Below are 57,671 nucleotides of genomic sequence, written 5' to 3'. Positions count from 1 at the left end.
GGCCATCACATTCAATATATTGATGTGATCAAAAAACGTCAGGTGCATCAAAGTACGGATGAAGCGGTTAATGTGTCGGACATGAACCAGTCACAGGCTTTATCTTCATAATAAGAAGGCGCATTGCGAAAGAGCAGTGCGCCTTTTTTATAAAGAAAATGTGGAGGGAAGATGACAAAGTAATATGATGGAACTATGGGATAATATTACCGCTATGAATCTTGAAATCAATTTGCTTTAATAAAAGTATGAAAACTCTATCAAAACTTTTATTAGTAACATTGTTGTCTGTCACTCTAGCTTTTGGTCTTAATAACACTGCGCAAGCAGCAACCGTACATACCGTTCAATCGGGCGATACGATGTGGAAAATAGCAGTAAAATATCAGGTTGGCGTTTCCGAGCTGATTGAAGCGAACTCTGCTATTAAAAATCCTAATTCTATCTACCCGGGACAAAAAATTACCATACCAACAGATAAAGCGGGAAGTTCATACGAAGAGCAAGTGGTTCAGCTAGTGAATCAAGAACGTGCTAAAGTAGGGCTTAAACCTTTAAAATCTAATTGGGAAGTAGCTCGCGTTGCTCGCTATAAATCGCAGGATATGATTGATAAAAACTATTTCAGTCATACATCGCCTACATATGGAAGTCCGTTCGACATGATGAAAAAATTTGGTATTACATACAGTACAGCAGGTGAAAATATCGCTGCTGGACAAGCAACTCCAAAAGAAGTGGTTAACGCATGGATGAATAGCGAAGGTCACCGTAAAAACATACTATCAAGTCAATTTACCGAAATCGGAGTAGGTTACGCTAAAGGCGGAAGCTACGGTCATTACTGGACTCAAATGTTCATTTCAAACTAAAGAAGAAAGGAAAAAAAGCTGACTACTAAGTCAGCTTTTTTTAGCTTCGAGCACTTTCTAGAAATTCTTTTGGATTGCCAGAAAGCTTTCCGTCCTGCTCAACGATGAGTGTGCGCGTAGGGAAAGCAAATTCTACGCCTTCTTCTTCAAGAATGTCCATAATTTCGAAGTTTATATTTTCTTTTACATCTAAGTAATCAGCAAAAACGGTTGTATTTGTAAAGAAATACAGATAGATATTTAAACTAGATTCATAGAAACCGTCAAAATTTACAAGAATCGTTTCATTGTGAATTTCTTCGTGCTCAGTCAGCATCTTTTTAATTCTTGCCACTACGGTTTCTAACTTTTCTTTTGGTGTATTATAATTCAAGTTTAAATGAAAGGCAATTTGACGTTTCCCCATTTTAGCCCAGTTAATAATAGGTTCATTAGAAAGAGTAGCATTTGGAACCGTTACGACTGCTTGAGCGAACGTTCGAACTTTGGTGCTTCGAAACGTAATATCTTCTACAACGCCTTCAACACTTGGTGTTTTAATCCAATCTCCAATGGTAAAAGGCTTTTCAGTAATAATTACGATTCCGCCGAATAAATTACTAACGGTGTCTTTTGCGGCTAAGGCAAAAGCAAGACCACCTAAGCCAAGACCCGCTACAAAGCCATTTACGTTAAAACCCCATTCTTCTGCGATGATGGAGATAGAAAGCATAACAACAACGATGCGGATAAACTTTTCAATAAAAGGAATAATGATTCGATCCACTTGGATATCAAAATTTTTGGCAAACGTTGCAAAAAATAAATTGGTAGAAGCAGCTAAATTATACAAGCCCCATCCTGCAAGGCCAACAGAAGCTGAACGAACTAAATGTCTTTCCGTATCGGCTGTTAAAACATCAAAGGGAAGATAGGGAAGAGCAAGCTTGAAACCAATAATCACAAAAATCCAGCGCAGCGGCTTTTCAAAAGCTTCTAAAACGCTCGTAATTAAATTGATTTTTTTATTTTTGACAAAACCAATAATAAACTTAAACAAATAAGTCGTGAAAAGTTTGCGAAGAATTAAAAAGATCAAAAAGATCCCAATCGCAATCACGATTTTTTTCCAATCATCTAATGATGATAGAGATTTCAAAAAATCCATACAATCCTCCTAGTTACCAAAACTGTGCTACAGTCCATTTATATCCGTCAATTGAAAGCATTCCTATGTAGAGTGTTCTTTACCCTAAATTCATGCTTTTTAAAAGCTTCTTCCCTATTAAAATAGCACAAAAATACCTGTAAATCTATTTAAGTGATAATTATGAATATATCTCTTTTTAGTAAAAGAGACAGACAATAGTCTGAAAATAAGTTGTATAATAAATAGGTGATATTATAACCATTAATTTATCTTATTATTTATTTAAAACGTTCGTTGGAGGGAGAAAGCTTTGTTAAGTCAATTAAATAGAATGCTAGAAAAATTGATGCCGTTTATTACGCCGGTCAGCTTGCTCATAGGAGTTCTTATCGGTTCATCATTAAGTCAGTATACCTTCTTAATTCCATGGCTTTTTGCATTAATGACGTTTGCCGGAAGTTTGAATTCAAACTTTCACCAGTTAAATGCCACGATACATCGTCCATTTCCAATCATTATGGCTCTGTTTGTTTTACATATTTTTATGCCGGCATGGGCTTGGAGCGTTGGCCAAGTGATTTTTCCACATGATGTATTTACAAGCACGGGTCTTTTGCTAGCAGCAATTATTCCAACGGGAGTGACTAGTTTTATATGGGTCTCGATTTACAAAGGAAGCATTCCTCTTGCACTATCCATTATTTTAATTGATACTCTTTTAGCACCGCTTATCGTTCCTTATACGCTTTTATTGGTGGTTGGAGACACCGTACATTTGGAAGCGCTAAAGTTAGTCAAAGATTTATGTTTTATGATTGTCCTTCCATCTCTGTTAGGCATGTGCTTAAATCAATATACAAAAGGAACAATTAAGCAGACCTTAGGACCAAAGCTGGCACCTGTTTCGAAAATAGGGTTAAGTGTGATGGTTATGGTAAACGGGGGAGTGATTGCACCTTATTTAAAACATATTGATAAAAAACTGCTGTTTATTATCGTGATTGTCTTTTTAATGAGTTCAGCTGGTTATTTCTTCAGCTGGATGATTGGCAAATGGCTAAGATGGGACCGAGCAAAAGTTGTGACGCTTACGTTTTGCGGAGGCATGAGAAATATTAGCGCCGGAGCCGTATTAGCCGTATCTTATTTTCCAGCTCCCGTTGCTGTACCGGTCGTATTAGGGATGTTATTTCAGCAGGTATTAGCTGCTTTATCAGGGCGTTTAGTTCAAAACTATTACCAGAAAAAAGACGCTGAATTTGCTTCATTAAAATAAATGAAAAAAGCAAGGGACGAACCACAGTAATCATAAAGTAAGCACTCTGGTTTAACGATCAGAGATAAGATACTTTTACACTTGCTGCGTTCAAGATAATGAGATGATTAGAAAAAGCTGCGGTGTGGCATACTAGAAAGAAAAAGGTCGGATATTCTTGCTTATCAATATAGCGCTGGCGTTTGTTTTACCTTGGATTTTTGGCATCCTCTATTTACATCCTAGAAATCGTCGTTTACTGCCTTTAGTAGGAACTGCTTTTTGCATTTTAGCAATCGTTATCAATGAATTAGGGAGCTATTATGGCTTTTGGAAACTCCGGACTTCTTTAGAAAATGAAGCATTAGAAGCGCTGCCTTTTAATTTAGGCGTTTATCCTGTATTGGCCAGCTATATGATTTTTTTAATCCAGCGAATTGGAAAGCCTCATTTTTTTATTTTTCTTATAGCGCTGTTTACAACATTTTTAGAAGGAACGTATATGTATATGGAAAGAGTTATATACGGAAACGGATGGAATCTCGGCTGGACATTTTTTTCCTACTGGATTCCGTACAGCGTAATTTATTTATACTATAGGTATTTGGTTAGTCTTAGACTGCTTCACTAGAAGAAAAAAAGAAGTAAATTTGCACAATAAAAAAGCCGTGAATATTCACGGCTTTTTTTATTAGATCGCTTCTTTCGAGCTAGATTTATCTTTTGAATGATCCCATGCATCAATATCATCAAGTCCAGAAATGCTGTCTTGATAGAAGACAGGGTCTTTTCCAGCTTTCTTTTGGGCAAGATAATCTTTGAGTGCGGCAAAGGCCACTTTCGAGAGCAGGAGAATTGCGATTAAGTTGACTACTACCATAAAGCCCATAAACAGGTCTGCTAAGTCCCATACAAGCTGAATTTGAGAAATAGAACCGAACACGATCATTGCAAGCACAGCAACACGATAAGTCATCAGCCAAGCTTTATTCGTGTTCAAGAACTCAATATTTGTTTCTCCGTAGTAGTAGTTACCAATTAATGTACTAAACGCAAATAGGAAAATCATAATTGCAAGAGCACCTGTTGCCCAAGAACCAATATGAGTGCTTAAAGCAGCTTGTGTTAATTCAATACCGCTTAAATTTTTATTTGTATAAGTACCTGAAAGTAAAATGATAAAGGCAGTACTACTACAAATAATAAGCGTATCCGTTAATACACCAAAGGCTTGAATTAATCCTTGTTTTACCGGGTGGCTTGTTGTTGCAGCTGCGGCTGCGTTTGGCGCACTACCCATACCCGCTTCGTTTGAGAATAATCCGCGTTTAATTCCTTGCATAAGAGCTGCTCCAAGAGAACCTCCGGCAATTTGATCGAAACCAAATGCATTTTTAACGATTAACGCAATAAGAGAAGGCATTTCTTGAATGTTCATGATAATAATGAAAAGTGCTACTGCAATATAGGCAACAGCTAGTACCACAACAATGTATTCTGACATTTTTGCAATACGCTTAACTCCGCCAAAAATAATGGCAGCGAAAGCCACTGTCATAATAATTCCTAACACTAAACGATTTGTTCCAAACGCATTTTCAAACGCAAGAGTAATCGTGTTTGATTGTACAGCATTAAAAATTAAGCCGAATGATAAAGTGATTAAGACAGCAAACAGTCCGCCCATCCAGCGCTTTTTTAACCCTTTTTCCATATAGTAAGCCGGTCCGCCTCGGAAGCCGCCGTCTTTGTCTTTTACTTTGTATATTTGTGCTAACGTACTTTCGATAAATGCTGAAGCTGAACCGATAACGGCAAGCACCCACATCCAAAATACAGCACCAGGTCCCCCTAAAGCGATCGCAATCGCAATACCTGTAATGTTCCCCGTACCAACGCGGGCTGCCATACTGATACAAAACGCTTGGAATGGCGAAATTCCGTCTTTAGAAGAGCTATCCGCACCTTCTTTTAATACACGAACCATTTCTTTTAATAACCGAATTTGTAAAAACTTTGACCTGAATGTAAAAAACAAACCAAATGCAATCAGCATCGCAATCAGTAAGTAGGACCAAAGAAATTCGTTGATTGAACTAACAAAACCTTGAACTACTTCTTGCATAGTTTCACCTCTTCATAAATTATAGTAGAATAATAATAAAAAACGTGAATTTATAGAATTTTCCCTCTATTTAGATAGATCTCCCTATTTCCCCGCTGTTTTTCTTCATTATCCTTGTCGAATCTTGTTGCTAAATCTGAACCTTATATATATATAAAATAATAATTTTGGTCTTTTGTCAACTAACCTCACATGGAAAAATAGGGTGATATGACAAATGAAGCGGGTATGAAAAGGTGATAACAGCAGGGATGAAAGAAATTTCATTTTGTTTTAATTAATTGTTGCTAGAAAATAAAAGTTTTAGGCCAAGTACCCCAAAAACGGTTCCTTTTACATATTTTAATGTGTGCTGAAAGATACGGCTTTTTTTGACTTTCTTCCCAAGGCCAGAAGCAAATAGCGCAATAAGTGAAAAGATGATGAGCGTTTCGGCGATAAAGATGATCCCAAACAAAATCATCTGCAAACTTACATGTCCAAGAGACGAATTAACAAACTGCGGTAAGAACGTAATGAAGAAAATAGCTACTTTTGGATTGGTTAAGTTGCTAACAAATCCTTTTCTAAAGTGATGGTGGTGCTGAACGTTTTCTGTTAATTCCAACGGACCGCTTTTTTCGCGAAACGATTGGTAGGCTAAAAACAGCAGGTACAGAACACCTACAACCTTTAGAATCGTAAAGGCAATAATTGATTTTTGAAAGATAATAGATAGCCCCACTGCGGCTAAAAGAGTATGTACAAATGTTCCCGTAATGGATCCCAGTACGGTTTTGATGCCTGCTTTGACGCCTGAAGCAATACTTTGTGTCATTACAAAAATCATGTCTTGTCCTGGTATTAAGACAATGATAAGTGACACGGCTATGTAAGGTATAAGCCAAGAAAATGTCATGATGATTCCCTCCCAACAGAATTTTAACAATTTCGACAAAAAGTTCTCAAGAGTGTGTGCTAATGAATTAATAGTTTAATGGAGTAAAGCTAAGAGGATATAAGGGCGTAAAAAGAGGTTACTCTCCTTAATAAAAATCAATAAAAGGTGTAGGAAAAAAATAGGTGGTGTTGTATAATAATTCGATATACTTAATTTTTATAGAAAGAAGGTAAAATTTATGAACTACTGTTTAGCACAGCCGGAGGACGCTGCTACAGTTCACGATCTTATGCTGCAAGCCTTCTCCGTCTATCGCGATTCTGTCCCACCTTCCAGTGCTCTTGATGAAACAACGGAATCTATTATGCAATCGTTAAAGCATGGAAAAGAAGCTGTCATTTTATACGTTGAAAATAAGCCCGTAGCGATGGCGCGTTTTACGCTAGAAGAAACGAGCTTATATTTTTACCGTCTGTCTGTTATTCCTGCTTTTCAAGGAAAAGGACTGGCTAAACGGCTTATTCAATGGTTAGAAACATACGCCAAAGAGTGTGGTAAGGAAAGTTTATCATGCAAGGTGAGAATGAGTGTTTCTCGTAATATAGCTTTGTATGAATCAATCGGCTTTTACATAGAGAAAAAAGAAATCGTACATAGAGGGGGAGTGAATATTCCCGTAGTAAATATGAAAAAAGAGATTTTAAAAGGAGTAATGGCATGAATAAATCAACTCTTCCTTTACCGCCTCCTGTCTTTCTTTTAATTGGTGTATTAGCCGTTTCCTTTTCTTCTATTTTAATTAAATGGTCGGATGCGCCTGCTTCTATTTTAGGAATGTATAGACTGCTGTTTACCGTCCTTTTATTTTTACCGTTTTTACCATGGAGAAAAATGAAAATTCTTTTTAAAAACAGCACGGTAAAAGAATGGCTAATGCTAGCTGTATCAGGCGTGTTTTTAGGGCTTCACTTTCTGTTTTGGATGGAATCTTTTTCACATACAACAGTTGCTAGCGCGATGATTTTGACTGCGCTCGAGCCGGTCTTCGTAGTGATTGGAGCTTATTTTTTATTTAAAGAAAAAACAAGCAAAGTAGGAGTTATCAGTATTTTAATGGCTGTTAGCGGCTCGGTGATTATCGCATCGGGCGATATCGGAGTATCTAAAACGGCTCTTTACGGAGACTTACTTTCTGTTTTAGGTACAGTGGCCGTTTCTGTTCATATGCTGGCGGGGCAAGATCTATGCAGGAAAATGCCTCCAATCATCTATAGCTTCGCCGTTTTTTTAATCGGTGGACTGGTTCTATTTGTCTACAATATTTGTACAAACGTATCGCTGACTCAGTATGACACAAAGGATTGGTGGATCTTTTTGCTTTTAGCGCTTATTCCTAATATTTTTGGTCACGCCTTATTTAACTGGCTGTTAAAGTATGTAGGTGCTACAACGATTTCGATGGCTATTTTAGGCGAGCCAATTGGTGCCATCATTCTCGCCTATTTCTTGCTTGGAGAAATGACAACCATTTCTCAGCTAGCGGGAGGCATGATTGTGATGATTAGTGTGATGATCTTCTTAAAGCACAAAGCAGCAGAGCCCGAAAAAGTTATAGCTTTTCAAGAAAAGTCGAATACCAGCTAATGGGATAGGCAAGCAGCACCGAGTATGATACAGTTTATTTATCATTATTTACCATTTAGTAAAGAGGTTTTTATTAAACTACATAAAGCAGGTGTAAATATGCTGAAAAAACTAACGGACCACGTTTATTACTTTCCTCATTCTGAAGAAACGGATCGGCCGGTGCTCGGGCTTATATGCGGGGAAAAGTATAGTTTCGTCGTAGATGCTGGGAATTCTCCTGCGCATGCATCATCATTTTTAGAAGAAGTGGAAAAAATGGGAGCCCCTCCAATCAAAGGAGTAGCTATTACGCATTGGCACTGGGATCATACATTTGGCATTCATGCAATGAACAAATATACAATCAGCCATCATTTGACGAAGAAAAAGCTGGCCTATTTAAAGACACTGCGCTGGGACGATGATTCCTTGGATAAACGCGTCCAGGAAGGGGAGGAAATCGAATTTTGCCGGGATATGATAAAGAAAGAAATGCCGTGTCGAGAGACGTTAATTTTACGGGAGCCGGACGTAACGTTTCATCATCATATGGAAGTTGACCTAGGTGGAATCACTTGTTGCATTCAGCATATTGGAGGGGTACACGCGCAGGACTCGTCCGTTGTCTACGTCCCCAAAGAAAAAGTACTGTTTTTAGGTGATTGTCTATGTCCAGATTTTTATAGCGGTGACTGGAGTTATGATAAAGAAGACCTTGAGCGGATTCAGAGAGAACTTAAAAAATATGATGCGCAGTATTATCTTTCATCTCATTTTGACCCTGAAACTTCTGAGGAACTTTGGAGAGATTTAAACCAATTGAGTGCGATTGGAGAAATTGTAGGAAATGAAGTCGATTTAGAAAAAGCATGTTTTCAGTTTGAATGTGAAACGTATAAGAAGCCAACAAATGAGCAAAAAGAGAGAATACAGTATTTTGTTAATGGAAATGCAAAACGTAAAAGCAGAGAACTGTTTTGATAGTTTATGCATAGCCTAATGGTAAATAAGCCCGCCTGTTCATACTATATTATGAGCAGGCGGGCTTATTTAATTGGTTATGCTGTAATATGAGTTTTAAGTTATGATACTAAAATAAATAACTTGACGAAACAAAGTTATAAAAATATAATAAGTTACATAAAGTAAGTTAATTAAAAAATGATCTATTTAAAAGGAGAAATAATCATGAACTTTCACCGTGCACCCCATGTATTTGTTGGGAAAGTAAATTTAAAAGTAGAAAATTTAGAGCGTTCACTTGCTTTTTATCAGCAAATAATCGGGTTTAAACTTTTAGGGAGAAAAGAGAACAAAGCCTTGTTAACAGCTGATGGACGCACGGCGCTTTTATCGATTGAACAGCCGGAAAGCGTTACAGCAAAACAGCCTCGTACAACAGGCTTATATCATTTTGCTCTATTGTTGCCGACTCGTTCTGATTTAGGAAGTATTCTGCAGCATCTGTTAAATAGCGGTTATCCGCTTCAAGGGGCGTCTGATCATCTAGTGAGTGAAGCGCTGTACTTGGCAGATCCAGATGGAAACGGCATAGAGATTTATCGAGATCGTCCGTCAAGTACATGGGAATGGAATGACAGTGAAGTAGTAATGGCTACAAAACCTTTAGACGCAGAAGCGATATTATCTGAAGGAAACGGTAAACCATGGACAGGATTACCTTCAGCTACCTTAATGGGACATATTCACCTTCACGTTTCTGAATTAGAGCAAACGGAAAACTTTTATCGAAATGGATTAGGTTTTGAGGTTGTGAGCAATTACCATAATCAAGCCTTGTTTATTTCAACTGGCCGCTATCATCATCACATCGGACTAAACGTTTGGAATGGAATTGGAGCGCCTAGTCCTCTTGAAAACAGCGTTGGTTTGGACTCATTTACACTTGTTTTTCCAGCTGAAGAAGCAAGGGAACAGGCAATAAATCAGCTTCGTGAAATCGGAGCAGCTGTGTCTAAAGAAAACCAAGATTTCATCACAAAAGATCCATCAGGAAATATAATTAGATTAGTCCTTTAACATAAAAGCTGCCGCAGTTGGCAGCTTTTATTTATCGCAATGTTCGTCAAAATAGGCAAGAAATGTACACTTTTTTCTCAAATAGTAAGATGATAATGGCGAAAATAGTGTTATTTTCAGGGAAATAAACGAAGAGTCTTATGCTTAAAAAAGTTTGTAAACAAGCGTGCGTGGGAATAAAATACATATCAAGCATCATTTCTTATCATTATTGAATCTTTATATAAAGTCTTTCCATATAAAACCTTGAAGGAAGGGAGCGGAAACCTGTGAGATATAAAGTGAAACATTGGCTTAGATTAACTTCAGACGAGCGCTATCTTGTATTGTTTGCTACTGCTGCTTTGCAAAAAGAAAAGCGATAAAAGAGTTGTTAATAGTAAGGAAAGTAGCTTTATATGCTAACGAAAAGGTAATAAAAGGCCTGAAAATAATATATTTATTTTCAGGCCTTTTATTGTTTTCAAACCTTGTTTAAGTCAACTGTTGAGAGATAGCTTCGGCCGTTTGTTTGCCGTTTGTTATACACGCTGCAATCCCCACTCCATAGTAAGAACAGCCGGCTAATGTAATAGCGGGGTGCTTGTCATACAATTTTTGAGTCAAGCTGCGTACGAGTTCACCGTGTTTAAGGTGATAGGTAGGCATCAATTTATCCCAATTTGTTACGTCGCTTTCAATGGGCTGCTCTTTGATCCCTAAGCTGTTTTTAATGTCCTTTTGTGCCACTGCTAGCAGCTCTTCTTTTGACATCGTCCGCAGGCTGTCAAAGTGGTGACTCGTGCTTTTATAAAACAGGCGAACTAACAAATTCCCTCGCTTAGAGGTGTGAGCCCATTTTTTGCTCGTCCACGTGCAGGCATTGGCAATTAAGTTGCTTGATTGAGAGGTAATAAACCCGGTGCCTTCAGCGGGAAGGTATTCGTCTGGAACGTCATAGCCGATGTACACGCTAATGAGAGAAGAATCTTTTAACTGCTCAAAGTCTTCGTTTAGTTCGGGATCGTTCAACAGATGCTGAGCAGCCGTGTGCGGTGTAGCTAACACCACGTAATCCGCTGAATAGGCTTGCCCCGGCGTAGTGATTTGATAGCGCTCATCGTACTGTTTTATGCTGGTGGTTGGCGTATCTTTTAAAATCGTTACATCAGAAAGCTCTTCTTCTAAGCGGTGAATAATCGTTGATAAACCTTGTTTAAACGAAATGAATTTTTTATTTCCTGCCGTTTTAAATTTTTTTTCATTGGCGCCCATTCCTTTGATGATGCTGCCGTACGTGTTTTTGTAGTCGAGCAGATACGGGAGAGTCGAAGAAATCGTGAGCTTGTCTAAATCGCCAGAGTAGACGCCCGATAAAATAGGTGCAATTTGCTTTTCTACTAGCTCTTCTCCTAAAAAATGTTTTAAAAAGAGTCCAATCGAGCTGTCTTTCGTAAACGTTGTATTTTTAGTAATTAAGTCTTTTAAAGCTGTAATTTTAGCTTTTGAAGAAATCAGCTCGCTTTTAAAAAGAGATTCCACGCTTGTTGGAATACCGAACATGGTATCTTCAGGAATTGGAAGCAGCTCATTAGCAGAGTAAATAAATGATTTGCCCGTTTCGTTATAGACTAAATCGTTTGTTAAGTACAGCTCTTCTAGCAGAGGCATAACGTTTTCTTTTCGAGCCACAATAGAATCCGCCCCTGTTTCCATAATAAATTCCCCAGCTTCACGCGTATTGATTTTCCCTCCTAGATGGGGATGTTTCTCTAGTAATAATAATTTAAGCGGAAGATTACGTTCTCGTTTTAGTTTCTGCAAATAGTACAGAGTGGTTAAGCCCGTAATTCCTCCTCCAATAACAGCGACCGTTTTCAAAATATTCACTCCTACATTTTCAACAATTAGTCTGTAATATACGAAAATCATACCACTATGACTAGGAAAAGTGTAATGAATTGATTGTGAACATAGTGTATGCAAACACGAAAAGAAATATTGAAACTATACGATTAGATATTTTGAAATTACATAAAATAAAAGCTCATACACGTAGAGAAAATGACTGAGACGCAGCAGTGAAGGAAGGAGGAAGCATCATGCTCGGCGGTTTTATGGAAACGCTGAAAAAAGACTGGCTCGCTTTAGTATTAATAAGTGTTCTTATATGCGGGATTACCTTAAATGTACGAGCTGAAGAGAAGAGCGGACGAAGCGGATACATCGAACCAAAGCTAGTTTTTCCTGTGATCAGTGATGTTCATATTAAGGAAACAGGAACGCTTGATTTGCGTACTTTTCAACATGCATTAACGCAATTAAATGAACAGGCACCGAAACAAGATGCATTTGTAGTCGTAGGAGATTTGGCCGACACAGGCGCGTTAAAAGAATACGATCGCTTTTTTTCTATTTATAATCAAAATAAACAGTCGCAGGCCGTGTCTCTTTTTACAATTGGCAACCATGAATACCGGGACAGTGTAACCAATCAGCAAGCGCAGCAGCGTTTTTTATCTAAAACCAAAATGAAGTCTCTTTACTTTCATCAAGTGATAAAAGGATATCATTTTATCATGCTTGGAACAGAAAGCCGTCTGACCGCCGGTGATTATTCAATCAAACAAATTAACTGGCTTGCTGAACAGTTGAAGATAGCAAAGCGAGATGATCCTAAAAAACCGATTTTTGTCTTTATTCATCAGCCTATTAACAATACATTGTACGGGAAAAACAGATGGGGGATAGAAGTGAATGAACAGCTTCTTTACAATACGTTAAAACCTTATCCGCAGGTCATTACGTTTTCTGGTCATACCCACCATCCGTTGGACGACCCTCGTACTATTTTTCAAAGAGATTTCACTTCTCTTGCAACGTCTTCTGTTCGGTATATATGGCCTGGTGCTGGATATTTACAAGGTGAACTTCCTCCTGGCTACCGAGATGTGAGTCAAGGTCTTCTTGTAGAGGTTTATAATCGAAAAGTAGTCGTTAAAAGGCGGGATTTTCACGCAAATAAGTGGACGGGAGAAGCGTGGGAAATTGACATACCTGCAGATACAAAAAAATTTCACTACACGAATGAGCGAGATTTAGTAAAACCGATTTTTCTTCCAAGCTCTACTATTTCTGTTATACAAGAAAAAGCTTCAGCAAATCAGCTTTATATCCAGTTTACGCAAGCGGTGGATAATCTGATGGTTCATTCTTATCGCATTACCGTCAAAAATAAAGAAACTGGAAAAGTGGTCAAAACATATAATGCATTTTCTCAATATTACAGCGATCCTGTTCCGGATGTTTTAAGTCTTCCGTTATCCGGTTTGCAGCCTCATACTGCGTATCAAATAGAAGTAGCGGCAGTGGATGCGTTTGATAATCAAAGCGATCAAAAATTAATGATTGAAGGCTCTACTAAATAGCTGAAAGAATCCTGATTTTTATTGATTCTTTTAGCTTTTTTTCATCTGTTTTTAATGTTATTTTCATTAGATTTTTAAGTGGAGTTGCTACACTGAAACTGTATTTAAAGTCATAATATGTAATTTTTATGAAAGTATCAAAATCAAAAGGAGTTTATATGAAAGGATCTTTTGTACGTTTTTTAGTAGTGGGACTGGTCAATACAACAGTAGGTCTCTCCATTATGTATGTGCTGCTTCATATCTTTCATCATTACTGGATAGCGACGTTCGTCGGCAATGCAGCGGGGGCAGTCGTCAGCTACGTGTTAAATCGAATATTTACGTTTAAAAGCGGAGTTCATTTATCAAAAAGCATACTGCGTTTTATTTTAGTTATCGGCATTTGCTACGGCTTGTCTTACTATATTGGACTGCAGTTCTCCAGCTGGTTATTGCATCAACTTCCTGTTGCGGTGCGTCCGTTCAAAAAAGACGTCGGTATATTAATTGGAACAGGTCTGTATACGCTTTTAAATTATACGGGTCAAAAATACTTTGTATTTAATACAAAAAAAGAAGCAGTCGTCCACGATTAGCTTTTAGTCATTATGAAATGGAAATAGGTGTTAACAGATGAAGAAAGAAACAGCTATGAATAAAGAAAAAACATTGCTTATTATCGCTTTCCTTTTGCTGCTTGCGTATGTATCTCCTATGTTTTTGCTTGGGGAAAATTCACATATACGCGTGCATGATAATTTAGACTCAAATATTACGTGGTATAAAGTTCTGCATCGAAGCGGAGAGCTGTTTGGCTCCAGTCATGCCGTATTACCTCAAATTATTAACGGATTGCCGAGGAATACGTTTGGAACAGAATTTAGCGGTATCCAGTGGCTGTATGGTGTATTCCCGACCATGCTTGCATACAGCCTGAGTCAAACGATCACGCGCGTATTTGCTTTAATTGGAATGTATTTATTATTAAAAAAGCATTTTATTAAAAGCAAGGATGCGTATGCGATTCGAGTGCTTGTATCGCTTGCTTTTGCACTTACGCCATTTTGGCCTTCGGGCATGCTGAGTACATTAGGACAGCCGCTGGCGCTGTGGGCGTTTTTAACCATTCGAAACCGCGAAGGAACGTGGAAGGAATGGCTTACACTTTTACTGCTCCCGTTTTACGCGAGCTTTGTGCTCGGGTTTTTCTTCTTTTTAGCAGCGATGGGGCTGCTATGGCTAAGAGACGTAGTAAAAAAACGAGCGTGGAATATTCCTTTTTTAAGCAGTATTGCAGCGATGACTGCTGTCTTTCTGCTCATTGAATACCGACTTGTTGATTCGCTTTTATTTCCGGAGGCCCCGACGAGTCGAAATGAATTTTTAAGCTCTACTCTAAGCTTTGGACATTCCGTTCGCCTTGCTTTGAAGAACTATACGCTCGGGCATACGCATGTAATGACGCTTCATACTTTTGTCATTTTGCCGCTTTCTTTTGTCGTATTGTGGTTTGTTGCTCGAAATCGCAAGGAAAAGCTTGAAAAAACGTTTTTGCAGTTATTTATTCTTAATCTACTACTGTCGATTTGGTATGCGTTTTGGTTTTATAAAGGTTGGGAGCCGCTAAAAGAAAAATATCAGCTTTTTAATACGTTCAACTTTGCTAGATTTCACTTTTTACGCCCGCTCATTATTTATTTGATGTTTGCCGCTGGCAGCTATGTTTTATGGAAAAGGAGCAAGGCGTGGAAAAAGTTTGTGTGGGTATGTTTGATTTTACAGCTGCTTGTGTTATTTATAGCAAATCCTGAACTTTACTATCGCTACAATCACGAGCCTTCAGTCAAAGAATTTTATGCTGTGCATCAATTTGATGAAATAAGTAGATATATTGGAAAACCTAAATCATCTTATCGCGTAGCGAGCATAGGGCTTCATCCATCAATTGCTCAGTATAACGGCTTTTATACGCTAGATACGTATAACAACTTCTATCCGTTAACATATAAACATGAGTTTCGCAAAATTATTGCCAAAGAGCTTGATAAAAATAAAAAACTAGAAAGCTACTATGATCATTGGGGCAATCGCTGCTATGTGTTTGTTAGCGAGCTAGGGAAAAAATATGATTACCGAAAAGACTCAACGAAAAAAATCCATCATTTGCAGCTTAATATCAGCCAATTTAAGAAAATGGGCGGTCGCTATATTTTTTCAGCTGTGCCAATTGAAAATGCTGAAAGCGACGGTTTGCACTTTTTAAAAGCATTTAACGATAAACAGTCCGCTTGGAAAGTGTATGTATATGAAGCAAAGTAAGGGGGCAATAACATGAACAGACCTATTTTAACGATCGTGGTTCCATGCTACAACGAAGAAGAAGTATTCACAGAGACGTCTTTTCAATTAACTACTGTAGTAAAAGAACTGATTAATGAACGACTTGTATCAAGTGAAAGCACTATTTTATTTGTAGACGATGGAAGTAAAGACAGCACGTGGTCGCTTATTGAAAAAGAAAGCTGCAGCAATTTGTTTGTAAAAGGGTTAAAGTTAGCGCGAAATGTAGGACATCAAAATGCTTTGCTTGCAGGACTAGAAGCAGCTCATAAGCAATCTGACTGCGTCATTTCCATTGACGCGGATTTGCAAGATGATATCAGCGTCATTCGTACTTTTGTAGAGAAATATTGGCTTGGGTATGAAGTTGTATATGGCGTTCGAGACAGCAGAGAAACCGATACATTTTTCAAACGAACCACGGCAGTAGGGTTTTATCGTTTTATGAACAAGCTAGGAATTCAGCTCGTTCAAAATCACGCTGATTTTCGCCTTATGAGCAAACGTGCTCTTGGTGAACTCATGAAATATAAAGAAGGAAACGTCTTTTTGCGGGGCCTTGTACCATTAGTAGGATTTCGCTCCACGGAAGTCACATATGACCGCAAAGAACGGACGGCGGGTGAGTCAAAATATCCGCTAAAGAAAATGCTCGCTTTTGCATTTGACGGGATTACGTCTTTTAGCGTAGCACCTATACGCTTACTGACGCTGCTTGGAGGAGCTTCGTTTCTCTTTAGTATTTTGTTTGGCATTTATGCGCTGATTCAAAAATATTTAGATCATACGCAAATTGGCTGGACGTCTCTTATTTTATCAATTTGGCTTGTAGGCGGCCTGCAGCTAATGGGAATAGGTCTTGTCGGAGAATACATTGGCAAGATTTTCAACGAAGTGAAACAGCGTCCTAAATATGCGATTGAAAGAGATTTATATACAAAACACTCGTTAGACACACAAAAAGATTTGCTGATGCATTAATTAAGAAGCTTCTCCTGAATGGAGAGGCTTTTTTGTTAAAGTGTTTATCATAATTTTTAAGGTAATAGGAGATGCTACTACTAAAATTTCTAAGGAGATCAAAATCTATGAAAAGACTACTTTATACAGTCAGCACTTTTTGTTTTGTTTGGCTTGCTTTTGCAACCATTCATGTCAGCGCTCTTTCGATTGAGAAACTTCCAATGAAGAAATCATCTGAACAATGGTCGGTCGAACTGACAAAAGCGAGCATGACGGGAGATAATCAGCTAAAGTGGAAAAATAACGTCTATCATACATATGGATTAACCGTTGAAAACATTGGAAAAGACGTAGAGCGTGTGCAGGTCCAAGCTTTTCGGCACGAAGGAAAAAATAAGGCGAAATACAGCTTGTTTTCTCCTATTGAAAGGTCTAACTTAAGCAAAAGCGGTCAGCGTTTTCGCTATGCCAATTTTGCTGTTCCTGGAAAAGCGGCAGGCTTAGACATCATGATTAACTGGACGGATGAACAAGGCAACCATCAAGAACATTTTGAATTTAAATAAAAGTCTTCGCTTAGGCGAAGACTTTTTTTTGCAGGAATTTATCTCTGTATGTGGAAAACGAACACGAAAGGAGAGATTGTGATGATTGCAAAAGCTACTGAAGAAGAAATACAGGAAATTCGGAAGAAATCTGCTGATGCGCTGTTTGAAGGAACAACGCATCAGTTTCAACCGTCAACTGAACGCGTAAATGAACTAATTGATAATGCCCTTGAAAAAGGGTGTTATTATTTAGTATCTAGACAAGAAAAAAAACTTGCAGGCTGGGTTTTTGTCGGTCCATCTGCCGACTTCTTTTCAAAAGCAGAAATTGGCTTTATCTACGAGTTATATGTTTTACCAGAATACCGCGGGCAAGGTCTAGCCAAGCCGTTAATGCAAAAAGCAATTGATGAATTGTCTATCAAAGAATACCCTGAAATCAGACTCAGCGTTCATGCTGGGAATTTTGCACAGCATGTGTACCGTGAACTTGGATTTGTAGATAAACAAATATCAATGAGCCTACAGGTGGCAAAACGTCCGTAATGTTGGTGAATGTCAGCGAGTCCATAAAACATAAGATGTTATACATGCGATGAGGTTCGGTAATGAAAGTAAAAGCAAATAAGTAGCCCAAACGGTGCTTTTATCCAGTGATTCAACAGCTCCGGCACCTGTATTACCTGAGGAGGGAGGATCTTCAAGCGCGTTCATAACTAAAGCCGCCGCTGCTAAAATAATCCCTCCAATGCTTCCGGTTGTTTTGACAATTGCAACGTGGAAAGTAGATGAAAAAGCAATGCTAAGAAGCAGCAGCAAGCTTCCCAAAAAAGCAGATAACATATATCGTTTCATGTGCTCACCATCCTTTATAAAATCATACCATATTTTACTTCTTTTTTCTTTTTATTGAAAAGCTATTGACGTAACCTATAAAACATATTAGAATAGTCAGAAATAATTTAAAAACGAAATATTCTTATCTAGAGAGGTGGAGGGACTGGCCCTTTGAAGCCTCAGCAACCACAATTATTGAATGGTGCTAATTCCAGCATAGCCTAGCTCTGACAGATAAGAAGAGGAATCTTTTTCTATGATGAAATCCTCTTCTTAGGAAGAAACATTTCGTATAGAAAAGGTGATGACATTGAAAAATACACAACAGGCGCTAAGCGTTGATGATTATTTAGATCTATACTTGTTAGCAAAAGAACTAAAAGACGAAACGTGGCAGCAGGAAATTTTAGCCGCGCTAAAAACGAAGCAAAATCGTTCATTTGAAGACAAACAATCCGCACTCGTTCAAGAAATATGGGAAGATTTTAAACAGTTAAATGAAGATATTTCTTTTACGTATCGCTTAATTCAAGAAGAGCCAACTAATGAACAGTTTCAAGTTAAATTAAGGAACTTGAGAGAACGGCGGATCACGCTGAGTCGTGAATTATATTTAGCTAAAAAACAGTATGTTGAACACACGCAGTAAAAGGATCCGCTTGATAAACAAGCGGTTTTTTTGCATGTGAATGTTAGAAGCGTTCTATTTCGGGTAGTAAATAGATAAGACAAAAAAAGGAGGGATAACAGTGGCCCAAGGTGTATTATGTGAAGTGAATGAGTGCATGTATTGGAAATCGGGAAATAAATGCAGTGCAGAGTCCATTTACGTTGTGAGTCCTGAAAGTAGTCACCATGTTTCTGAAACGGAAGAACCTGGCTGTAAAACTTTTGAACCCGCGAGATAAATGCTAGTTTTATAAAAAAGCATAAAATGAACGATGCGCTGACGGAGTTGAGTCGGCGTTTTTCTATTTTTTTAAAAAATACTATTACTTAGGTGCGATAATAAATACATAGTAAAAAAGCAGTGTCTACGTCTAATTGTGCGTTTAAACAAAATGATACGATAATTTTTTTGTTTTTCGACAAAAGAAAAGGGAGAGAAAGGTGATAGAATACAAATATACAGCCTAGCTGACTTTTAGCATAAATTTATATGAAAGCGCTAACAAAAAGCTGTATTCATCTCGTTTTGACAGATTGGAAAAAGGGGAGACGTTTATGCAGGGGAAAACTCAGGGGAAAGAATTGAAACGCGGGTTAGAAGAAAGACATGTGACGCTGATGTCCTTAGGAGCAGCCATAGGGGTAGGGCTGTTTCTTGGATCTGCATCTGCTATTAAATTAGCAGGGCCGGGAATATTATTGGCGTACGGATTTAGCGGAATGATTATGTTTTTTATTATGAGAGCACTTGGAGAAATGGCGATTCAAAAACCTGTTGCAGGTTCATTCAGCAAGTACGCGCGCGACTATTTAGGGCCCCTTGCTGGTTATCTAACAGGTTGGAACTACTGGTTTTTATGGGTTGTAACATGTATGGCTGAAATTACAGCCGTTGGTATTTATATGGGATATTGGTATCCGGATGTACCAAACTGGATTTGGGCGTTATCGGCGCTTGTCATCATGACAACAGTTAACTTCTTAGCTGTTAAGGCATATGGTGAACTGGAATTTTGGTTTGCACTTATTAAAATTTTAGCGATTGTGTTAATGATTGCCGTTGGATTATTAATGATTGTGTTTGGAATCGGGAACGGCGGCGTTGCGACGGGTATTAAAAACTTATGGGACAACGGCGGGCTGTTCCCGAACGGATTCAAAGGTATTTTACTGTCGCTGCAAATGGTTATGTTTGCATATTTAGGAATTGAAATGATCGGCGTTACCGCGGGAGAAGTGAAAAATCCAGAAAAATCTCTAGCAAGAGCGATTGATTCGGTCTTTTGGCGTATTCTTATTTTCTACGTTGGTGCATTATTTGTCATTATGTCAATTTATCCTTGGCAAGAAATTGGTTCACAGGGAAGCCCGTTTGTATTAACATTTGAAAAAATCGGGATTCCAGCAGCGGCAGGCATTATTAACTTTGTGGTGCTAACAGCAGCTCTTTCTTCTTGTAACAGCGGTATTTTTAGTACAGGCCGTATGCTGTTTAACTTAGCAGAGCACGGAGAAGCTCCAAAAGGATACGGTCAGCTGACAAAAGGCGGCGTACCTGGAAAAGCTGTTTTAGCATCAGCGGGTGCGTTATTAGTCGGAGTAGCGTTAAACTACATTGTGCCTGCCAAAGTATTTACGTGGGTAACAAGCATTGCAACATTCGGTGCGATTTGGACATGGGGAATTATTTTGCTTTCTCAAATTAAGTATCGCAAAACGCTAAAAAAAGGTGAAGAGGCAAAGTTAAAATACAAAATGCCTTTATTTCCGTTAACGTCTTATGTGTCACTTGCGTTCCTAGCGCTGGTGGTTGTTCTTATGGCGTACAATCCAGATACAAGAATTGCAGTTGTTATCGGACCACTATGGTTTATCGGTCTTATTATCGCGTACTACGCAAAAGGATTTCATAAACGAAGTCAAGGTTCAGCTGGGACTGAGCAAAAGCTAGTGAAGTAAACGAAAAGACCTCTTTCTTGGAAAGAGGTCTTTTCGTTTATTTGTTCTTACTTTCCTATAAATAATTAGTTTAGGTAGGTTTCAATAATTGTTTCAATATCATAAGGAGTAACACCTTCATCAAGCGAATAAATAGTGTCAGCTTTTTGTTTGTCATGGACAAGTGTTCCTCTAGCTTGTGCGTGAAATGAAAAAAGATCATAAAGCGTTGGCTTTAACAGCTTTGTCATGGCTTTTCCCATAAGAGAGACCGAACCATTGTTTTGTTCAAGATTATTTTCAAATTCAACATGGTGATGCAGCGAAATATCCGTCCAGATTAATTTTCGCTCTTGTAAATCAAAAATTAAAGGGATGGAGATGGTGGAATCACTAGCAAGATCTACTTTATTTTGTACGGTAGAAGGTTCGAATATCTCGCCGGACTCTATGTGCTGTCTCATCATCCATCCTCCAAAACATTCGGGAAGCATAACAAAAGGCTGGACAGAAAATGAATAAACGTTCATCAATATATAACGGCCGCCTTTTTTTAGAATCGTAGGGATATGCAAGTCAATAAATTCACATGCCCCGTTAGGAGCAGATGTAATATCTCCGCTGTGAAAAGCTTTGAAGCTTTTTGAAGATAAGTTTGTATAAGAAATATGCTCTTTATACTGCCAGTTTTCATCGTAAATTCCGGCAGATAAATCAATATCTACACTACCGGTATGTTCACCATTTGCAAAGCCTTCTTTCCACCAAATGAAAAAACGAAGCGTATCGCCTTCAGGAATTGTTAATTTACTTCCCCTGCTAATCGTTTTTAATGTTTTGCTGCTTGAACGCTGTGAAAACGGTATAGTTTGTTCACGCAAACGTTCATCAAGCCATACATTTCCAAGAGGTGGCAACTTAGCAAAACGGTCATGTAAAGCATCTTTGCATGCATCTATTACACCATCACAAAGATTTTTACGAAGAGAGGGTAAGGGATTATCAAGCGCCATTACTTTGGACACATTCCCTTTTGGAAACACTACGCGCATATCTTGTCTATGATGTCGATGTTTCATATGTGAATAGAGCTGAAGCAGTACTGGCGTAGAGACGTGATGAGCGACTGCTGCAAATGCTGTAATAATAGAAGCAGCTTCTTGTTCCCCAGTAGATAAGCGCAGCAAATGGTCAATTCGTCTAGCAAAGTCACCTGGACGTTTTTCTAAAAGTGAAACTGCTTTTGAGACGTCTTGTTGCTCGAGTGCTTTCTCTAATTTACTATAGAACGTCAATGGTCTTTTATGATTCCGAACAGTATCGAATCCTTTAGCAGCATGAGGAAATCGATGTTTGTATTCTCCAGGATGTAAAATTTCACCTAAACGAATCCACTTTACTTTATAACGAAACATATCTTCTTCTACGTTTGGAGTGCTTTCTAGCAGCTGCAACAAGCTTCGGCGTTCAAAACGACTAAACTTCTTAAATAAAGTGGGTGATGAAAGACTAATATCGCCATCAGATAAAGCGGTTGCCAAACGTAAGACATCTGTTGCTGTTTTAAAATAAGAAGACAAGACATCAATAGGTAGTTTTTTTGTCTTAATTAACACTGAGCTAACAAATGCAGCATTTTCTTTTTGAGGAATGACTGCTGGAAGTAGATCTAATGCCGGTAAATTGATAAGAGACCATTCGATGTCTGCTCGATCCGTTTGCGATAATGAGGTATTTGCACCAATTAATTGGCATATCATAAGGTCAAATTCTTCATCTGTTCCGAGGTCAATAATCCGTAAATCTGTAGTATCTAACAGTGGAAAAACATCTTGTTTTTCACTGTTTGGTAAAACCCCAGTCAGATAGTGAAGTACGGCATTTATGTATAGTTCTGCTTCGGAAGCTTGCATGACTTCGTTTGGAAAGTTAGGATACATCGGTTTATATTTGACATGAGCGCCAACAAGTCTTTTTAAAGATAAGAGAAGCTGCTCATAAAAAGACATAAATTCGTAGAACGGAAGAGTGAGTAACCGATCAATTAAAGAAGTTGAAGCTGTAAATCCTAATGCCTCAATGTTTTTTAACATGGAAGCTACATAAGCAGGGGATAATATATCTGATCCTTGCTTCACAATTACTTTAGACTGTCTTCTTAAAAAAATATCGTTTTTCATTCAAACACCACCATGTATGATTTGCACAGAAAAAGCCAGGCGCTGTGCTTCCTGACTTTGAATATATGTATAGTTAAGTTAATAGATTAAGGAAAGCGATACCTCTAAATTCTAAGAGTTGGATGAGAAGGAAGAAGTATCATAGCCTTAATCTTTGAATATTGTAACATCATATCAAAAAGATGTAAAATAATAATAGTTTAGTAATAAAAGGAATTTTTTATCTTTTTTATCTATTGAATTCTCCCAATTTTAAACCCATTATCAATCTGATGAAAGCCGACTTTTGGATAGTAGTTCATAGCAGAAGGAGCGGAAAGTAAAATGAGCGCGGCTTCTTCACCGATTTCTGATTGAACGTGCTTGATGAGCTGTGTGCCAATTCCTTGATTTTGATAGTCTTTTACGACAGCTAAATCCGATAAATAGCAGCAGTAGCTAAAATCTGTTAACGCTCTGGCTATGCCAATGAGTTCGCTGTCTTTCCAAGCGGTAATGGTAAGGGAAGCATGATCAAGCATTCTTTGAATCCGATCAAGATCTTGTGCCGGACGTTTAATACCTGAATATACAAACACTTCAGCAGCTTGTTCGGCACGGATTGAGACGTTGGTTTTGTAAGTAATGGTCATTGTGTCATCTCCTTGATTTATAAGATATAGTCCAGTATATGAAGAATCTGAACTGAGAATAAGTGTCAGAAACAGTAAATTTAATAGTGTCAGTTAGAAAGGAAAGAACATCATGTTAGAGTTAATGCCTTTGCTCGATAAAAGAAAAGCAGATCCCTTATACATGCAGCTTTATACTTACATAAAAAAACAAATTCAAAAAGGCACCATTCCGCCTCATGAAAAACTGCCTTCTAAACGAAAGTTAGCTCTTCATTTAAGCATTAGCCAAAATACGGTTGAAGCGGCTTATGTACAGTTAGAAGCTGAAGGCTATATCGAGATACTAGCCAGGAAAGGAGCATTTGTAAAAGAGATAAAAAATGAAGTCGTGCTTCAAAAACAGCCTCCCGCCTATGTCTCTTTACCGCAAGAAGAAGGGAAATCAACTGTCATTGACTTTAGCCATGGAAAGGTAGACGTAGAAAAATTTCCGTATAACACGTGGAAAAAGCTAACGGTTCAAACAATTTATCATGATGAAAGCCAGCTTTTTTATAGCGGACATCCACAGGGCGAACTGCTTCTTCGTCAAGAAATTGCAGCGTATCTTTATCATTCAAGAGGAGTGCGCTGCACAGCGGAGCAAATTGTGATAGGTGCAGGTACACAGTACCTCATGTGGCTGCTTTCTGTCATTCTAGGAAAAGAAAAGATAATTGGGTTCGAAAACCCAGGCTTTCACCGAACGAGGCACGTTTTTCAAGAACAAGGCATGTCGGTCGTCCCTATTTCTCTTGATAGTTCTGGCTTGAAAGTGAAGGAACTGAAAGAAAGCGGAGCGGATGCGGTGTACATTACGCCGTCTCATCAATTTCCTGTTGGGATGGTCATGCCGATAGCAAGAAGACTTGAACTATTAGAGTGGGCGGCAGAAACGAATGGCTATATCATAGAGGATGACTATGACGGAGAATTTCGCTATAAAGGAAAACCGATTCCGGCCCTTCAAGGATTAGATCAAGACGATCGCGTTATTTATACGGGTACGTTTTCAAAATCGTTGATGCCTTCTCTTCGAATAAGTTATGCCGTCCTGCCACACCGGCTTCTTACAAGTTATATGAAACACTGTGGACTTTTTAAACAGCCTGTTTCAAGGCTTCATCAGCATACGCTTTTTCTGTTTATGAAAGAAGGGCACTGGGAACGTCACTTGAATAAAATGAGAACAGCATACCGTAAAAAACAAGCGCTGCTGCTAGATTGTTTGACTACTATTATGGGAGAATGTGTAGATGTTATTGGAGAACATTCTGGCTTGCATATTCTTCTTAGGGTAAAAAACGGAATGAGTGAACAGAAACTAATTGAAGCAGCTGCCAAGCAAGGGGTAACGATTTATCCAACATCTATTTATTATCATAGTGCGGGTGAAAACAACACGCCCTATGTATTGCTTGGATTTGCAGGACTGTCTGATGGAGAAATAAAAACAGGTGTAAACCTGCTGTTTAAAGCTTGGTTTGAACAGAAGGATTAAGAGGTACGCTGGGGGGATTTCTATGAAAGTAAAGCGGAAATTGTTTGGTTTATGGACAGGGGAGCTTACGGCAGCTTTACTGTTTGCTGCGCTGTGGATAGGGTACTTAAATGAGTTTTCTCATCTGGCTTTTTATTTAACAACGTTTTCAAGTGTGTATGCTTTTATTATACTTGAGTTTATCCTGTTTCAAGGAAGCTTGTACTGGTTTATGAAATGGAGGCGAGTGAGCCGAAAAGAAGATTCTCATTTGCCCTCCAGCTACATTCAGTTGTTTCTGCTTTTTAAAAAAATGAATAAAATTCTTCTTACGTTAGGTTTAGGTGTACTCATTTACCACTATATGCAGTTAGGGGTTAAGGGACTTGCTTTTTTTCTAGGCCTTTACGCGTTTGCTTGGATTGAATATATTAACTACTATGTGATTAGACTTTCTTATCAAAGTCCAAGTGAAATCAAAGAGTTTTTTGAGCAAAAAGGCTTTAAACGATCTATTTTAGCGAGAGAAATAGATAAAAACCAGCGCGTTTGATTACACAGACTGCGCTGGTTTTTTTGTCTGGAAATTAAGGAATAAGGCAAGAGTCGATAAATTAGTGAACTTGAAGGTAAAGGAAAGTTTGATAGGAAGAAGATGCTTCTTGTAAGGAAGTAACAAATGTATAAAAAAGCGGTGTTACATTCATGCGGTTGTTTCTCGACCAGTCATGGTTTGCGAAAAATGATTTTCTTAGTTCGGCTGTGAGTTCAAGCTGCACTCCGGCTTTTAGCAGATTATCGTTCACAATGTTTTGTTCGCTTGTTCCCGCTATGTCAGAAGGAGCGTCACGGACGGTAAAGCCGTTTTTGCGCAGTGATTGCTTCATCAGCTCTTTATAAAGCTGATTTTTTCCACCTATATACACGATAGGCTGACTGCCGCTGTAGCCGTGAATCGTCAAAACGGACATGCTTTGCTGAGCCATTCCTCTAGCCATCGGTTCATCAAAGTTTTCTGAGGTTATGTGCAGAACTCCGTTGTTAGTGGACTTGATGCCTTCAAATAAATAATAAGAAGCGGAAAAGCGATCGGCGAGTTCTTTGGTAACTTCTGATGTACCTGGTTCAATTCCGCCGCCGTGAATGGCTATAATGGATAAATAGCTAAAGCGCTGCTCGTAGCGAATGTCGTAGTCTTGGTGAAAAATTTCGTGCTGCTGCAGTTCTGCATAGGAAGAGTAATAGTCACCGCTTGCATAAGAAGGAGGGGGAATCAAAAAGCAGTACATAAAACATAGCAAAATGCTTGTACTCCATTTGAATAAACGGTTCATTAATAATCACCTCTATTTATTCTATGATAAATAGAGGTGATTATTAATTTTTTCGCCCGATATAAAGTAAGTGAGAAGACAGTCCAAGGTGATAAGGGTTCGATGCTTGTTGAATAAGGAGCTGAACGATGTTGTTCATTTCTTCAGAAGAAGTTTCCTGCCAGTACGTCCACTCTTTTGAATTAACTGACGAGGCAACGTTAGAGGCAATCAGCTCGATGCATCGAAATCCATGCTTCTTTAAAAACGGAATAATATCCTCAATTTTAGTGTAATAAGCGTGAGTAAATCGCCTTTCTTCTGCATGATTAAAGCAGCCTGATTCATAAAAATCATGAAGCGCTTTTGCCGTGTTGTTTGGTTTTAAACGCTCCGGCGATGTTAAAGAAGAAATGACGTGCTGAACGCGCGGCATAAATGAAATAAAAACAGTTCCGCCTGGCTTTGTTACCCGATACAGCTCTCGAACGGCTTGAATACGGTCTTGTTTCTTCTGTAAATGATACATTGGTCCAAGCATTAATGCCGCATGAAATTGTTCATCTGAACAATAGTGAAGGTTTCGTGCATCTGCCACGTGAAAATTACGAAATACATTATATACTTGCTGTTCTAAAGCTTTTTCTTTGGCTTTTTCAATCAACTGCGGTGTCAAATCAGTTAAAGTTACTTCATAGCCGTTTTCTGCTAGTTTCAAGGCATATCTTCCCGGCCCGGCACCGTTATCTAAAATATGGCCTCTAGGAGGAAGGTGTTTTTTTATAAAATGCCAGTTTACTTGAAACTCAATAGGTTCTCGTTCTAACCGTCCCCACTCATCAAATCTGCTGTAATAATCGATAACTTTATCCACTTTGATTAGCCTCCACTTTAAAAAATAGTTATAGTAAATTATAACAAAAATAGAAATAGTTAATAGGTGCATTTGTGAAAAAGTGAAGAGAAAGGAGGAGAAAGAATGACCGCAGCTTTTATTAGTCGTCTAGCCCTATCAGGTTTGTTAGGAGCTTTGGTTGGTTTAGAAAGAGAGTTTAGAGCTAAAGAAGCAGGGTTTCGCACTCATTTTTTAGTTGCTGTCGGTAGCACGCTGATTATGCTAATTTCGAAATATGGCTTTTCAGATGTGCTTCATCAAGATCATATGGCTCTTGATCCGAGCCGGGTGGCCGCACAAGTAGTAAGCGGTATTGGTTTTTTAGGAGCAGGTATGATTATTATTCAAAAGCAGCATATTAGAGGGCTCACAACAGCCGCAGGCGTATGGGCAACGTCGGGAATTGGTTTAACCATTGGGGCCGGTATGTATACAGTCGGCATTAGCGCAACTATATTAGTGCTGATTGGCTTAGAAATATTGAACGTAATGTTTACATCTCTTTCTACTCATTCCCTTTTAATTAAGTTTCGTGCAGCAAATCAAGAGGATATTTATGAGCTGCTTGATAAGATTGAAAAAGAAAATATTATGATTTCGTCTTACGAAATTCACCAAGATCATCATCAAGGAGAACTGCTTTATTTTGTTGAAATAAAAGGAAAGGCAAAAAAGAAAGGAAATAAAGTAGAATTGATTAAATCGATTCACTCTATGGCTCACGTGTTATTTATTGAAATTGAATAAGCACTCATTTATTTTTTAAAAAGAGACTGGAAGAAACGTATGTTAGTTGGCGGAACAGGTGAGACCCCGCAGGAGCGTAAGCGACGAAGAGGCTCAGCAGCTGCCTGCGGAAAGCGAAGCCTTGCACGGAAATCAACCGCGGTGTTAAAAGTAATCCATACTAACTCATTTATCCAATTTGTTCTCTCTATCTTGCTTAAACCGTTTTGCTGTGTTTTATCATAGCAAAAAAAGGCTATTACCTAAATATAGAGAATTTTACTGGAGGTTATAAAATGAAAATTGGAGTTGTAGGTGCTACAGGAAAAGCAGGAAGTTTTATCGTGAAAGAAGCCTTAAATCGCGGGCATGACGTGACGGCAATTGTACGTAATGCGGGCAAAGTAGAAGAAAAGGATGTTCGTACACTGGAAAAGGACATCTTCGATATTACGGCAAACGATATTGAAGGTTTCGATGCGGTAGTGAATGCGTTTGGAGCTCCTGAAGGAAAGGAACATCTGCATGTAGAAGCGGGGCAATCGTTAATTCATGTATTTAAACAAGCTCCGGACGTTCGTCTTCTTGTTGTAGGAGGAGCAGGAAGTTTGTTTGTAGATGAAGAGAAAACGACGCGTCTAGCAGATTCGCCTGATTTTCCAAAAGAGTACAAAGCGACAGCTGACAACCAAGCCCAAAATTTAAAAGACTTAGAAAGTACAAGCGATATTAATTGGACGTTCATTAGCCCAGCAGCATTTTTTAATCCTTCAGGAAAACGAACGGATGCTTATAAAACAGGGAAAGATCATGTTATTTTAAACTCAGAAGGAAACAGCCATGTCAGCTATGCGGATTACGCCATTGCAGTTATTGATGAAATTGAGCGAGGAGAGCATGTAAACGAACGCTTTACCGTTGTATCCGACGCTAGATAAAGGAAAAGCCGCTTTATGCGGCTTTTTTTGTGCATGTTATACTATGGAAAAAGAAAAGGAGTCCAGCAGAAAATGGAGAATAAAGAAAACGTAGCCTTAACGTTTTATAGTGAAGCCTACGAGTCATCTATACATAGCTATACGCTGCCTGAAGAGCAGCTCATTTATACGGCACTTCCCGCTGAAGCTATAGCTAAGTGTAAGCAGGAAAGAGATAGAACGCCCGTTTTGATTTTGGCAGAAAACAAACTAGCCGGATTTTTCGTGCTCGACGCAGGGGAAGCCGTTAAAGAATATACCGAGGGATCCGGCGCGCTTTTAATACGGTCTTATTCCATTCATCCTGATTATCAAGGAAAGGGAGTTGGCAAAAAGTCATTGAAACTTCTTCCTTCTTTTATCAACCATCACTTTCGCACTAAAAATAAAGTGGTGCTAGGCGTGAACCATAAAAACACGGCGGCGCAGCACCTATACAAACGATGCGGCTGTGTCGATACAGACCGGCATGTTTTTGGAAGCCAAGGAAAGCAGTTTGTTTATCAGATGAACATAAAAAAAGCTTGAACAAGAGTTCAAGCTTTTTTCTTATATAACAAGGAGAAAGCTAGAGCAAATAGGCAGCGCTACAAGGGACGTTTTTAATACGGGAGCAGGTACACGATTTGTAAATTTTGCTCCAATATATGAACCGACCATTGTGCCGACAACTACTTGAATCAACAGCGGGATATCTAAAAAGCCCTGCTGATAATAGCCCATTCCTCCGCCAATTGCAATCGGAATAATAACGAGCATCGTCGTTCCGGCGGACTGGCGAATAGACAAGCCTAACACCATCATAAGGCCAAGCTGGATAAATGGAGTTGAGCCAATTCCAAACATTCCGGACAGAGCGCCCGTAATTAAGCCGATTAGTAAAGAGTAGACGACAAATTTAGCTCCTGTTGGAACAGTACGTTCTTTTTGCTGACGGGAAAATAAAAACATTCGCAGCCAAAGTAAAACACCAGATAATAAAAGCATGCCGGCTGTGAGCCATTTTAGCTCGCCTTCTGGGATGAAGGATGAAAGGTTAGACCCAATCCAAGCGCCTAATGCACCGAGGATACCAACAGAGATACCGGATTTTAAAGATACGTTACCTTCACGGTAATGACTGACGGCGCCAGATAAAGAAGAGAAAATCATTGCGGTAAGAGCCGTTGCGAGTGCAACGTGTACAGATACGCCGTACAGCAGCGTTAAAATTGAAATAATAAAACCTGATCCGCCTGCTCCGACAAATCCTAAGATCAGTCCGACGGCTAACATTGTTAAAACAATTGAAACATCCATAAACGAATTCCTTCTTTCAACACTTATTCTATGCAGACACATAACATTTTCGGCAAGTGCTACGTTCTTCATTTAAACATGAATTTTTTATGACGTCCAATGTATAATTTATATGAAATCGATAGTATTATGTAATAAGTAAAGGATGTGAAAAAAATGGAATGGCAGCAGCTCGAATATTTTAATGTTGTAGCTCAAACGGAACATTTCACAAAGGCCGCAGAAAAATTATCAATCGCGCAGCCTACGCTCAGCCGCTCAATTTCTAAATTAGAATCAGAGCTTGGCGTACCGCTATTTGAACGAAAAGGAAGGCAAGTTATTTTAAATCGATACGGAAGGCTTTTTTATGAACGAACGGCTAAAGTATTAAACGAAATGGAAGAAGCGAAACGTGAGCTTTCAGATTTGATTCATCCTCATCGCGGCAGCATTTCGTTTGCTTTTTTAAAATCATTAGGCGCTTCGTCCGTCCCGAAACTAGTTCATGCTTTTTTACAAGAGTATCCGAACGTTCAATTTCAAATTTTTGAGAACGCTACGAACATCATGCTCGATCAGCTTCAAACGGGAGAAATTGATTTTTGTATGTCTTCCGTAACGGAATCTAGGGCAGGAATTCAGTGGGAATATTTATGGAAAGACGAGCTGTACGCGTATGTCCCTGATACGCATTCTTTTGCCTCAAGACAAGTGCTTTCGATTTCAGAGTTGGCTCATGAATCGTTTATCGCGTTAAAAAAAGGATACGGAAGCCGAACAATTTTTGATCAGCTGTTCGAAGAAGCTGAAATTGTCCCAAATATTACGTTTGAAGGAGAAGAATTTTTGACGGTGATTGGTTTTGTAGCGGCTCATTTAGGGGTTGCCTTGCTTCCTGAAATAAAGGGAGTGGACTTGCGAGGCATTAAAAAAATAAAGCTCAAAGAAGACACAGCTTCAAGGATAATTGGGATTGCGTGGAACAAGGATAAATACTTAACTCCTGTTGCGAAAAAGTTCCAGGAATTTTTAATTCAGTATTTCAAAGACCATCATACAGGAGGAAAACGATGAAGAAAATTGCTTGCCTGCACGCTCATCATTCGAACATCTCTTATATAGAAAAAGCGCTGCCGTTTGCGAGCTGTATGCATTTCGTAGACCCTGGACTTGTACATCGGGTAAAAACCGATCCTAAATTTGCAGCGGAGTCAGCAGGTGCAAAAGTAGAGAAGCAGTTAAAGTGGATGGAAGAATGTTCAGCGGATGCCATTTTACTTACGTGTACGAATTACATTGCTCTTTTACCAGAAGCATTTACAAGTGATGTTCCAATTATTAAAATCGATGAGCCTTATTTTCGCCGAATATGTGAAATAGAAGAACCGCAGCTTATCGTGTTTACAAATCCGGAGACCGTAGAAGGAACGATGAAGCGTCTACACGAATTTGCATTTTATCAAAATGTAAAGATAAAAGTTCACCCTGTTGTGATAGAAGGTGCTTTTGAACTAGTAATGACTGGAAACCTAGAGAAGTATAAACAGAAGGTGAAACATGTCTTAGATGAGCTAGTAAAAGACCAAAACACTGTTGTTTCAGTGGCGCAGCTCTCGATGGTAGAAGCGGCTGAGGAGGTAAGCGACCGTATTATTACGCCTCTTCAACCGTTAGCGGAAGAAGTAAGAAAAACAATTATTAGGTCATAAGAAATGAAAATAAGGAAAAATAAATGGTAAAATATTCACTTTATTTTGACAAAAATTTCATTTCCTTATATGATAAGTAGTGTTATAGAAACCACTTATTATATAGGGGAGGCATCGTTTTGTGAAGAAAGCAAATGCACGCGATAAGATTTTAGAAACAGCATCGCGGCTTTTTCAGCTGCAAGGCTATCATGCAACGGGATTAAATCAAATTATTAAAGAGAGCGGATCACCAAAAGGGTCTCTTTATTATTATTTTCCAAAAGGGAAAGAAGAACTGGCGATTCACGCTGTTCAATATACGAATAAATACGTCCAAGTTCAAATTAAAGAAAGTTTAAATAAATCTTCTGACGCGGCACAGGCTATTCAGTATTTTATTGAAGAATTGTCCAAGCAGTTTGAACACGAAGAAAGTATTGCTGGTATGCCTGTTGGGCTGATGGCTGGAGAAACGGCGCTTATTAATGAACCGCTTCGCGAAGTCTGCTATGCAGCGTTTCAAGATTGGGAAAAACTTTTTAGAGAAAAAATGATAGAGAGCGGATTTCAAGATAAGCAGGCAGGAGAGCTTGCAGTTGTGATTAACTGTATGATCGAAGGAGGAATCTTGCGTTCGTTAACAGAGAAAACAGGTGCTCCTTTGCAGCAGATTCAGCAGCAAATTCCGGTTTTGATTCGCAAATAAAAAAAAGCTTTTCACTTTTAGAGTGGAAAGCTTTTTTTTATGGATTGACGGAATTTGGCATATATTGATAAAATTTAAAGGTATATTTTCTGAAAATTATATTTCTTTAAAAAGAAAGAAAGGAGTAGCTCGTGATTTTTACTATTATTCAAGCTGATGATACGTGGGCACTATGGGGAATTCTAGCGATTTGGGCTTCTGTTAGTATTTTTCTCGAACAAAAGTATAAGTGGGCTTCTTTTCTGTCAGGAGCTATTATTGCGCTAGCAGGAGCGCTTATCCTATCAAATTTAAAAATTATTCCAACAGAGTCTCCGGTCTATGATGCGGTTTGGGCGTATCTAGTACCGCTTGCCATTCCATTATTGTTATTTCAAGTCAATATGAAAGAATTATTTCAAGAAAGCCGGAAACTGCTTTTTATTTTCTTAATCTGTGCGGTAGGAACGGTCATAGGGAGCACAGCAGGCTTCTTGTTGTTAAAAGATTATATTCCTGAACTAGCAAAAATTGCAGCTGCTATTGGCGCTTCTTATGTAGGCGGAGGGGTTAACTTTGCTACCGTTACGGCCAAATTTGAACCATCAAGTCAAATGGTTTCCGCGACGGTGGTTGCTGATAATATGGTCATGGCTTTACTGTTTGCCGTGTATATGTTTGTTCCTTCTATGAAGTTTTTTAGGAAACATTTTAAGACACCTCATATTCAAGAAGTAGAGGCGGGGCAATATGGAGAAAATGATCGTCATACGCTTGCAGAAAAATATTGGGCAAAAAAAGAAATTTCGTTAAAAGACGTGGCGGCTTCCATTGGTACATCATTTTTTCTAGTGGTTGCATCTTTTAAATTAGCCGAATGGTTTGGAACAATCATTCCAGCCGGTCCAAATGCTTCCGTAGTTCAAACGTTATTACATACTATTTTGAGCGAAAAATACTTATTACTTTCCACACTTACGTTTCTTGTCATTTATCTGTTTCCTTCTTATTTTAAAAACATTAGCGGAAGCCAAGAAATCGGCACATACTTCATTTATATTTTCTTTGTTGTCATTGGAGTGCCGGCGTCCATTCCATTAATTGTTGAAAAAGCACCTCTTTTGATTCTATTTGTGCTCATTGTGGGGATGAGTAATTTGATAGTGGGACTGCTTTTAGGAAAAGTATTTAAAATTGATTTAGAACATATTTTACTGGCGAGCAATGCAACGGTAGGGGGACCTACGACAGCAAGTGCAATGGCGATTGCTAAAGGATGGGGAAGTTTGGTTGGTCCTATCTTGGTAGTAGGAACGCTTGGCTATATTATTGGTAACTATATCGGCTTTGCACTTGGCTATTGGTACTTAACATTTTAAATAAAAAAACGCCTCCTCTGATGACTCAAAGGAGGCGTTTTTTTATTTAGCGTGCTTGACTGCTGAAGATTGATAAAAGCGACCTTTAAAGATATACGTAGCTGTAATAAATAAATAGATAGCTAATGTAATAGTCGTAATAACAACGGATGTTGTGCAGATAACACCAATTAAAATAGCGCTTAGTGCAATAAGGGCAGCCCACGTTGTATAAGGAAACCATTTAACAGAGTAGCTGCTCGATGCTTCTGGCTGAACTTTGCGGGACTTTAAGTGTGCAATCGCAATAATCAACCAAATAAACAATACCGTATACCCTAAAGATCCCATCAAATAATCAAATGTCTTACTTCCTGCAAATAAGGAAATCAACACGCCCACATAAAGGGATGATGTACACATTAAGATTGCATAGACAGGAACTTTGTTAACAGAAAGTTTCGAAAATATCTTCGGCACTCGACCGTCTACTGCTTGCGTATACAAAATACGTGATGAACCGTAAAGTCCTGAGTTCATAGAAGAAATAACGGCTAACAAGATCACGGCATTCATAATATGATCTGCTCCGGGAATGCCAATCATTTTAAATACCATTACAAAAGGACTTTGAGAAACGCCGTTCACTTCATTCCAAGGAATCAAGCTCACGATGATAAAAAACGGGAACAGATAAAAAGCAATGATACGCGTTAATGTACTGCGCACAGCCTTAGGTACTACTTTTTCAGGGTTTTTTGTTTCAGCTAGCGTTACTCCGATGATTTCAGTTCCACCGTATGAGTAGATGACAACTAACATCGCCGTAATTAGCCCGGTTGGTCCCTTTGGGAAAAAACCGCCGTGATCGCTTAAATTTGAAAAACCCGCTGCGGTATGATGACCGAATGATACAAACAATAATAAAAGTCCAGCGATAATAAAGATCACAATGACCGTGATTTTAATTAAAGCTAACCAGTATTCCGTTTCAGCAAATGCTTTAACTGAAAGCAAGTTAATGGCTGTAACAATAACGGATACGCCTAAAGCAAGCATCCAAATTGGGTAATCAGGAAGCCAGTACTGAATAAAAATAGCGGCTACAACGGCTTCAGCTGCAATGTTTAACACCCACATTTTCCAGTAAATCCAGTCCAAAAAGTAAGCGGGATAGCTTCCTAAAATCGACTGAACTAAATCACGAAACGTTCGTGCTTCACTATTTCGAACCGCCATTTCAGCAAGACCTTGCATGATGAATAGTAAAATAATTCCGCCAATTAAATAGGCAATAATAACTGATGGTCCTGCCATATCAATAGCCGAGCTGCTTCCTTTAAATAAACCAGCGCCAATTGCTCCACCTAGCGCCATCATCATAATGTGACGTGAAGTCATTGTTCGCTGCAAACCTTGGTTGTCCTTCTTCATGACTTTTCCCTCCACTTTTTTATAAAATAAAAAAAGCTTATCGTCTCCTACCTCATTATCAAATGAGAGAAGAGACGATAAGCTTTAGCTAACCGCGGTACCACTCTTGTTGGCTCTTAAAGAACCCTGCTTAAAACCTGATAACGAAGGTTAGACGTTAAAACTTAGAGAACACTTCTGCATTCTTTCTGAATTACCACTCCTGGGCGAGTTCAAAGTATTATTGGACTACGTCACACCAACCCGTAGCTCTCTTGACCGAATAATAAGCTTCTACTACTCCCAATCGCTGTGTTTTTGATTAAAATCTGAAAGTTCTTGATGAATAACCATTACTATACGTGCTTTTTTTTTCTTTGTCAACAGCTATTTTTGAAAAAATAAAAATGATTCTACTCTATTTTTATAGAACTCAGGACTGGTTATTTTGGTAAAAAAATCAGTCGTTTCACCTAATTTTCACCAAATCTGCTTACATTAAGAAATATGAAAAAGGAGTTGTTTTGACAAATACATAGGTTAGGAGAATGAATAGAGTGAAAAAGATGATGTACGTCCGGTTTGGACTGGATCTTTTAATGGCCGTTACGTTTGTTTTGTTTTTTAACAAGCAAGTATTGGGAGGGTTAACATTTCATGAAATTGCGGGGTTGGCGATTGCCGTCGCCTTTTTTACCCACGTGCTGCTAAACTGGCAGTGGGTAAAGAAAGTTACGGTTAAATTATTTGACCGCAGGCTTCCGCGCAGAACAAAGTTCGGTTACTTTTTAAATATCATGCTGTTGATTACGATGTCATTTATTATGATTAGCGGTATTTTTATTTCAAGAGTAGTATTTCCAAATATTAATGTTGGGAACGAACAGTGGTTTAAGGTTTCGCATATTTCCGTATCATTTTTAGTGTTAATTTTAGTAGCCGCTCACATAGGTCTTCATTGGCAATGGGTTATAAATGTATGTAAAAATATGACGAAATTCAAAAAGTCAAAGAAAAGCTTGAGCATAGCAGCTAAGCTCACAACCGCTGCGCTGTTAGTCATTGGCATATACGAAATAAATGAAACGGGTTTTCTTGGAAAACTTGGAGGAGTAGCGAGAGTACTGAATGTAAGTTCCTCAGATATGCCGCAAAAAGGCGGTGGGAAGCCGAATTTTGATCGCCATTCATTTAGCGAGAACAAATCTTCTGCGACGGCATCTGCTGGTCACGAACGTCCAAACTTTGATCACGATGGCGGAGGTCCGGAAAGAGGAATGAAAGGAAAAGAAAGCGGTTTTGAAACTCCAAATCCTTTTGTTGTAATCGGTACTTATTTTGCTATTATGTCAGTTTTTATTATTGTTATTTATTATATTGAAAAAATATTAGCAGGTGTGAAGAGACGTAAAAAAATAACGGGTCCTGCTGCGGAAATTTAAAATGAAAAAGCTTTCTATTTCACCGTTTTTTCATCGTATAGAAGTAAAATCATTTATGTAAAAGCGAATGCTTTGCAAAATTAAAATGAGAGAACCTTAGGTGGTGGAGATCGTGAAACAACATACACAGCCTGAAACGGAACATAAGAAAAATTGGTTTATTAATGCGCTATTGAATTTTGGTATTTATAAAAAAGGAAATCGGCATCTATACGAACTGACACTTCAAGAGTTAGAAGCTCAATACGTAAAAGTAAAATCATTCATGTATAATCAGGAACCTCTTTCGCAATGATAAAAAGGCACTCAGTATATGAGTGCTTTTTTGTGTTAGAAAGTCTTATTCTTTGACAGGTAAAACTGTACAGATTAAAATCACAGTATATTTTAAAGTTACAGTTTTAAATGACACATATTATTAGGAAGGAAAACAGTCTCTACCTATAATATGCCACTATTTTTGACCGTATCATTTTTGGAGGGAAATAAAATGACAAATAAAAAGTATGAGCCGCTTTTACAGCCATTTACTTTTTCAAATGGCATCAAATTAGATAACCGCGTTATTCTTGCTCCTATGACAAATTTTTCATCAAATGAAGATGGGACAGTATCAAATGCAGAAGTAGACTACTACGTACGACGTTCAAAAGGTGTTAGCATGGTCATTACAGCATGTACATACGGAACGGCGAACGGAAAAGGATTTCACGGAGAGTTTGCTGCAGACAGCGATGAAATGATTCCTAGCCTGCGTCGATTAGCAACAGCCATTAAAGATCAAGGAGCAAAAGCAGTTCTTCAAATTTTTCACGGAGGCCGCATGTGTCCGCCTGAGCTTGTTCCAAATGGAGAGGTTGTTAGCGCAAGTGCTGTTGCTGCAGAACAAGAAGGAGCTCCGGTACCTCGAGAGTTAACAAATGAAGAAATTGAAGGCATTATTCACGATTTTGGTGAAATGACGCGCCGTGCCATTGAAGCAGGATTTGACGGAGTTGAAATTCACGGAGCAAATAACTATTTAATTCAGCAGTTCTTTTCTCCGCATTCTAATCGCCGCGAAGATAAATGGGGCGGCAGCGTAGAAAAACGCTTAACATTCCCGCTTGCAATCATAGACGAAGTAAAGCAAGCCGTTTCTAAGCATGCAAAAGAATCATTTTTAGTAGGCTATCGCTTCTCGCCAGAAGAGCCTGAAACGCCAGGAATTACAATGGCTGATACGTTGAAGTTAGTCGATGCACTAGCAGAAAAAGACCTTGATTACCTTCACGTATCGCTAATGGAATTCTGGTCAAAACCGCGCCGAGGCGTGGAAGATACTCGTTCACGTATTGAAATTATTCAAGAGCGAGTAGGAAGCCGCGTACCTGTGATGGGCGTAGGTTCTATTCATACAGCAGACGAAGCAGCAGCCGCTCTTGAAACGGGCATTCCACTGCTTGCGATTGGCCGCGAATTAATTATGGATCCAGACTGGGTTCAAAAAGTAAAAGAAGGCCGTGAAAATGAAATTGTGACAACATTAAGCAAAAAAGATCAGGAAAAGCTTGTGATTCCTGACCCGCTGTGGCAAGCCGTTATTAACACACCAGGCTGGTTCCCGGTTGAAGATTAAAAGAAAGGCAGAAAAGCGCAAAGACGATGGGACTGATCCCATGTCTTTGCGCTTTTTGCTTTTTCATGGAATAGCGCTTTTGAACCATTAATTTACAAATGGGCTTCTTTATGTTTGAATAGTAATAGTTTTCTGAAAGTGAGGTGAGAGAATGAAAGCAGGGCCAATGGTGAAAATGATGATTTCAATGAGTATTTTTGGTTCAATTGGCTTTTTCTCCACACAAACTGGACTGCCTTCTTTTGATTTAGTATTTGTTCGCTGTATTTGTGCAACGCTTTTTCTCGGAATATGCTGGTTTGTAACAGGTGAATATAAAAGAGAAAAATGGAATGCCAAAGAAATAAAGCAGATTTTACTGTGTGGGATATTTCTTGTGTTTAACTGGGTGTTTCTATTTAAAGCATTTGAAATGATGTCCGTTACGGTTGCTATTTCTATTTATCATCTTGCACCCGTTTTAGTATTGCTTCTGGGGAGCTTTATGTTTAAGGAGAAATTAACGGTTCTTGGCGTGATGTCTATCTTCATTTGTTTTGGAGGAACACTTCTAATTATTGGAGTGGAGCAACTTACGATTGACGGCTTCATGTCTTCAGGAATACTCTGGGCGCTTTTAGCCGCTTTGTTTTATGCATGCACGACGCTGCTTGGTAAAGGCATTATTCATACGAGTGCTTATGCTGTTACATTTCTTCAGACTTTTTTAGGAATTTTTCTATTATTGCCGTTTGTTCATTTTACTGATTTTCATTTCCTAACAACGGCCAACTGGACATCTATTTTAGTAACAGGCTTTGTACATACTGGTTTAGTGTATTATTTGTTTTTCGACAGCCTGCGCTATTTAAAAACTCAGGTGATTTCGGTTCTGGTGTTTTTAGATCCAGCCGTTGCCATTTTATTAGATACAGCATTCACGGGATTTCGTCCTACGCTTTTGCAGCTTGCAGGCATTGTTTTGATCTTTTTAGGAATGCTTTTTACTTTGAAGCCAAAGCCTTCATCTAAAAAAAATATTTCCAATAGCAGGATTAAAAAGATCACATAGAATTTCTATTTCATCTGCAGGTTTTCATTTATTAGAAAAAGGGGAGCTAGTCATGAAAGTTAGTAAGCAAAACGCAGAACACTACGTGTGGGGAGGAAAATGCGATGGGTGGCACCTAGTGAAAAATAAAGACGTAAGTATTATTCATGAGCGCATGCCCCCTTATACGGAAGAGGTAAGGCATTATCACTTGAAAGCACATCAATTTTTCTTTGTACTAAAAGGAACAGCTGCTCTAGAAATAGACGGAGTTATTTACGATGTAAAAGCACACGAAGGAGTAGAAGTATTTCCTTCGATTCTTCATCAAATGATGAATCGTTCGAGTGAGGAGATTGAGTTTCTTGTGATTTCACAGCCTTTTGCACAAGGAGACCGCATAGCTGTTGATGAAGATAAAGACTAAGCATAGATAGGTCTATTTTTACTAGTCCTAACAGTAAGCGAAGAATGCCATCCAGTACAATAGTACCTTTTCATTCAGCAAGTGAAATATTATGCCTAATAAAATAAAAATACTTTTATTGCAGAGCAGAAATGTGGTAAATTAATATGTATGCAATATAGGGAGAACAAAATTTACAAATTAACAATTGTGTAATATTAACATCACGATAAAAAATAAGAGATTGCAAGTTAAAATGTAAATTTTGTAGATGACTAAAAAAAGAGATGAAGATGATATTGTTTGACAAATTGAATCATTTTCAGGTAATCTTTTGCAGGACGTAACCGTTACGATTTAATGTAGGGGACTTTCCTGAGGTTAGCTGAACATGAAATCTCTACTTTTTAGTGAAAGGAATTTGAAAATGAAAAAACTATTTTCAAAGCCGTTGTTTTACTTTTTTATAGCGGTTTTATTCATGTGGATCAAGTCTTACATGTCTTACAAAGTGGAGTTCAACTTAGATATAAGTGACTCAATGCAAAAAACGTTATTGTTTATTAATCCAATTAGTTCAACTTTGATCTTTTTAGGGTTAGCATTGTTTGCAAAAGGAAAAAGAGCCATCGTTTGGACGCTTATCCTTAGTACAATCATGACGGTCATTTTGTACAGCAATATTTTATATTATCGATTCTTCAATGACTTTGTGACATTGCCTACTTTAACGCAAACAAGCAATGTGGGTCATTTAGGAGGCAGTATCGCTGATTTAGTAAAAGCTCACGATATTTTTTACTTTGTAGATATCATTTTACTGATTGCGCTATTGTTTGTTAGAAAAATCGAATGGCCAAAAGCACGTCTTAAATTCCGCTATACGTTCATGGTGTTAGCGGCAGGAGCTGTCGCATTTGCAATTAACTTGCACTATGCTGAAAAAGATCGCCCTGAATTATTAACAAGAACATTTGATCGCAACTACCTAGTGAAATATTTAGGAGCATACAACTACACGGTGTATGATGCAGTTCAAACGTTTCAAAACTCAAAGCAACGAGCATTCGCAAGCAGTGATGACTTAACAACAGTGAAAAACTTCAGTACAAGTCACTATGCAGCTCCGAATATTGAGTATGCGGGTAAAGCAAAAGGAAAAAATATTATTAAAATTCATCTAGAATCATTTCAGTCATTCCTAATTAATTACAAGTTAAATGGACAAGAAGTAACGCCGTTTTTAAATTCATTAGCAAATGGAAATGAATTTATGTATTTTGATAACTTCTTCCATCAAACAGGACAAGGTAAAACAGCTGATGCAGAGCTTATGATGGATACGTCATTATATGGCTTGCCTCAAGGATCAGCATTTAGCTTAAAAGGCCGCAACACGTACCAAGCAGCACCAGCGATCTTAGATCAAGAGGGCGGCTATACAAGTGCTGTGTTACACGGAGATTATAAAACATTCTGGAACCGTAATGAAATTTACAAACAGTTCGGTGTGGATAAATTCTTTGATGCAAGTTATTACAATATGACTGGTGATAACAAAGTAAACTATGGATTAAAAGATAAGCCATTCTTCAAAGAATCTATGCCAATGCTGCAGTCATTGAAGCAGCCGTTCTATGCGCATATGATTACATTAACAAACCATTTCCCATTCGTTCTTGATAAAGGTGATGCTAGCATTGAACCGGCGAACACAGGAGATGGAACGGTAGACCGTTATTTCCAAACGGCTCGTTATTTGGATGAATCACTGCAAGAATTCTTTACAGAGCTAAAAGCTTCAGGTTTATATGACAACTCAGTTATTATGATTTACGGTGACCACTACGGTATTTCTGAAAATCATAACAAAGCAATGGAAAAAGTTCTTGGCGAGAAAATCACGCCATATAAAAACGCTCAGCTTCAACGCGTACCGTTCTTCCTTCACGTACCAGGTGTAAAAGGTGGAGTGAACCATACGTACGGCGGTGAAATTGACGTAGTGCCTACGCTTCTTCACCTAGTGGGAATTGATAGTAAAGAGTATGTTCAATTCGGTACAGATTTATTATCAAAAGACCATGATCAGGTAGTAGCATTTAGAAACGGTGATTATGTTTCTCCGAAATACACGTCAATTGACGGCAAGTATTACGATACAAACACAGGAGAAAGAATCACAGCAACAGACGAAGCGAAAGCTTATAAAAAGAAAGTTGGAAGAGAGCTAGAACTTTCTGATAAAGTGTTATACGGTGATTTATTACGATTTAATAAATTAGATGACTTTAAACCGGTCGATCCATCAAAATATATGTATGGAAAAGACCAAGAAACAGAAAAATAATGTAAGCTTTCACACCATACAATCCAAACAAGCAAGTAGAGGAGCTTTTTAAAAGCTTAGCTACTTGCTTGTTTTATGAGAACTTCATTGAAAAAGAAAGCTGGTGACAGAAACGTGGAGCGAACAAGACGCAAAAGAAGAAGAAGAGTTCGATGGGGCAGAGTGTTCTTTGCTTTGTTGTTCATTTTTATTATCGTTGGGGGCATATACAGCTATTTCCAATATAAGCAAGGGCTATCGATGGCAAGCGATGGTAAATTTGCGGATGACGGCACGACATTTGAACAGTTTCAAGGCAGTCTCCCGAATAACGGAGAAGTAAATATGCTGCTGTTAGGAAGTGACTCGCGCGGGGAAAAGCATTCTCGTACAGACTCTATTTTAATTGCTCACTACGATTCTAAAAGCAAACACCCGAAAATTGTTTCTCTTATGAGGGATATGTACGTGGATATTCCAGGACACGGCAAGCAAAAGCTGAATGCTGCTTACGCGTTCGGAGGTCCTGAGCTGCTGCGTCAAACGATCAAACAAAATTTTGATATTGATATTAACTATTATGCAGTTGTGGACTTCGAAGGATTTTCAAAAATTGTAGATACGATTGCGCCTGATGGCATTGAAGTAACCGTGCCTCACGATATGTCTTCGGGAATTGGTATGACGCTTCACAAAGGTACCCAAGTTTTACACGGTGAACAGCTGCTTGGCTACGTACGTTTTCGCCATGATAACATGAGTGATTTTGGACGCGTTCAGCGTCAGCAAGAAGTCGTTTTAAAGCTCAAAGATGAAGTAGCAAGCCTAAACAGCGTGTTTAAAATACCGAAGCTTCTCGGCGTAATGGATCCTTACATCGATACAAATTTAGATACAAAAAGCATGATGCTTCTAGCTAAAGATGTGGTAACAGGAAACATGAAAGACGTTCAAAGCCTGCGACTGCCTTTAGACGGATCATTTGAAAACAAAACGTATAGCGGCGTTGGTATGGTGCTTGATATTGATTTAGATAAAAATAAAGAAGCGCTGCAAGAATTCTTAAATGACAAATAAAGAAAAGCCTCCAGACGCATGTCTCGAGGCTTTTCTTTATACATAGACGATGATGCGTTTGAATGACGTGATTAAACTGGTCACTATACCAGAGCATACAACAATGAATAATGAATAAATAGCTGTATCGTTTTGAAGCAGTAAAATACCTGAAATAATAATAGATGCGTCAATCACTAAAATGATGATGCCAGGGTTTAAAGATAACCATTTCGCAAGTATCAGAGAAAATAAGTCGACCCCGCCTTGACTTGCGTGCTGCCGGAGCATGATGCCGGTTCCGATTCCGTTAAAAATGCCTCCAAGGCAAGCGCTTAAGATAATGGGAAGATGAAAAATCCCGTGAAGCGGAAACAGCAAATCAATCATAACGGCTGAGAGAACCATGCCATAGATAGCATTTAAAAAATAAGAGCGGTTAAAACCTAGAGCGAGAAGGTAAATCGGCAAGTTTAAGCAAAAAATCATCACGCCTACTTTATAGCCAAGTAAATAATTAATGATTAAGCTAATTCCCGTAATGCCTCCTGTTACAAGCTGAAGCGGAAGAATAAAAACGTTAATTCCGATACTAACAAACACACTGCCAATTCCAATTGCAATTAATTTTTTGTACATGCTGTCTCATCCTTGTCTATGAATCTCTTTATATGTATATGAAGACAAGCAGAGTTTCAGCACAAAGACTGCTTCAGAAACCATAATGCACGGATTAAATATATGCAAAGGAAGCTGTTTCGCAATGCAAATGTGTTGCATAAACATTCTTCACCATAGACAATAAGAATTAACGAAGAAGGTAAATGGAGGAGAAAAAATTGATCGTTCGAAAAGCTAGAGAAGAAGAAACATCATCTATTGAAACAGTAACGCTTGCTGCTTATGAGCAATATGCAGCTGTAAAATCGGAAGCACACTGGAAAAGATATCGAAAGGGAATTTTACATACCCTGAGTGAAGAAAAGAAATTTGAATGCATGGTAGCTGAAATCGATGGAGAAATGGCAGGAAGCGTTTTGTTTTATCCGCCGAATACGGATGTATATGGAGGGTTATTAAAACCATTTCCATGGGCTGAAATTCGTCTGCTGGCAGTTGCTCCATCTCATCGCCGAAAAGGAGTCGCCAATGCGCTTCTTGAAGCGTGTGAAAAAAAATCTCGGGAGCTAGGGTGTTCTTATTTAGGTTTACATACAGATCATTCAATGGAACATGCCATTAAGCTGTACACTAAAAGAGGTTACGTTCGCTTTCCTGATAACGATTTTTATCCGGTAAAAGATTTGCACGTTATGGCATTTAGAAAATCAGTTTAATAAAAAAGCCTTTGAAATCATTGATTTCAAAGGCTTTTTTGAGATTCTGAATTTAAAATGACAAAAGCGAGAAAAAGAATAGCAGAAGCTAGCCAAATTGCTTTTGTTCCGAGGGTGAAAGTAGAAATAGAGCCTAACAATGCACCACTTAAAAAAGAGAGGATAATGGCCGTAAAACGAAGGCACTGATAAGCAGCATTTTCGTCGCGTTTGAATATAGCATAGTATGCTGCTTGAGAAGCAGTACGAAGGTTTCCAGTTGTCATTGTTGTATTATATGACCATTTTATCAAAGTTCTAAATGAAGAAACTTGAAGAGCAGCAACAAATGAAATTGTTACTGTAACCAACATATTAGGAACACTAGGTGGTAAAAACCCAACAATAATGAGTACGACAATTTCTAAAAGCAATACAATACGAGAAGTATCAGGGAGTACAGATACAAATCGCGGCTGCTTAAATGTTTCGGTTACAGCAACGCCTAGGATAAAGGCTACAATAGGGGGAATATGAAGAAAAGCTTCTGTCCATTGACCTTGCGCTGCCTTTATACCTAATAAAACGATATTTCCACTTTGTGCATTTGCAAATACTCCGTTTCTGCTTATATACGTATAAGCATCAAGAAAACCTCCCACAATAGCTAACAAAATTCCAAGGATAACTGAATTTGCCGTTGCAGCTTTTTTGAATCGTTTCGTTAATTGTAAAAAGTAAGATGATTTGTTTGTGAGCATGTCTTCTTTCTGCCTCCTGAAAATCTAAGGTGCATTATCTAGTATAAGCAAAAAATCGGCTTTTCTTCAATTGCTGTGACTCCATGTAAAAAAGATAGGGAAGATCCCTATCTTTTTTGTCATTTATATAACGTGACGATTCCAGTGGCGGTGAGCTGAAACAGCTTCAACAAATTCATCTGTAAAACGTGTAGAATCTCCAGTTACGACACCGGGACTACTATCTAAGCCAGCAGCTTTTAGCCACTTAACACTTTCATCTGTGGCGCCAATTGGTTTAAAATGCTCGAATGCTTCTTGAGCAAACGTCAGTGCTTCTTTACGAAACTTCTCATCAGCTGACGAACTTCCGACAACATAAACCGCATCGAATAAGACAGAATCACTTGTTAAGAACGTGTGCTGTACTTCAAGTTCTGACCCGTCTGTTCCTTTTACGTTTTGGAGGGTTGTGCTTACAATTTCAGGCTGAATGCCCTGTTGTTTTAAACTGTTTAACACTTGTGGTAGGTCACCGCTAAAGTCATTAGCTACAATGACAGCTACTTTACGCGTATTCGGCTTTTTAATCGTCTGTTCCTGACTAAGAGCCGGAGACGACTTGGTCACTGGCGCGTCTTCTCCTGATGGAGGCGTTGCACCAATCGCTTGTGCCACTTGTTTAGCTAGCACTGTACTGACGTTGGCAAACATATCAACAACCTGTTGCTGAACAGACTTGCTTTTCACTTTTCCAAGCTCAAAGCTGAAAGCACTGATAATATGCTCTTTTTCAGGGTCGCTCATGCTATTCCAAAATAGCGTTGCCTGTGAAAAGTGGTCTTTAAAACTTTCGCTTCGGCTTCGAACTTTTCTTCCTTCCACTTTTTCCTGATAGTGAGCATAACCGCCCTCTGACTCTGGTACAGGAGCCGGCGTATTGGCTGCAAGAGAGTTTCTGTGATAGCTGACAGGCCCTTTGTTAATCGTTTGACGTCCGTAACCGTCGCGTTGATTGTTATGGAACGGGCACACTGGACGGTTGATTGGAAGTTCGTGAAAATTCGGGCCGCCAAGACGAATAAGCTGGGTATCCGTGTATGAAAACAATCTTCCTTGTAAGAGAGGATCATTGGAAAAATCAATTCCCGGTACTACATGCCCCGGATGGAATGCGACTTGTTCCGTTTCGGCAAATACGTTGTCTACATTTCGATTTAAGGTCATTTTTCCAACCAATTTGACGGGAATGTCTTCTTCTGGCCAAAGCTTAGTTGGATCGAGAATGTCAAAGTCGAATTTAAATTCATCTTCCTCAGCTATGATTTGAAGCCCTAGCTCATATTCAGGATAGTCTCCGTTTTCAATTGACTCCCATAAATCGCGGCGATGAAAATCAGGGTCTTTCCCAGAAATTGTTTGAGCCTCGTCCCAAACAAGGGAATGCGTGCCGAGCACAGGCTTCCAGTGGAATTTGACAAAATGAGCTTTTCCTTCTGCATTAACTAAGCGAAAAGTATGTACGCCGAAGCCTTCCATCATACGCAAGCTGCGAGGAATTGCCCGGTCTGACATTGTCCACATGACCATGTGGGCAGACTCTTGGTTATTAGCGACAAAATCCCAAAACGTATCATGTGCTGAAGCCGCCTGAGGCATTTCGTTGTGTGGCTCAGGCTTAACAGCGTGAATTAAATCCGGGAATTTAATCGCATCTTGGATAAAGAACACGGGAATGTTATTTCCAACTAAGTCATAGTTTCCTTCTTCTGTATAAAATTTTGTTGCAAAACCACGTGCGTCGCGAACCGTTTCAGCTGAACCTTTAGAACCTGCTACAGTAGAAAAACGGACAAATACAGGTGTTTTTACAGACGGATTCTGTAAAAATTTAGCTTTTGTATATTCACTGAGCGAGTCATACAGCTCAAATTCTCCGTGAGCAGCGAAGCCTCGTGCATGAACGATGCGTTCAGGAATGCGCTCGTGGTCAAAATGCGTCATTTTTTCACGGAAATGAAAGTCTTCCATAAGGGTTGGACCACGTTCGCCTGCTTTTAAAGAAAATTCATCTTCGGAAAGCTTTAACCCTTGATTGGTTGTGAGCGCTTGGTTTCGATCGTCTGTTTTAAACTGCTTGAGCTGTTCTTGCTTGCTTTTTTCATTTACAGGGTGCTTTTTTGTCATACTTGTCTTCCTCCTTGATCTTCAGTTAATAATCATTACAAAATGTGTACCCTATCAAAAGTTGAAGCAAACAGAAATGTTGGAATTTTTTCGTAGGAAATCCGTTATTTTCTTGTTATGATTATGAATAAGTATTCATAAATACAAAAATAAAAGGAGAGGGGATACATAGATGAAAACACGGGTAACAGATTTATTAGGAATTCAATATCCAATTGTACAAGGAGGTCTTGCGTATCTAGCGTACGCAGAACTTGCGGCTGCTGTCTCAAATGCAGGCGGGCTTGGACAAATTACAGCTATGACGCTCCGAACACCTGAGAAACTTCGAGCTGAAGTTAAGAAAGTACGTTCTTTAACTGAGCGTCCTTTTGGCGTTAATTTTGCTGTTGGAGGTCAAACAGAAGGTTCTTATAAAGAACTTCTCGACGCAGCAGTAGAAGAAGGTGTTCCGGTTATTTCCATAACAGGAGCAAATCCCGCACCTATTTTTGAAAGATTAAAAGGAACGGGAATTAAAACGCTCGTGCTGGTAGCCAACGTACGTCAAGCTCAAAAAGCTGAGAAGCTAGGAGCAGATGCTGTCATGGCAGTAGGGCAAGAAGCCGGAGGGCATATTGGACGTGAGGATCTAGGCACAATGGTATTAATTCCTCGAGTAGCTGCGGCTGTGTCAATTCCGGTCTTGGCAAGCGGAGGGATTGGAAACGGACAAGGATTATTGGCAGCGTTATCATTAGGCGCTGAAGGGATAGAAATGGGAACACGTTTTATCGCGACAAAAGAATGTGTAGATGCCCATGATGCGTATAAACAAGCTATTGTGGAAGCAAAAGAAACGGATACCGTGGTTATTAAACGTTCGTTCGGGGCACCTGGACGCGTATTGAAGTCCCACTATACTCTTGACATTATTAAGCGTGAGGAGCAAGGAGAGAGGTACGAAGAGTTAAAAGACGTCATTAGCGGAGGGGCAAACTGCCGGTATATTTATGAAAATAAAATCGATGAAGGCTATGGATGGGCAGGCCAAGTCGTTGGACTGATTGATAGTATTCCAACGGTGCAAGAGCTGTTTGACAGTATGATAGAAGAAGTGCACGCCGGTTCTAAACGACTGCTGAGTATAATGGAAAAGAAGTAGAGATACAAGCCGTCATACTGTAGCAATTATTCGCATATTTATAATCTATATCTCTAAATGAGGTGAGAGAATGAAAAGAATGCGAGCATTTGCTATCATGACGTTTTTAGTAGTAGGTTCAGGATATGCAGTTTTTATTAAAAAAGAAGAAGTTTCCAAGACTCAGCAAGCACAAGTGTACGAAGAAGCAAAGCCTGTTATTAAACAAATGGACAAACTGGATATTTGGCATAAAATCAGCAGCGGTTTAACTGAAGCGGGCTATGAATCAAGGGGTGTGAATTCTTCCCTTTATTCAAAAGACAGAGTAGAGCTGGATGTGTATATGGAGCCTTCCGTTTCAGCTGATGCCAAAACGCAAGAAACGATTAAACAAATGGTATATAAAATACTGGAAGAAAATAAATTTCAGCAAAAGGCCTTTCATGTAACAATTAAATTCCTGCCCGAAAAACAAGCAAAATAGACTTGTCTCGGCCAGGAATTTTTTTTATTAAAATGCTTTTTCATTGGCTGCTGGAATACTCTCAGGGAGAGGAATTTCAGCATTTTTGGGCTGATACGTAATTTTTCCGTCCAGCACATCATTGGCTTTTTGTAGGTCCAATAAATTTTCCCATCGTGCGATAATAAAAGCAGCTACCGCATAACCAATAATATTAACTGTGGTCCGGTAATTACCCATAAAGCGATCAGGAGCAAGCATCAGAGCAACGGCAGCTACCGGAATGGATCCAGTTGCTGCTGCGGTAGCAGAAAGAGCAACAAAAGCTGATCCTGGAATGCCAGCCATTCCTTTAGACGTAAGAAGAAGAACACCAAGCATTAAAAGCTGATCAGTGAGGCTCAAGTCCACGCCCGTTGCTTGTGCTAAAAAGACGAGAGCAAGAGACAGGTAGATAGAAGCACCGTCTAGATTAAACGAATAGCCCGTAGGCACAACAAGGCCAACGACTGCTTTGTTGCATCCTGCTTGTTCAAATTTATCCATGAGCTGCGGCATAACGGCTTCAGTAGAACCCGTAGCAAATGCCAGCATAATTTCTTCTCGTATATATAGAATAACTTTCCACAAGCTTAATTTTAAATAGGTTCGTAAAATAACAGCTAAAACAAGAACAAATGCTAGACAAGCAATTGTCATAGCGATAAATAGCTTTCCAAATGCAGCAAGTGTTCCAAGACCGTACTGACTAACCGCAAATGCCATGGCGCTAAACGTGGCAAGAGCCGTTAACTTCATGATGTATCCCATAATTTTAAATAACACATCATTTACTTTTTCTAATACGTGTAGAAGGGTCTCCGCTGTTTTTCCACCTATATGGACAAGAGCGATTCCGAACAAACACGAAATTAAAAGCACTTGAAGCATGGAGTTGTTTGAAAAAGCACCAACTGCACTGTCTGGAATCATATTAAGAAAAAAATCACCTTCGCTCGGAAGTTCGGAGCCGTTTGTCTTCGCGTCCACTTCAGTTGTGCTTAAGCTTGAAGGATCAACATTCATACCGGCGCCGGGGTTCATTACGTTTGCTACTAATAGACCGATAAGTAGAGCGAATGTTGTGACAATTTCGAAGTAAAGAATGGTTTTTCCACCGATACGCCCAACTGTTTTAATGTTTCCAACCTTGGCAATTCCGACAACGACTACCCCAAAGATAAGAGGAGCAATCAGCATTTTGATGAGCTTAATAAAACCGTCTCCAATCGGTTTCACAGCATTTCCAAAGCTTGGCCATAGATATCCTACGGCTACGCCAAGTACAATTGCCATCATAATTTGAAAGAAAAGACCTTTATAAAAAGGTTTTTTCTTACTTTTTGCCGCTGTTTGTGTCATGTGTTCTCCCTTCGTCGTACAATTTTTTTGATGTTACAATAGATGTTATGTTTTTTTACATTTTAACGTAAGGTTGTTTGAGGTGTCATTGGTCTCTTTGACTAAAATTCAATAAAGATATTAGTTGAAGTGTATAAGAAGGGAAGAGGGTGGTTTAAAACATTATTATTTTTAATGTAGATCTTTAAAAAAACTAATAAAAAGCACATGCAAAGGCATGTGCTTTTTATTTATTAAATTAGTTTAATTCCGCTAATTAAAATGATGGTCGCCATAATGGCTTGAAGCGGTCTTGAAGGCACTTTCGTTGATAAACGGCTTCCGAGTAACACACCCGGAATAGATCCAGTTAATAGGTTAGCAGTCAACATATAATCAACGCTTCCAAAGCTTGCATTTAAAATACCAGCCACCGTAACGAGAAGAAACGCATGTGCAATATCAGTACCAACCAGCTCAGATGTTTTTAACTTAAATAAGTACAGCATTGCAATGGCAAATAATGAGCCAGAACCAATCGATGTTAGTCCGACAATGAACCCAAAGACTACGCCAATTCCGATTGTTAATCCTTTTTTCTGATTTAAGTCCATTTCCTGAAACCGATTTGGGCGAATTAATTTATCAAAAAAGACGCGAAAGATAATTGAGATGGCAACCAGCGTCATGACGTACCCGAGAGCGTGCTTAATAATCGTTTCTTGATGCTCGTGAAAAGATGGGAATGCATGAAGTGTGACAATAGCCAGCACAGCGCTCGGAATACTTCCGAAAGCTAAATATTTTGCTAATTTAAAGTTAATGGTTCGCTGTTTGTAGTGCTGAGCGACTCCGAATAATTTTGTGATAGAATTGTAGACAAGATCTGTTCCTACGGCAATGGAAGGGTTAATGCCGAGTACAATCAGTAAAGGTGTTAATAAAGCGGCACCTCCAACCCCCGTTAAGCCTACAAGGGTTCCAACGAATAATCCCATTAAGGTAATTGATAGTTCCATATTTTGTCCTCCTACTCTCAAAACCAAGTACATTGATCTGATTATAGAGCATTGTAACTCATATGTAAATAAAATTCTGAATATTTTTAGTGAAGTTGAAAAGGTTTTCTTAGTCTTCACTATTTTAGGGAACGGACGATAAAGTCATAGGAAGTTATAAAAAAGTAAATAGAATACGTTTATTTATCTATGATTACGCTCTAATTTGTGTTACAAATGTAAATGCAATAAAAGAGTTTATTTTTATCTCATTTGAAAGACCGGTGAATGCATGAGTTTTGTTACGAAAGATTTGTTAATTAATTTTTTATTTATTTTATTGGCGCTGTTTTTAGTGCAGATGTTTTATTTGATCAAGTATGCTAAAAAAGTTCATTGGTGGAAAGATCACTATATCGCGGTATTTCCGATTTTAGCTATTACCTTTTGCCTTTTGTTTCCGGTTAACGGAGCTTATGTCCCGGATGACTATCGAATGGATTTACGAAGAATTCCTTATATTTTAGGAACGTTATATGGAGGCTGGCCGCTAGGAAGCTTGCTTTTTGTCTTTATTTTACTGCTGCGCTTGCTAATTGGCGGGTACGATGTAGGGTTTTTATCAACATTAATTGCTCTTCCGATTTTATCCATTCCTTTATTTTTCATAACAAAATACTTTTTACATTTCTCATTAAAAAATAGAATTATCGTGAGCACCTGTCTTAGTGTAATTGGTTCTTTATTAGCTATGCTTGTATCTATTTTCATCTTACACGTAACAAGCATTCCTATTAGCGTGTGGGTTCAGTTCGCTGTTTTAGATGTGGCAGGCATGTTTGTGATTACCATACTGTGGGAAGCGATACGGGCAAATTTATTAGTGCTGCAGCGCCTAATGAAAGCAGAAAAGCTAGAAATTGTCAGTCATTTAGCCGCCAGCATCTCTCATGAGGTGCGAAATCCTCTAACTGCAAGCAGAGGATTTATGCAAATGCTGCAAGAAGATGAAAAAGAACCTGCTAAAAAACGCTACATTTCGATTGCTATTAATGAACTAGACCGCGCAAAAGAAATCATTGATGATTACTTGCTATTTGCCAATTCCGCTCCAGAACGAAATGAAAAAATGAATATGTCAGAAGAAATTCATCACGTCACCCATATTATGACGCCTCTTGCCAATATGAACGGAGTCGCGATTGATTTTACATTCGATGAAGAAGTGAAGTTCTTCGTAATGGGAGAAAGAAGAAAGCTTCAGCAGTGTCTAATCAACTTATTTAAAAATAGTATTGAAGCCATGCAAAACGGAGGCACGTTAACTATTAAAGTAGGAAAAGAAGGTGGAGTTGTGATCGTTGATATTATGGATACAGGCTGCGGTATGACGCAAGAACAAATCAACCGGTTAGGCGAACCGTATTTTACAACAAAAGAAAAAGGTACGGGGCTTGGAACGATGGTATCTTTCAGTATTATTCATTATATGAAGGGAAAAGTAAGTGTGTCTAGCGTAAAAGGAAAAGAAACGTGCTTTTCACTTCAATTTCCCCTTTGTGAGTAAAGAGCAGCTTTAGGGCTGCTCTTTTTATATGCAAAAATTTTAAAAATAGATAAAAGTAAACTGATTATTAAAAAAGTATTGAATTTAAGAAATGAAAGCGTTACAATCTATTTAAAGTTATCCGAAACGTTTTGGAGGAATTTTGATTGACAACGATTAAAGATATAGCGCGAGTTGCCGGCGTATCTGTAACAACGGTGTCTCGGGCTTTAAATGGTTATTCAGATGTAAATGAAAAAACAAGGCAAAAGATTGCAGCCGTAGCAAGAGAGCTGGACTATAGCCCCAATACGTTAGCTCGAGGATTGGTTATGCAAAAGTCAAAGACAATTGGACTACTAGTTTCAGGCATCAGCAGAGAGAGCGTAAAAGATAATTTCACGTTTGAAGTATTGTGCGGTGTAAATGAGCGTGCATCTACTTTGGGGTATGACTTGATTTTATTTAATACAAACACGATGATGCAGCGAGAAAAAACGTATACTCAGCTTTGTCGAGAGCGAAGAGTGGACGGGGCAATTATTCAGGGCATCAAAAAAGAAGATCCTTATTTAAAAGAAGTAGTAGAAAGCGATATTCCTTGTGTTTTAGTTGATATTCCCGTCCATTCTAGTTCAGTAGGCTATGTCACCACCGATAATGCTTTGGGAGCTAAAAAAGCGGTTGAACATTTAGCGAGTCTTGGCCATCAGAATATTGGGATGATTAACGGACATGAAGACGCATTTGTCAGCCAAGAACGTCTCAATGGATACAGACAAGCCCTCAAAGAATGCGGTTTGTCGTTTCGGTCTGAATGGGTTGTAAGCGGAAAGTTTGAAGAAAAGAAAGCAGAGAAAGCTGCCAGTGAGCTTTTAAATAAGTATAAAGAGCTCACCGCTATTTTTTGTGCAAGTGATTTAATGGCACTGGGAGCATTAAAAGCATGCAAAGAACTTGGCCTTGATGTACCAAAAGACGTTTCGATTGTCGGATATGATAATATTGTTCTTGCTTCTTACTCGTCTCCAAATTTGACGACTGTAGGGCAGGAAGTATATCAGATTGGCTATGAAGCTGCAGATTTACTAATTGAGATGCTAGAAGGGAAAGAAACAAATATGAAGCGTTATCTTGATACACAGCTGATTATTCGAGAATCAACAGCTAAAAACCACGGCTAGTGGTTTTTATATAATGTAAAAACCGAAACGTTTCGGTTTTGTGCTTCGTTTTTCCAAAACGTTTCGGTAAAATTTAGGGGGATGGAAATGGATTACCGTGTGATTAAAGAAAATGACTTATTTTTACTAACAGATCAAGCAGGAAATATCACTGAAAACCATCAGTATGGTTTAGGGCTATATATGAAAGATACGCGTTTTTTGAGCAAATTTCATTTGAAAATTAACGGTACAGATCCTGTGTTATTGTCCTCAAGTGCCGACGAAAACCTGTTAGCCACAATTCTTCTTACTAATCCGCATATGGAAAAAGAAGGAGAACTATCGCTGTGGCGAGAGTCTGTAGAAATAGAAAGAAAACGCTTTATATATGAGGGTGTTTTCTATGAAAAAATAAAATTGAAAAGTTATTTTCCTAAAAAAATTGCTTTTACATTAAGTATCCAAGCAGATGTCGATTTTAACGATATGTTTATCGTAAGAGGTTTTCAAACTGGAAATGTCGGAAAAAGAACAGGGCAAATAAAAGGGGAAAGCAGTTTAATATATACATACGAAGGATCAGATGATATCAAGCGTTCGACATGGATTTCTTGGGATAAAAAAGCCTCACACGTGTATGAACAAGGAGAGGTTATGTTTTCTTTCGAACTGAACCATCAGGAAGAAGAAGAAATTACATTAATGGTTCAGCCGCAAATGGGCGAAGACATCAATGAAAATATTTTATCAGCTGGTGAAGCATTTAGTTTACTAACGCAGTCATATAAAAAGTGGGAAAAATCTTCTACAAAAGTGACAACCGATCATCCGACAATGCAGCGCCTTATTACAAGAGGACTTAACGACCTGCGCGTACTGCTAACGGATGTAGGATTCGGTGCTTTTCCTGTAGCTGGATTGCCTTGGTTTGGTGTGCCATTTGGAAGGGATAGTCTAATTGCAGCGCTTCAAATGCTGGCTTTTAATCCGGAAGTAGCAAAAGGAACGCTACGTACTATGGCAGCATATCAAGGAACGGCAAATGATCCATGGCGTGATGAACAGCCGGGTAAAATTATGCATGAAATACGTTACGGAGAACTAGCCAACACAAATCAAATACCTTTTACTCCATATTACGGAACAGTTGACGCGACACCATTATTTTTAATTTTGTTAACGGAATATGTGAAGTGGACGGGAGACTTCGAGTTTGTAAAAGAAATGCAAATGACTGTCGATGGAGCTTTGACATGGATCAATGAATATGGAGATCGAGACGGTGATTTATTTCTTGAATACCATCAAGAATCAAGTAAAGGAATTGCTAACCAAGGATGGAAAGACTCAGGGGATTCTGTTGTCCATCGCAGCGGTGAATATGCAAAAACTCCTATTGCTTTAGTGGAAGTACAAGGCTACGTATATCAAGCGAAAATGGGTATTGCTTCTTTGTATGATCAGTTAAACAAAACAAATGAAGCAAATAGTTTACGTGAAGAAGCTGAGCTGCTGCGTAAAAAGTTCAATGAAGCCTTTTGGATGGAAGACGTGTCATTCTATGCCATTGCACTTGATGAACATAAACATCAAGTAGGAACGATTACGTCAAATCCAGGTCATGTACTTTTAGCCGAGATGATGGATGAGGAGAAGCTGAACAAAGTAGCGGAAAGGCTAGTATCAGAATCTATGTTTTCGGGATATGGAATTCGTACAATGGCAGAAGGAGAAGCGGGTTATAATCCAATGAGTTATCATGACGGGAGCATTTGGCCGCACGATAATAGTTTAATTGTTCTCGGTTTGAGTAAAGCGAACAAGCAAACAGAAGTCAATAAAGTGATAAAAGGGCTGGTTGATGCAGCTGAGCATTTTGAATACGACCGCCTTCCAGAGTTATTCTGCGGCTATTCAAGTAACCTTGGCAAGCCTGTCAAATATCCCGTTGCCTGCTCACCTCAAGCTTGGGCAGCCGGAACGCCTTTAGCTTTCGTACAGGCGATGCTAAGACTGTTTCCTGATAGTACAGCAGGTACTATACAGATAAATCCTTTGTTCATAGACGATATGAATGAAATCTCTGTAGAAAACCTTGTGATTGGCAGTGGGAAACTTTCATTAACGGTTAAAAAAGAAGAAAGCGAAACTATTATTTACGTGAAAGAAAATACGACAAAATACGAGCTTCTATCTCAATGTAAGGTAAGAAATTATGTAGGTTAATGTTACTTCGACCGCGGCTTATTAAGCGTCAATTAATAAGCCGCAGGTCAATGAAATGAAAGGAGACAGCTAATGAAGAAGTGGATACTCGCTTTAAGTTTGGTTCTGGCAGTGGCTGGAGCAGCTTTAACTGGATGTTCAAATGTACAAGAAGTTTCCGGGGAAAATGGTCAAGTCGAAATTGTATTAGCCGGCTGGGGAGGCAACCCAACAGAGACGAAGCTGCTTAATCAAACTATTCAAGACTTTGAAAAACTCCATCCATCAATTCATGTGAAGCATGAAGTAATCACTGATCAATACATGGATATTCTAAAAACGCGTTTAATAGGTGGAAATGGTCCAGATGTTTTTTATCTTGATGCACTTGAAGCGCCGGGTCTTATTAATACAGGGGTTTTAGAACCTTTAAATTCTTATGTAAAATCTGATTTTGATGTTCAGGATTTTGAGAAACCATTATTGAAAGCGTTTCAAAAAAATGGAGAGACTTATGGTTTTCCAAAAGATTACTCCACATTAGGCTTATTTTACAACAAAAAGCTATTTAAAGAAGCAGGAGTAGAAGTACCAAAAACATGGGATGAGTTTAAAGAAGTTTCAAAAGTATTTAAAAAGAAAGGGATTCAAGCGTTTGGTGTTACGCCGGAATTAGCGCGTATCTTCTACATGGCGCAGGCAAACGGAGGAGACATTGTAAAGAGCAATAAGGCAAACTTTGCTACGAAAGAAGTCGTGGATTCTCTTCAGCCGCTCATCGATCAGCATTTAAAAGATAAAACGTCTGTACAGCCCTCTGATGTAGGCGCAAATTCAGGTACGGACATGTTTGCACAACAAAAAGTAGCTATGGTGATTGAAGGGAATTGGATGATTCCATTTTTACAGGAGTCCTTCCCAAAACTTGATTACGGTACAGCGGAAGTTCCGACAATAAACGGTCATAAAAATACGATGGCATTTACGGTCGCGTATGTAATGAATGCTGACTCAAAAAAGAAAAAAGCATCTTGGGAGCTCATTCAGTACTTAACCGGGAAAGAAGGAATGGAAACTTGGACAAGCAAGGGTTATGCATTGCCAACAAGAAAATCCGTAGCGGATAAGCTTGGTTTTGCTGAAGACGAAAAACGAGGTCCATTAGTAAAAGGAGCTGCTTATGCAACTGTCTGGCAAGATGGTCCGTATTTGCCTATTATCATGAATAACTTTAATAACCAGTTTTTAAGCGCCTTTTTGGGACAAAGTGATTTAGAGACAGCTTTGAAAAAAGCACAAAAGCAGGCAAATCAAGAGATTAGTATTTACGAATAAGGCTCGGCGGGGGAGTGGAGGAAATGAAAAACGGAAAAATACGAACGTACAAACCTCGTGATGTA

58 protein-coding genes, 1 riboswitch and 1 other annotated feature (2 of these 60 cut by a window edge) are annotated in these 57,671 nt (G+C 38.7%); of the genes, 42 read left to right on the top strand and 16 right to left on the bottom strand.

Translation table 11 applies throughout. The features are described from left to right. Both WKH56_RS00585 and safA read left to right on the top strand, forming a co-directional pair. Positions 1–111, top strand: partial view of a hemolysin family protein gene (locus WKH56_RS00585; protein ID WP_048019911.1) — the final stretch only. It extends 1,254 nt beyond the left edge of the window; 111 of the gene's 1,365 nt are visible here — the last part of the coding sequence; its start codon lies off the left edge, out of view; its stop codon occupies positions 109–111. Positions 112–248: 137 nt separating this feature from the next. Further along, positions 249–872, top strand: coding sequence for a SafA/ExsA family spore coat assembly protein (gene safA / locus WKH56_RS00580; RefSeq protein ID WP_074677042.1), 624 nt, complete (start codon positions 249–251; stop codon positions 870–872). Positions 873–912: 40 nt separating this feature from the next. Here safA and WKH56_RS00575 read toward each other — a convergent pair whose 3' ends face one another. Continuing rightward, positions 913–2,019 (bottom strand): mechanosensitive ion channel family protein, encoded by a 1,107-nt coding sequence (locus tag WKH56_RS00575; RefSeq protein ID WP_025750169.1) that lies wholly within the window; start codon positions 2,017–2,019, stop codon positions 913–915. Positions 2,020–2,311: 292 nt separating this feature from the next. Here WKH56_RS00575 and WKH56_RS00570 point away from each other — a divergent pair, with 292 nt between their 5' ends. Then, entirely contained in the window at positions 2,312–3,277 is a 966-nt protein-coding gene (locus WKH56_RS00570) for a bile acid:sodium symporter family protein (RefSeq protein ID WP_048019912.1), read from the top strand. A 157-nt stretch (positions 3,278–3,434) separates the two neighbouring features. Next, on the top strand, positions 3,435–3,887 hold the full coding sequence (locus WKH56_RS00565) for a CBO0543 family protein (RefSeq protein ID WP_048019913.1): 453 nt from the start codon (positions 3,435–3,437) through the stop codon (positions 3,885–3,887). Positions 3,888–3,947: 60 nt separating this feature from the next. Here WKH56_RS00565 and WKH56_RS00560 read toward each other — a convergent pair whose 3' ends face one another. Both WKH56_RS00560 and WKH56_RS00555 read right to left on the bottom strand, forming a co-directional pair. Further along, entirely contained in the window at positions 3,948–5,381 is a 1,434-nt protein-coding gene (locus WKH56_RS00560) for an alanine/glycine:cation symporter family protein (protein WP_048019914.1), read from the bottom strand. 277 nt (positions 5,382–5,658) lie between these two features. Continuing rightward, entirely contained in the window at positions 5,659–6,279 is a 621-nt protein-coding gene (locus tag WKH56_RS00555) for a LysE family translocator (protein ID WP_028415080.1), read from the bottom strand. A 220-nt stretch (positions 6,280–6,499) separates the two neighbouring features. Here WKH56_RS00555 and WKH56_RS00550 point away from each other — a divergent pair, with 220 nt between their 5' ends. The 4 genes from WKH56_RS00550 to WKH56_RS00535 all read left to right on the top strand — a co-directional run bounded on the left by WKH56_RS00550 (position 6,500) and on the right by WKH56_RS00535 (position 9,927). Then, a complete protein-coding gene (locus WKH56_RS00550) occupies positions 6,500–6,982 on the top strand; it encodes a GNAT family N-acetyltransferase (RefSeq protein WP_048019915.1) in 483 nt (160 codons plus the stop codon). Continuing rightward, the gene (locus WKH56_RS00545) at positions 6,979–7,905 is read left to right on the top strand and encodes a DMT family transporter (RefSeq protein WP_048019916.1); all 927 of its coding nucleotides are present in this window, start codon (positions 6,979–6,981) and stop codon (positions 7,903–7,905) included. Before WKH56_RS00550 ends, WKH56_RS00545 begins: the two co-directional genes overlap by 4 nt. Positions 7,906–7,929: 24 nt before the next feature. Next, complete coding sequence (locus tag WKH56_RS00540; protein ID WP_048019917.1) at positions 7,930–8,868, top strand: MBL fold metallo-hydrolase; 939 nt, start codon at positions 7,930–7,932, stop codon at positions 8,866–8,868. A gap of 207 nt (positions 8,869–9,075) precedes the next feature. Further along, the gene (locus WKH56_RS00535) at positions 9,076–9,927 is read left to right on the top strand and encodes a VOC family protein (RefSeq protein WP_033579880.1); all 852 of its coding nucleotides are present in this window, start codon (positions 9,076–9,078) and stop codon (positions 9,925–9,927) included. Positions 9,928–10,401: 474 nt separating this feature from the next. On the opposite strand, the gene WKH56_RS00530 is transcribed toward WKH56_RS00535, so the two are convergent. Then, a complete protein-coding gene (locus WKH56_RS00530) occupies positions 10,402–11,787 on the bottom strand; it encodes a protoporphyrinogen oxidase (RefSeq protein ID WP_048019918.1) in 1,386 nt (461 codons plus the stop codon). 221 nt (positions 11,788–12,008) lie between these two features. Here WKH56_RS00530 and WKH56_RS00525 point away from each other — a divergent pair, with 221 nt between their 5' ends. The 6 genes from WKH56_RS00525 (at position 12,009) to WKH56_RS00500 (ending at position 17,713) form a co-directional block, all read left to right on the top strand. Continuing rightward, complete coding sequence (locus tag WKH56_RS00525; protein WP_033579882.1) at positions 12,009–13,334, top strand: metallophosphoesterase; 1,326 nt, start codon at positions 12,009–12,011, stop codon at positions 13,332–13,334. Between the two features lie 158 nt (positions 13,335–13,492). Beyond that, positions 13,493–13,912 carry a GtrA family protein gene (locus WKH56_RS00520; RefSeq protein ID WP_048019919.1) on the top strand — a complete coding sequence of 140 codons (420 nt, stop codon included), beginning with the start codon at positions 13,493–13,495 and terminating at the stop codon, positions 13,910–13,912. A gap of 37 nt (positions 13,913–13,949) precedes the next feature. After that, entirely contained in the window at positions 13,950–15,635 is a 1,686-nt protein-coding gene (locus tag WKH56_RS00515) for a DUF6044 family protein (RefSeq protein WP_048019920.1), read from the top strand. 12 nt (positions 15,636–15,647) lie between these two features. Beyond that, positions 15,648–16,637 (top strand): glycosyltransferase family 2 protein, encoded by a 990-nt coding sequence (locus WKH56_RS00510; RefSeq protein WP_048019921.1) that lies wholly within the window; start codon positions 15,648–15,650, stop codon positions 16,635–16,637. A 107-nt stretch (positions 16,638–16,744) separates the two neighbouring features. After that, positions 16,745–17,185 carry a hypothetical protein gene (locus tag WKH56_RS00505; protein WP_028415071.1) on the top strand — a complete coding sequence of 147 codons (441 nt, stop codon included), beginning with the start codon at positions 16,745–16,747 and terminating at the stop codon, positions 17,183–17,185. A gap of 81 nt (positions 17,186–17,266) precedes the next feature. Continuing rightward, positions 17,267–17,713 (top strand): GNAT family N-acetyltransferase, encoded by a 447-nt coding sequence (locus WKH56_RS00500; RefSeq protein WP_342834711.1) that lies wholly within the window; start codon positions 17,267–17,269, stop codon positions 17,711–17,713. 12 nt (positions 17,714–17,725) lie between these two features. Here the strand turns inward: WKH56_RS00500 and WKH56_RS00495 are convergent, their stop codons facing one another. Beyond that, a complete protein-coding gene (locus WKH56_RS00495; protein WP_014458607.1) occupies positions 17,726–18,022 on the bottom strand; it encodes a hypothetical protein in 297 nt (98 codons plus the stop codon). 121 nt (positions 18,023–18,143) lie between these two features. After that, positions 18,144–18,245: riboswitch (SAM riboswitch) on the top strand. 69 nt (positions 18,246–18,314) lie between these two features. Between WKH56_RS00495 and WKH56_RS00490 the strand changes: the two genes are divergently transcribed. The 3 genes from WKH56_RS00490 to alaP all read left to right on the top strand — a co-directional run bounded on the left by WKH56_RS00490 (position 18,315) and on the right by alaP (position 20,632). Next, a complete protein-coding gene (locus WKH56_RS00490) occupies positions 18,315–18,653 on the top strand; it encodes a hypothetical protein (protein WP_028415069.1) in 339 nt (112 codons plus the stop codon). 100 nt (positions 18,654–18,753) lie between these two features. Beyond that, on the top strand, positions 18,754–18,912 hold the full coding sequence (locus WKH56_RS00485; RefSeq protein WP_016765258.1) for a DUF1540 domain-containing protein: 159 nt from the start codon (positions 18,754–18,756) through the stop codon (positions 18,910–18,912). Between the two features lie 316 nt (positions 18,913–19,228). After that, complete coding sequence (gene alaP, locus WKH56_RS00480; protein ID WP_028415068.1) at positions 19,229–20,632, top strand: alanine permease AlaP; 1,404 nt, start codon at positions 19,229–19,231, stop codon at positions 20,630–20,632. A 65-nt stretch (positions 20,633–20,697) separates the two neighbouring features. Here the strand turns inward: alaP and WKH56_RS00475 are convergent, their stop codons facing one another. After that, positions 20,698–22,791: a TerD family protein gene (locus WKH56_RS00475; RefSeq protein WP_048019922.1), complete on the bottom strand. Its 2,094-nt coding sequence runs from the start codon at positions 22,789–22,791 to the stop codon at positions 20,698–20,700. 233 nt (positions 22,792–23,024) lie between these two features. After that, the gene (locus WKH56_RS00470; protein WP_048019923.1) at positions 23,025–23,423 is read right to left on the bottom strand and encodes a GNAT family N-acetyltransferase; all 399 of its coding nucleotides are present in this window, start codon (positions 23,421–23,423) and stop codon (positions 23,025–23,027) included. Between the two features lie 112 nt (positions 23,424–23,535). Between WKH56_RS00470 and pdxR the strand changes: the two genes are divergently transcribed. Together pdxR and WKH56_RS00460 are read left to right on the top strand one after the other, a co-directional pair. Then, positions 23,536–24,945 carry a MocR-like pyridoxine biosynthesis transcription factor PdxR gene (gene pdxR / locus WKH56_RS00465; RefSeq protein ID WP_275210830.1) on the top strand — a complete coding sequence of 470 codons (1,410 nt, stop codon included), beginning with the start codon at positions 23,536–23,538 and terminating at the stop codon, positions 24,943–24,945. A gap of 22 nt (positions 24,946–24,967) precedes the next feature. Then, positions 24,968–25,477 (top strand): hypothetical protein, encoded by a 510-nt coding sequence (locus tag WKH56_RS00460; RefSeq protein WP_034270643.1) that lies wholly within the window; start codon positions 24,968–24,970, stop codon positions 25,475–25,477. Positions 25,478–25,538: 61 nt separating this feature from the next. Here the strand turns inward: WKH56_RS00460 and WKH56_RS00455 are convergent, their stop codons facing one another. Both WKH56_RS00455 and WKH56_RS00450 read right to left on the bottom strand, forming a co-directional pair. After that, positions 25,539–26,258, bottom strand: a complete 720-nt coding sequence (locus WKH56_RS00455; protein ID WP_221832115.1) for a poly-gamma-glutamate hydrolase family protein — start codon at positions 26,256–26,258, stop codon at positions 25,539–25,541. Positions 26,259–26,301: 43 nt separating this feature from the next. Then, the gene (locus tag WKH56_RS00450) at positions 26,302–27,111 is read right to left on the bottom strand and encodes a class I SAM-dependent methyltransferase (protein WP_310884060.1); all 810 of its coding nucleotides are present in this window, start codon (positions 27,109–27,111) and stop codon (positions 26,302–26,304) included. A 105-nt stretch (positions 27,112–27,216) separates the two neighbouring features. On the opposite strand from WKH56_RS00450, the gene WKH56_RS00445 reads away from it, so the two are divergent. The 4 genes from WKH56_RS00445 (at position 27,217) to WKH56_RS00430 (ending at position 29,363) form a co-directional block, all read left to right on the top strand. Beyond that, positions 27,217–27,879: an MgtC/SapB family protein gene (locus tag WKH56_RS00445; protein WP_048019927.1), complete on the top strand. Its 663-nt coding sequence runs from the start codon at positions 27,217–27,219 to the stop codon at positions 27,877–27,879. 39 nt (positions 27,880–27,918) lie between these two features. Continuing rightward, the gene (locus tag WKH56_RS00440) at positions 27,919–28,104 is read left to right on the top strand and encodes a hypothetical protein (protein ID WP_080968625.1); all 186 of its coding nucleotides are present in this window, start codon (positions 27,919–27,921) and stop codon (positions 28,102–28,104) included. 50 nt (positions 28,105–28,154) lie between these two features. Then, the gene (locus WKH56_RS00435; protein WP_048019928.1) at positions 28,155–28,796 is read left to right on the top strand and encodes an NAD(P)-dependent oxidoreductase; all 642 of its coding nucleotides are present in this window, start codon (positions 28,155–28,157) and stop codon (positions 28,794–28,796) included. Positions 28,797–28,868: 72 nt separating this feature from the next. After that, positions 28,869–29,363 carry a GNAT family N-acetyltransferase gene (locus WKH56_RS00430; protein WP_310884059.1) on the top strand — a complete coding sequence of 165 codons (495 nt, stop codon included), beginning with the start codon at positions 28,869–28,871 and terminating at the stop codon, positions 29,361–29,363. 21 nt (positions 29,364–29,384) lie between these two features. On the opposite strand, the gene WKH56_RS00425 is transcribed toward WKH56_RS00430, so the two are convergent. Beyond that, positions 29,385–30,134 (bottom strand): sulfite exporter TauE/SafE family protein, encoded by a 750-nt coding sequence (locus WKH56_RS00425; RefSeq protein ID WP_016765247.1) that lies wholly within the window; start codon positions 30,132–30,134, stop codon positions 29,385–29,387. Between the two features lie 156 nt (positions 30,135–30,290). Between WKH56_RS00425 and WKH56_RS00420 the strand changes: the two genes are divergently transcribed. The 4 genes from WKH56_RS00420 to WKH56_RS00405 all read left to right on the top strand — a co-directional run bounded on the left by WKH56_RS00420 (position 30,291) and on the right by WKH56_RS00405 (position 33,871). After that, a complete protein-coding gene (locus WKH56_RS00420) occupies positions 30,291–31,190 on the top strand; it encodes a LysR family transcriptional regulator (RefSeq protein ID WP_048019929.1) in 900 nt (299 codons plus the stop codon). Continuing rightward, on the top strand, positions 31,187–31,825 hold the full coding sequence (locus WKH56_RS00415) for a hypothetical protein (RefSeq protein ID WP_048019930.1): 639 nt from the start codon (positions 31,187–31,189) through the stop codon (positions 31,823–31,825). Before WKH56_RS00420 ends, WKH56_RS00415 begins: the two co-directional genes overlap by 4 nt. Positions 31,826–31,946: 121 nt before the next feature. After that, entirely contained in the window at positions 31,947–32,513 is a 567-nt protein-coding gene (locus tag WKH56_RS00410; protein WP_033579894.1) for a TetR/AcrR family transcriptional regulator, read from the top strand. A gap of 131 nt (positions 32,514–32,644) precedes the next feature. Next, positions 32,645–33,871 carry a DUF819 family protein gene (locus WKH56_RS00405; RefSeq protein ID WP_048019931.1) on the top strand — a complete coding sequence of 409 codons (1,227 nt, stop codon included), beginning with the start codon at positions 32,645–32,647 and terminating at the stop codon, positions 33,869–33,871. Positions 33,872–33,913: 42 nt separating this feature from the next. Here WKH56_RS00405 and WKH56_RS00400 read toward each other — a convergent pair whose 3' ends face one another. Beyond that, complete coding sequence (locus WKH56_RS00400) at positions 33,914–35,284, bottom strand: amino acid permease (RefSeq protein WP_028415053.1); 1,371 nt, start codon at positions 35,282–35,284, stop codon at positions 33,914–33,916. Between the two features lie 67 nt (positions 35,285–35,351). Then, positions 35,352–35,583: a binding site (T-box leader), on the bottom strand. A gap of 228 nt (positions 35,584–35,811) precedes the next feature. On the opposite strand from WKH56_RS00400, the gene WKH56_RS00395 reads away from it, so the two are divergent. The 7 genes from WKH56_RS00395 to WKH56_RS00365 all read left to right on the top strand — a co-directional run bounded on the left by WKH56_RS00395 (position 35,812) and on the right by WKH56_RS00365 (position 43,165). Next, on the top strand, positions 35,812–36,705 hold the full coding sequence (locus tag WKH56_RS00395) for a DUF4405 domain-containing protein (RefSeq protein ID WP_205826997.1): 894 nt from the start codon (positions 35,812–35,814) through the stop codon (positions 36,703–36,705). 109 nt (positions 36,706–36,814) lie between these two features. Continuing rightward, complete coding sequence (locus tag WKH56_RS00390) at positions 36,815–37,000, top strand: Fur-regulated basic protein FbpA (RefSeq protein ID WP_033580328.1); 186 nt, start codon at positions 36,815–36,817, stop codon at positions 36,998–37,000. 195 nt (positions 37,001–37,195) lie between these two features. Next, entirely contained in the window at positions 37,196–38,323 is a 1,128-nt protein-coding gene (locus WKH56_RS00385) for an NADH-dependent flavin oxidoreductase (protein ID WP_048019933.1), read from the top strand. A gap of 151 nt (positions 38,324–38,474) precedes the next feature. Further along, the gene (locus WKH56_RS00380) at positions 38,475–39,374 is read left to right on the top strand and encodes a DMT family transporter (protein WP_048019934.1); all 900 of its coding nucleotides are present in this window, start codon (positions 38,475–38,477) and stop codon (positions 39,372–39,374) included. Positions 39,375–39,426: 52 nt separating this feature from the next. Next, on the top strand, positions 39,427–39,780 hold the full coding sequence (locus tag WKH56_RS00375) for a cupin domain-containing protein (RefSeq protein ID WP_028415049.1): 354 nt from the start codon (positions 39,427–39,429) through the stop codon (positions 39,778–39,780). Between the two features lie 406 nt (positions 39,781–40,186). After that, the gene (gene ltaS, locus WKH56_RS00370) at positions 40,187–42,109 is read left to right on the top strand and encodes a lipoteichoic acid synthase (RefSeq protein ID WP_028415048.1); all 1,923 of its coding nucleotides are present in this window, start codon (positions 40,187–40,189) and stop codon (positions 42,107–42,109) included. Between the two features lie 75 nt (positions 42,110–42,184). Further along, complete coding sequence (locus tag WKH56_RS00365; RefSeq protein ID WP_372452787.1) at positions 42,185–43,165, top strand: LCP family protein; 981 nt, start codon at positions 42,185–42,187, stop codon at positions 43,163–43,165. A 36-nt stretch (positions 43,166–43,201) separates the two neighbouring features. On the opposite strand, the gene WKH56_RS00360 is transcribed toward WKH56_RS00365, so the two are convergent. Then, entirely contained in the window at positions 43,202–43,783 is a 582-nt protein-coding gene (locus WKH56_RS00360) for a YitT family protein (RefSeq protein ID WP_033579900.1), read from the bottom strand. Positions 43,784–43,983: 200 nt separating this feature from the next. On the opposite strand from WKH56_RS00360, the gene WKH56_RS00355 reads away from it, so the two are divergent. Continuing rightward, on the top strand, positions 43,984–44,481 hold the full coding sequence (locus tag WKH56_RS00355) for a GNAT family N-acetyltransferase (RefSeq protein WP_028415046.1): 498 nt from the start codon (positions 43,984–43,986) through the stop codon (positions 44,479–44,481). Positions 44,482–44,507: 26 nt separating this feature from the next. Here the strand turns inward: WKH56_RS00355 and WKH56_RS00350 are convergent, their stop codons facing one another. Both WKH56_RS00350 and WKH56_RS00345 read right to left on the bottom strand, forming a co-directional pair. After that, positions 44,508–45,221, bottom strand: a complete 714-nt coding sequence (locus tag WKH56_RS00350; protein WP_048019935.1) for a YoaK family protein — start codon at positions 45,219–45,221, stop codon at positions 44,508–44,510. A gap of 123 nt (positions 45,222–45,344) precedes the next feature. Beyond that, positions 45,345–47,387, bottom strand: a complete 2,043-nt coding sequence (locus tag WKH56_RS00345) for a catalase (protein ID WP_168761205.1) — start codon at positions 47,385–47,387, stop codon at positions 45,345–45,347. A gap of 172 nt (positions 47,388–47,559) precedes the next feature. Between WKH56_RS00345 and WKH56_RS00340 the strand changes: the two genes are divergently transcribed. Together WKH56_RS00340 and WKH56_RS00335 are read left to right on the top strand one after the other, a co-directional pair. Further along, positions 47,560–48,531, top strand: a complete 972-nt coding sequence (locus tag WKH56_RS00340; RefSeq protein WP_168761204.1) for an NAD(P)H-dependent flavin oxidoreductase — start codon at positions 47,560–47,562, stop codon at positions 48,529–48,531. A gap of 70 nt (positions 48,532–48,601) precedes the next feature. After that, complete coding sequence (locus WKH56_RS00335; RefSeq protein ID WP_048019938.1) at positions 48,602–48,997, top strand: hypothetical protein; 396 nt, start codon at positions 48,602–48,604, stop codon at positions 48,995–48,997. 27 nt (positions 48,998–49,024) lie between these two features. On the opposite strand, the gene WKH56_RS00330 is transcribed toward WKH56_RS00335, so the two are convergent. Further along, the gene (locus WKH56_RS00330; protein WP_048019939.1) at positions 49,025–50,377 is read right to left on the bottom strand and encodes a cation:dicarboxylate symporter family transporter; all 1,353 of its coding nucleotides are present in this window, start codon (positions 50,375–50,377) and stop codon (positions 49,025–49,027) included. A gap of 233 nt (positions 50,378–50,610) precedes the next feature. After that, the gene (locus WKH56_RS00325; protein ID WP_028415040.1) at positions 50,611–51,375 is read right to left on the bottom strand and encodes a sulfite exporter TauE/SafE family protein; all 765 of its coding nucleotides are present in this window, start codon (positions 51,373–51,375) and stop codon (positions 50,611–50,613) included. A gap of 271 nt (positions 51,376–51,646) precedes the next feature. Here WKH56_RS00325 and WKH56_RS00320 point away from each other — a divergent pair, with 271 nt between their 5' ends. The 5 genes from WKH56_RS00320 to WKH56_RS00300 all read left to right on the top strand — a co-directional run. Then, positions 51,647–52,921 (top strand): ATP-binding protein, encoded by a 1,275-nt coding sequence (locus WKH56_RS00320; RefSeq protein WP_048019940.1) that lies wholly within the window; start codon positions 51,647–51,649, stop codon positions 52,919–52,921. A gap of 146 nt (positions 52,922–53,067) precedes the next feature. Further along, on the top strand, positions 53,068–54,084 hold the full coding sequence (locus WKH56_RS00315; protein ID WP_048019941.1) for a LacI family DNA-binding transcriptional regulator: 1,017 nt from the start codon (positions 53,068–53,070) through the stop codon (positions 54,082–54,084). A gap of 87 nt (positions 54,085–54,171) precedes the next feature. Further along, entirely contained in the window at positions 54,172–56,292 is a 2,121-nt protein-coding gene (locus WKH56_RS00310) for an amylo-alpha-1,6-glucosidase (RefSeq protein ID WP_063248323.1), read from the top strand. Positions 56,293–56,364: 72 nt separating this feature from the next. After that, complete coding sequence (locus WKH56_RS00305) at positions 56,365–57,606, top strand: ABC transporter substrate-binding protein (protein ID WP_048019943.1); 1,242 nt, start codon at positions 56,365–56,367, stop codon at positions 57,604–57,606. 23 nt (positions 57,607–57,629) lie between these two features. Continuing rightward, positions 57,630–57,671, top strand: partial view of a carbohydrate ABC transporter permease gene (locus tag WKH56_RS00300; protein WP_048019944.1) — the 5' end (the start) only. The gene runs 861 nt beyond the window's last position; the window shows 42 of its 903 coding nt (coding positions 1–42); it begins with the start codon at positions 57,630–57,632; its stop codon lies beyond the right edge, outside the window.

The sequence above is a fragment of the Priestia sp. SB1 genome (genome assembly GCF_038898415.1).
This window is presented reverse-complemented; position numbering and strand designations above follow the sequence as displayed.

Excerpts from the sequence above, each read along its gene's own strand:
- WKH56_RS00365 (WP_372452787.1), top strand. The coding sequence starts at position 42,185 with ATGAGAACTTCATTGAAAAAGAAAGCTGGTGACAGAAACGTGGAGCGA.
- WKH56_RS00525 (WP_033579882.1), top strand. The coding sequence starts at position 12,009 with ATGCTCGGCGGTTTTATGGAAACGCTGAAAAAAGACTGGCTCGCTTTA.
- WKH56_RS00350 (WP_048019935.1), bottom strand. The coding sequence starts at position 45,221 with ATGCTCACAAACAAATCATCTTACTTTTTACAATTAACGAAACGATTC.
- WKH56_RS00395 (WP_205826997.1), top strand. The coding sequence starts at position 35,812 with ATGAATAGAGTGAAAAAGATGATGTACGTCCGGTTTGGACTGGATCTT.
- WKH56_RS00375 (WP_028415049.1), top strand. The coding sequence starts at position 39,427 with ATGAAAGTTAGTAAGCAAAACGCAGAACACTACGTGTGGGGAGGAAAA.
- WKH56_RS00425 (WP_016765247.1), bottom strand. The coding sequence starts at position 30,134 with ATGGATGTTTCAATTGTTTTAACAATGTTAGCCGTCGGACTGATCTTA.
- WKH56_RS00445 (WP_048019927.1), top strand. The coding sequence starts at position 27,217 with ATGACCGCAGCTTTTATTAGTCGTCTAGCCCTATCAGGTTTGTTAGGA.
- WKH56_RS00535 (WP_033579880.1), top strand. The coding sequence starts at position 9,076 with ATGAACTTTCACCGTGCACCCCATGTATTTGTTGGGAAAGTAAATTTA.
- WKH56_RS00345 (WP_168761205.1), bottom strand. The coding sequence starts at position 47,387 with ATGACAAAAAAGCACCCTGTAAATGAAAAAAGCAAGCAAGAACAGCTC.
- WKH56_RS00545 (WP_048019916.1), top strand. The coding sequence starts at position 6,979 with ATGAATAAATCAACTCTTCCTTTACCGCCTCCTGTCTTTCTTTTAATT.
- WKH56_RS00340 (WP_168761204.1), top strand. The coding sequence starts at position 47,560 with ATGAAAACACGGGTAACAGATTTATTAGGAATTCAATATCCAATTGTA.
- WKH56_RS00555 (WP_028415080.1), bottom strand. The coding sequence starts at position 6,279 with ATGACATTTTCTTGGCTTATACCTTACATAGCCGTGTCACTTATCATT.
- WKH56_RS00415 (WP_048019930.1), top strand. The coding sequence starts at position 31,187 with ATGAAGAAAATTGCTTGCCTGCACGCTCATCATTCGAACATCTCTTAT.
- WKH56_RS00335 (WP_048019938.1), top strand. The coding sequence starts at position 48,602 with ATGAAAAGAATGCGAGCATTTGCTATCATGACGTTTTTAGTAGTAGGT.
- WKH56_RS00495 (WP_014458607.1), bottom strand. The coding sequence starts at position 18,022 with ATGAAACGATATATGTTATCTGCTTTTTTGGGAAGCTTGCTGCTGCTT.
- WKH56_RS00540 (WP_048019917.1), top strand. The coding sequence starts at position 7,930 with ATGATACAGTTTATTTATCATTATTTACCATTTAGTAAAGAGGTTTTT.
- WKH56_RS00320 (WP_048019940.1), top strand. The coding sequence starts at position 51,647 with ATGAGTTTTGTTACGAAAGATTTGTTAATTAATTTTTTATTTATTTTA.
- WKH56_RS00575 (WP_025750169.1), bottom strand. The coding sequence starts at position 2,019 with ATGGATTTTTTGAAATCTCTATCATCATTAGATGATTGGAAAAAAATC.
- WKH56_RS00325 (WP_028415040.1), bottom strand. The coding sequence starts at position 51,375 with ATGGAACTATCAATTACCTTAATGGGATTATTCGTTGGAACCCTTGTA.
- WKH56_RS00310 (WP_063248323.1), top strand. The coding sequence starts at position 54,172 with ATGGATTACCGTGTGATTAAAGAAAATGACTTATTTTTACTAACAGAT.
- WKH56_RS00505 (WP_028415071.1), top strand. The coding sequence starts at position 16,745 with ATGAAAAGACTACTTTATACAGTCAGCACTTTTTGTTTTGTTTGGCTT.
- WKH56_RS00500 (WP_342834711.1), top strand. The coding sequence starts at position 17,267 with ATGATTGCAAAAGCTACTGAAGAAGAAATACAGGAAATTCGGAAGAAA.
- alaP (WP_028415068.1), top strand. The coding sequence starts at position 19,229 with ATGCAGGGGAAAACTCAGGGGAAAGAATTGAAACGCGGGTTAGAAGAA.
- WKH56_RS00550 (WP_048019915.1), top strand. The coding sequence starts at position 6,500 with ATGAACTACTGTTTAGCACAGCCGGAGGACGCTGCTACAGTTCACGAT.
- WKH56_RS00330 (WP_048019939.1), bottom strand. The coding sequence starts at position 50,377 with ATGACACAAACAGCGGCAAAAAGTAAGAAAAAACCTTTTTATAAAGGT.
- WKH56_RS00455 (WP_221832115.1), bottom strand. The coding sequence starts at position 26,258 with ATGAACCGTTTATTCAAATGGAGTACAAGCATTTTGCTATGTTTTATG.
- WKH56_RS00430 (WP_310884059.1), top strand. The coding sequence starts at position 28,869 with ATGGAGAATAAAGAAAACGTAGCCTTAACGTTTTATAGTGAAGCCTAC.
- WKH56_RS00305 (WP_048019943.1), top strand. The coding sequence starts at position 56,365 with ATGAAGAAGTGGATACTCGCTTTAAGTTTGGTTCTGGCAGTGGCTGGA.
- WKH56_RS00515 (WP_048019920.1), top strand. The coding sequence starts at position 13,950 with ATGAAGAAAGAAACAGCTATGAATAAAGAAAAAACATTGCTTATTATC.
- WKH56_RS00400 (WP_028415053.1), bottom strand. The coding sequence starts at position 35,284 with ATGAAGAAGGACAACCAAGGTTTGCAGCGAACAATGACTTCACGTCAC.
- WKH56_RS00460 (WP_034270643.1), top strand. The coding sequence starts at position 24,968 with ATGAAAGTAAAGCGGAAATTGTTTGGTTTATGGACAGGGGAGCTTACG.
- WKH56_RS00520 (WP_048019919.1), top strand. The coding sequence starts at position 13,493 with ATGAAAGGATCTTTTGTACGTTTTTTAGTAGTGGGACTGGTCAATACA.
- WKH56_RS00360 (WP_033579900.1), bottom strand. The coding sequence starts at position 43,783 with ATGTACAAAAAATTAATTGCAATTGGAATTGGCAGTGTGTTTGTTAGT.
- pdxR (WP_275210830.1), top strand. The coding sequence starts at position 23,536 with ATGTTAGAGTTAATGCCTTTGCTCGATAAAAGAAAAGCAGATCCCTTA.
- WKH56_RS00560 (WP_048019914.1), bottom strand. The coding sequence starts at position 5,381 with ATGCAAGAAGTAGTTCAAGGTTTTGTTAGTTCAATCAACGAATTTCTT.
- WKH56_RS00420 (WP_048019929.1), top strand. The coding sequence starts at position 30,291 with ATGGAATGGCAGCAGCTCGAATATTTTAATGTTGTAGCTCAAACGGAA.
- ltaS (WP_028415048.1), top strand. The coding sequence starts at position 40,187 with ATGAAAAAACTATTTTCAAAGCCGTTGTTTTACTTTTTTATAGCGGTT.
- WKH56_RS00470 (WP_048019923.1), bottom strand. The coding sequence starts at position 23,423 with ATGACCATTACTTACAAAACCAACGTCTCAATCCGTGCCGAACAAGCT.
- safA (WP_074677042.1), top strand. The coding sequence starts at position 249 with ATGAAAACTCTATCAAAACTTTTATTAGTAACATTGTTGTCTGTCACT.
- WKH56_RS00385 (WP_048019933.1), top strand. The coding sequence starts at position 37,196 with ATGACAAATAAAAAGTATGAGCCGCTTTTACAGCCATTTACTTTTTCA.
- WKH56_RS00440 (WP_080968625.1), top strand. The coding sequence starts at position 27,919 with ATGTTAGTTGGCGGAACAGGTGAGACCCCGCAGGAGCGTAAGCGACGA.
- WKH56_RS00380 (WP_048019934.1), top strand. The coding sequence starts at position 38,475 with ATGAAAGCAGGGCCAATGGTGAAAATGATGATTTCAATGAGTATTTTT.
- WKH56_RS00435 (WP_048019928.1), top strand. The coding sequence starts at position 28,155 with ATGAAAATTGGAGTTGTAGGTGCTACAGGAAAAGCAGGAAGTTTTATC.
- WKH56_RS00510 (WP_048019921.1), top strand. The coding sequence starts at position 15,648 with ATGAACAGACCTATTTTAACGATCGTGGTTCCATGCTACAACGAAGAA.
- WKH56_RS00475 (WP_048019922.1), bottom strand. The coding sequence starts at position 22,791 with ATGAAAAACGATATTTTTTTAAGAAGACAGTCTAAAGTAATTGTGAAG.